The sequence below is a fragment of the Rathayibacter sp. AY1F9 genome, from assembly GCF_002932155.1.
GTDB lineage: Bacteria > Actinomycetota > Actinomycetes > Actinomycetales > Microbacteriaceae > Rathayibacter.
Genome location: NZ_PSVA01000011.1, coordinates 1 through 56,500 on the forward strand (window position 1 = coordinate 1; position 56,500 = coordinate 56,500).

Sequence of the window (56,500 nt, forward strand, 5' to 3'; positions counted from 1 at the left end):
TGATCAGCACGCGCCTGCTCGCGCCGCTCGCCGACTACCTCGTCGTGAACGTCAGCTCGCCGAACACCCCCGGGCTCCGCGGCCTGCAGGAGATCGACCAGCATCTACGGGCGCTCGCCCGGTCTCGATACGCCGCCGCGCGGCTACTCGACCACCAGGAGGACACCGGCGGCCGCAGGCTCGCCCTCCGATCCGCCACCCTCTCGCCGCACCCTCCGAGGCGAACCGGCGATCCGCGTGTCAGCGGATCGTCGTAGCCGGACGCACGACGCTCTCACGAACCCGGCCACCCTCCCCAGCCGACCGCGCCGAGCCGGTCGGGGACCGGCTCGGAATTCAATACAGACAGTTCGGCCCCAGCAGGCTCTTCAGCTCGCCGAAGAGGTCCGGGGTGATGCGCACGGGGAACGGCACCTCGAACACGCGGGCCGTGTCGCCCTTGATGAGCTTCAGGCGCACCTCGGTCTGGCCGGAGTGGCGGATGAGCACGTCGCTGAGCTGCGAGACCGTGTCGGTGGTCGCGCGCGACTCGGGCATCGAGACGGTGAGCGGTCCCGAGTCGCCGTCCTGGCTCATCTCGGGGGCGAACAGGCTGAACGCGTGCAGATTCATCCCGTCGTCGCGCATGCTGACGCGGCCTCTGACGACGACGATGGAGTCGTTCGTGAGCGCCGGGGCGAACTCCTGGTACGCCTTCCCCATGAACATGCAGGTGATCTCGCCGCCGAAGTCCTCGACCTGGATCATCCCGTACTGGTTGCCGGAGGCCTTGGCCATGCGGTGCTGGACGCTCGTGACGAGGCCCGCGACGACCACGGTCTCGCCGTCGGCGATCGTCTCCGAGATCAGCAGGTCGGCGATCGTGGTGCTGTAGTGCTTGGCGAGCTCGGTCTCGAGTCCGGCGAGCGGATGGTCGGACACGTAGAGCCCGAGCATGTCGCGCTCAAAGGCGAGCTTGTCGCGCTTGGCCCATTCGGGCCGCTCGGGCACCTGGATCGCGGCCTGCGGCTCGTCCCAGAGGCTGTCGAAGTCGAAGCCGACCTGGCCGTTCGCCTCGTTGCGCTTCTCCCCCACCGCCGCCTCGACGGCGTCCTCGTGCACCTCGACCAGGGCGCGGCGGGTCGAGCCGAGCGAGTCGAAGGCGCCGGCCTTGATGAGCGACTCGATGGTGCGCTTGTTGGTCACCTGCAGCGGCACCTTGCGGAGGAAGTCGTGGAACGTCTCGAAGCGCCCCTTCTCCTCGCGGGCGGCCCGGATGCCCTCGACGACGTTCATGCCGACGTTGCGGACGGCGCCGAGGCCGAAGCGGATGTCGGTGCCGACTGCGGTGAAGAAGCCGATCGACTCGTTGACGTCCGGCGGGAGCACCTTGATCCCCATCCGCCGGCACTCGTTGAGGTAGGCGGCCATCTTGTCCTTGGAGTCGCCGACGCTGGTGAGCAGCGCGGCCATGTACTCCGCGGGGTAGTGCGCCTTGAGGTACGCCGTCCAGTAGGAGACGACGCCGTACGCCGCCGAGTGCGCCTTGTTGAAGGCGTAGTCGGAGAAGGGCAGCAGGATGTCCCAGAGGGTCTTGACGGCCTCCATCGAGTAGCCGTTGGCGATCATGCCGCCCGAGAAGCCCTCGAACTGCTTGTCCAGCTCGGACTTCTTCTTCTTGCCCATCGCGCGCCGCAGCAGGTCGGCCTGCGCGAGCGTGAAGCCCGCTAGCTTCTGCGCGATCGACATGACCTGCTCCTGGTACACGATCAGGCCGTAGGTCCCTCCGAGCACCTCCGAGAGCGGCTCCTCGAGCTCCGGGTGGATCGGGGTGATCTCCTGCACGCCGTTCTTCCGCAGCGCGTAGTTGGTGTGGGAGTCGGCGCCCATCGGGCCCGGCCGGTAGAGCGCGAGGACTGCGGAGATGTCCTCGAAGTTGTCGGGCTTCATCAGTCGGAGAAGGCCGCGCATCGGGCCGCCGTCGAGCTGGAACACGCCGAGCGTGTCGCCGCGGGCGAGGAGGTCGTAGGCGGCCTGGTCGTCGAGCTCGAGGTCCTCGAGCACGAGGTCCTGTCCGCGGTTGGCGCGGATGTTGTCGAGGGCGTCGTCGATGATCGTGAGGTTCCGCAGCCCCAGGAAGTCCATCTTGATCAGCCCGAGCGACTCGCACGCGGGGTAGTCGAACTGCGTGACGATCTGGCCGTCCTGCTCCCGCTTCATGATCGGGATGATGTCCAGCAGCGGATCGCTGGACATGATGACGCCGGCCGCGTGCACGCCCCACTGGCGCTTGAGGTTCTCGAGCCCGAGCGCGGTGTCGAAGACCAGCTTGGCCTGCGGGTCCTCGGCGATGACGTTGCGCACGTCGAGCGCTTCCTTGTAGCGCGCGTGGGCGGGGTCGTTGATGCCGCTGAGCGGGATGTCCTTGCCCATAATCGCGGGCGGCATGGCCTTCGTCAGCTTCTCGCCCATCCCGAACGGGAAGCCGAGGACGCGCGAGGCGTCCTTGAGAGCCTGCTTCGCCTTGATGGTGCCGTAGGTGACGATCTGCGCGACGCGCTCGTCGCCGTACTTCTCGGTGACGTAGCGGATGACCTCGCCGCGGCGACGGTCGTCGAAGTCGACGTCGAAGTCGGGCATGGACACGCGGTCGGGGTTGAGGAAGCGCTCGAAGATCAGGCCGTGGCGCAGCGGATCGAGGTCGGTGATCTTCATCGCGTAGGCCGCCATCGAGCCGGCACCGGAGCCGCGGCCGGGACCGACGCGGATCCCGTTGCGCTTGGACCAGTTGATGAAGTCGGCGACGACGAGGAAGTAGCCGGGGAAGCCCATCTGCAGGATGACGCGGGTCTCGTAGTCCGCCCGGTCGCGCACTTCCTGGGAGATGCCGTCCGGGTAGCGCTCGCGCAGTCCGGCCTCGACCTCCTTCACGAACCAGGTGTCCTCGGTCTCGCCCTCCGGCACCGGGAAGCGCGGCATGTAGTTCGCCGAGGTGTCGAACTGGACGTCGCAGCGCTCCGCGATGAGGAGCGTGTTGTCGCAGGCCTCGGGGTGGTCGCGGAAGACCTGGCGCATCTCGCGCGGCGACTTGAGGTAGAACTCGTCCGCGTCGAACTTGAAGCGCTTGGGGTCGTCGAGGGTGGTCCCGGACTGCACGCAGAGCAGCGCCGCGTGCGAGGTCGCGTCGTGCGCGTGCGTGTAGTGCAGGTCGTTGGTGGCGACCAGCGGGAGGTCGAGGTCCTTCGCGAGCCGGATGACGTCGCCGATCACCCGCCGCTCGATGTCGAGGCCGTGATCCATGATCTCGGCGAAGAAGTTCTCCTTGCCGAAGATGTCGCGGTAGTCGGCGGCCGCCTGGCGGGCCTCCTTGTACTGGCCGAGGCGCAGGCGCGTCTGGACCTCGCCGCTCGGGCAGCCCGTGGTGCCGATCAGGCCCTCGGAGTACTGCGAGAGGATCTCGCGGTCCATGCGCGGCTTGAAGTAGTAGCCCTCGATCGACGCGCGCGAGGAGAGGCGGAAGAGGTTGTGCATGCCCGTCGTGGTCGAGCTGAGCAGCGTCATGTGGGTGTACGCGCCGGAACCGGACACGTCGTCCCCTCCGCCGTCACCCCAGCGGATGCGGGTCTTGTCGGAGCGGTGCGTCCCCGGGGTGAGGTAGGCCTCGGTGCCGATGATCGGCTTGATCCCCGCCGCCGTCGCGGTGCGCCAGAAGTCGAAGGCGCCGAACACGTTCCCGTGGTCGGTCACGGCGATGGCCGGCATGCCCTCCTCGACCGCCGCGTCGATCAGCGGCTTCACCCGCGCTGCACCGTCGAGCATCGAGTACTCGCTGTGCACGTGGAGGTGGACGAAGGAATCGTTACTCGGCAAGGATGCGCCTCCGGCGGACTGCGGGCAGGGGAGGGATGGCCGGCGACCCGGGAGGGCCCGTGGACACGGCGGGAAGAAGTCTAACCGCGCCGGACGCGGGTCCGGCCGGGAGAGCGCGGATCACTCCCCGCGCAGCACCTCGAGGGCGTGCACCAGGTCGTCGGGGTAGGACGCCTCGAACTGCACCCACTCCCCCGAGCCCGGGTGGGTGAAGCCGAGCCGGACCGCGTCGAGCCACTGGCGGGTGAGGCCGAGCCGCTTCGAGAGGGTCGGATCGGCGCCGTACATGGCGTCGCCGACGCACGGGTGGCGCTGGGCGGCCATGTGCACGCGGATCTGGTGGGTGCGGCCGGTCTCGAGGTGGATCTCGAGGAGGGAGGCGAACGGGAAGGCCTCGATCGTCTCGTAGTGGGTCACCGAGGGCTTGCCGTCGGCGCGGACCGCGAACTTCCAGTCCGAGGACGGGTGGCGGCCGAGCGGGGCGTCGATCGTCCCGGCGAGCGGGTCGGGGTGGCCCTGCACGACCGCGTGGTAGACCTTCTCGACCGTGCGGTCGTGGAACGCGCGCTTGAGGTGCGTGTAGGCGCGCTCGGACTTCGCGACGACCATGAGGCCGCTCGTGCCGGCGTCGAGCCGGTGCACGATGCCCGCGCGCTCGGCCGCACCGGAGGTCGACACGGTGAAGCCCGCGGCGGCGAGGGCGCCGAGCACCGTCGGTCCCTCCCAGCCCACGGCGGGGTGCGCGGCCACTCCGACGGGCTTGTCGATCACCACGATGTCGTCGTCGTCGTGCACGATGCCGAGGCCGGGGACCGCCATCGGCACGATCCGCGGCTCCTCGCGCGGGCTCCACTCGACGCTCAGCCAGGTGCCGGCGCGCACGCGGTCGCTCTTGTCGAGGACCCGTCCGTCGGCGCTCACTCCGCCCGCCTCGGCGACCTCGGCCGCGAAGGTGCGCGAGAAGCCGAGCAGCTTCGCGACGGCCGCGTCCACGCGGAGGCCGTCGAGCCCGTCCGGGACCGGCAGCTCTCGGGACTGCGCCATCAGCGTCCGCCGGGGCGGTCGGCGTCGCGGGCCGCCTCCTCGACGGAGGAGGCCGCTGCGGGGGCGCCCGCTCCGGGGGCGGCGGGAGCGCCGTCCTCGGAGACGACCTGCTCCTGCTCGTCGCGGCCCGCGCGCTCGCGGGTGCCGTCGAGGCCGACGCCCCGCACGCTCAGGAGGACGAACAGCGCCATCGCCGTGCAGATCGCGATGTCGGCGACGTTGTAGATCGCCGGGAGCAGCCACGGCGTGAAGAGGAAGTCGACGACGTGTCCGAGCCCGAAGGAGGGCTCTCGGAACAGCCGGTCGAAGAGGTTGCCGAGGGTGCCGCCGAGCAGCAGGCCGAAGAAGACGCCCCACGCGGTGGAGCGGATCCGGCGCGAGAACCAGATCACGGCGACGACGACGCACGCCGCGATGATCGAGAAGATCCAGGTCGACCCGCTCGCGAGGGAGAAGGCGGCACCCGGGTTCTTCACGTAGTGCAGGATCAGGACGTCGCCGAGGACGTGGACGTCCTCGCCCAGGGTCAGGTTCGTCGTGACCAGGAACTTCGCGGTCTGATCGATCGCGAAGACCGCGAGCGCGACGAGGCCGAGGGTGACGAGCACCCTCGGCCTGACGTCCGCTGCGGCGGGACTACGCCCCAAAGCCCGACAGCGAGGACTCCGTCGACGCCGGCTGGGTGTCGAGGTCGCGGAGCTGGCCCTCGATGTAGCTCTTCAGCTTCTGGCGGTACTCGCGCTCGAAGGTGCGGAGCTCGTCGATGCGGTGCTCGACCGTCGCGCGCTCCTCCTCGAGCTTCGCGACCTGCTGGCGCTGCTTGGCCTCGGCCTCGGCGACGATGCGGGCGGCCGTGGCACGGCCCTCGGCGACGAGAGCGTCGCGCTTCTCGGCACCCTCGCGCACGTGCTCCTCGTGGAGGCGGCGGGCGAGCTGCAGGAGTCCGCTGGAGCTCTCGGCCTCGTCGACCGGAGCCGACTGCGAGGAGCTGACGGGAGCGACGACCGGTGCGGGAGCCGGGGTGGGCTCGGGCTCGGGCTGCGGCTCCGGCTCGGGTGCCTCGTCGACCACCGGGGCGGGAGCAGGAGTGCTCTCGCGCGGGGCGTCGGAGACTCGGGCGTCCGAGGGGCGGCTGTCGCCGGAGGAGAGGCGCTGACGAAGCTCCTCGTTCTCCTGGTTCAGGCGGCGGAGCTCCACGACGACCTCGTCGAGGAAGTCGTCGACCTCGTCCTGGTCGTATCCCTCACGGAACTTGGTCGGCTGGAACCGCTTGTTGACAACGTCTTCGGGAGTGAGCGCCATGGCTTTCCACCTTCGATTTCAAGTAGGTACACGTTTAACAACGCGCGACTAAAGCTAGCAACTTCAGGCGCACGGCGCAGTGCTGACACCGCGGGGAACGTCCGGACGTGCCAACGATACAGGGACGGTCAGGCGCGCTGGAGCCACGTGGCGATGTACATGCCCACGATGACGCAGAGCATGGTGAGGCTCCAGCCGAAATCGAGCGCGATCGGACCGATCGAGACCGGCTTGATCAGGCGTCGGAAGAAGCCGATCGGCGGGTCCGTGACGGTGTAGACGCCCTCCGCGGCGACGAGGCCGGCACCGCGGGGGCGCCAGTCGCGTCGGATCACGCGGACGAGGTCGAGCACGAACCGCGCCCACATCGCGAAGAAGTAGAGCAGCAGCACGAAGTACAGGACGCTCCCGAGGAGCGAGACGACGGAGGTCACCGGGGGCCAGGGCTCCCCGGGATCAGGACTTCGCGAAGAACGACGCGTCGGCGTCGCTCTCGGCGGAGGCGGAGTCGCCGGCGACGGTGATGTGCGACGGCGAGAGCAGGAAGACCTTGCTCGTCACGCGCTCGATGCGGCCGTAGAGGCCCTGCGAGAGTCCGCTCGCGAAGTCGATGAGGCGGCGGGCGTCCGCATCGCTCATCTGCGAGAGGTTGATGATCACGGGGATGCCGTCGCGGAAGTTCTCCGCGATGACCTGCGCGTCGCGGTACTGCTTCGGGTGGACGGTGAGGATCTCGTTCATCTCGGCGGGTGCCGTCGCCTTCGGGGTCTGGGGGGTGGGCTTGCGGAGCGGGGTGACCGTCGCGCGGGGCTGCTGCACCGGCTCGACGGGAGGGACGGGCTGCACCGGGGAGACCGGTGCGCGGTGGGCCGTCGCCGGGGCCGCCTCGACGGGCTCTGCGCGCTCGTACTCGACCTCTTCGTCGGCGAGTCCGAGGTAGACCATCGTCTTCTTCAGCGGGTTGGCCATGGGGTGTCCTCCGTGTCGTGTGTGCTCCCACAGGTGGGTCACCACGAGGTTAGGTGCGGGCGGGGCGTTCTCCGGTGATTGCCGATCCGATTCGCAGGTGTGTCGCACCCTCCGCGATCGCCTCGGCGAAGTCGTTCGACATGCCCGCCGAGATCGCCGTGGCGGAGGGCTCGACGGCGCGCACGCGGTCGGAGATCGACCGGAGCCGGGCGAAAGCCGGACGGGGCTCCTCGTCCAGCGGAGCGACCGCCATCACGCCGCGCAGCGTGAGGCCGGGCGCCCCGGCGAGAGCCTCGGCGAGGGGCTCGACGTCGGCGGGCGACGCTCCCCCGCGGTCGGGATCCTCGGTGAGGTTGACCTGCAGGAACACGTCGAGCGGCTCCTCCCCCGCCTCCAGCAGCGGGACGAGCGCGAGCCGGTCGACGGAGTGGACCGCGTCGGCGTAGCGGCGCACCTGGCGCGCCTTCTTGCTCTGGAGCTGCCCGATGAAGTGCCAGCGCGCAGCGGTCCCCGCCAGCTCGGCCGACTTCTCCTGCGCCTCCTGGTGCCGGTTCTCGCCGAAGTCGACGACGCCCAGCTCGAGGAGGTCGCGGAGCAGCGACACGGGGTGGAACTTGGTCACCACGATGGTCGTGACCGAGGACGCCTCGCGACCGGCCGAGCGGGTCGCGTCGGCGACCCGCTCGGAGACCTCGGCCCAGCGCGCGGCCAGCTCCGGATCCGGCACGACTACTTGAGGAAGTCGGGGATGTCCAGGTCGCTGTCGTCGTCGTCGAAGGACGGGTCGGCGACAGGGGCCGGGGCGGCGACGGGGGTGCTCGACCAGATCGAGCCGGCCGCAGGGGCGGCGGCGGGAGCCGGGACGGGCTCGGCGGCCGACTCGCTCGCCGAGCTCTGCTGCTGGCGCGGCTGGGCGATCGCGGCCTGAGCGGTCCCGCCCGGCTCTCCGCCGTCGAAGCCCGCGGCGATGACGGTGACGCGCACCTCGTCGCCGAGCGTGTCGTCGATCACGGCACCGAAGATGATGTTCGCCTCGGCGTGCACCGCCTCCTGGACGAGGCGCGCCGCGTCGTTGATCTCGAAGATGCCGAGGTTCGAGCCGCCCTGGATCGAGAGGAGCACGCCGTGCGCGCCGTCGATGCTGGCCTCGAGCAGCGGTGAGGCGACGGCCAGCTCGGCCGCCTTGATCGCGCGATCGGCGCCGCGCGACGAGCCGATGCCCATCAGCGCCGAGCCCGCGCCCTGCATGACCGACTTCACGTCGGCGAAGTCGAGGTTGATCAGGCCGGGCGTGGTGATCAGGTCGGTGATGCCCTGGACGCCGGCGAGGAGCACCTGGTCGGCGGTCGCGAAGGCCTCGAGCATCGAGATGCCGCGGTCGCTGATCTCGAGCAGGCGGTCGTTCGGGACGACGATGAGCGTGTCGACCTCGTTCTTCAGCGTCGCGACGCCGGCCTCGGCCTGCGTCTGCCGACGGCGTCCCTCGAACCCGAAGGGCTTGGTCACGACGCCGATGGTGAGGGCGCCGATCGACTTGGCGATTCGCGCGACGACGGGCGCGCCGCCGGTGCCGGTGCCGCCGCCCTCGCCCGCGGTGACGAAGACCATGTCGGCCCCCGCGAGGACCTCCTCGATCTCCTCGGCGTGGTCCTCGGCGGCGCGGCGGCCGACCTCGGGGTCGGCGCCGGCGCCGAGTCCGCGGGTCAGCTCGCGGCCCACGTCGAGCTTGACGTCGGCGTCGCTGAGCAGGAGCGCCTGGGCGTCCGTGTTGATCGCGATGAATTCGACACCGCGCAGGCCGAGCTCGATCATGCGGTTGACGGCGTTGACGCCACCACCGCCGATGCCGACGACCTTGATCACGGCGAGGTAGTTCTGGTTTGAAGTCACGTCTCCGGCCTCCGGGCTGAACCTTAAACCTGTAGTTGAGGCTTAAAGTTATGCTGAGTATGCATTTGGGGTTCGGCTCCGACGGTAGGCGGAGTCCGGTCGCGCTCCCAGCAGACACGCCCGCAACGCTCGAAAGAACGCGCGGATCCGTCGCCGGTCAGGGCCGGGGCGCCACGACGGCGGCCTGGGGCGAGGACACGTCGTAAGTGCCGACGACGGCGGGGTCGGTCGCGGCCATCAGCTTCTCGAGCACGACGGCCTTGAGCGCCGACTCGTCCGACCCGCCCCAGACGACTTCCGTGCCGTTCTGCAGGGTGAGCGAGACGTCGTCGCCGGTCGTGGCCGTGGCGGCCGTCACCTGCGGAGCGAGCGATGCGGGCAGGGAGCGCAGCACCCGCGCGGTCGCGCGGAAGCCGGCTCCCGAGGCGTCGCCGGACGCGGTGGTGAGGACCGGGTAGCCGGGCTGCGCCGAGTCCGCCGTCTCGATGACGACTCCGGCCGCGTCCACGAGCTCGAAGCGGCCCCCCGCCGCGATCACGCCGAGGGGCGTGCGCTCGACGATCGACACCACGAGGGTGCTCGGCGGCCGGGTCTGCACCGAGTAGCTCTGGATGAGCGGGGACGCGCCCAGCACGCGGCCGACCTCGTCCCGGTCCACCAGGGTGAGCGGGACGCCGAGCTGGTCGTCGAGCTCGCTCTGCAGGGCGGCGGCGTCGACGCGCTGGGTGCCCGAGATCTCGATCGTGCGCACGGCCATGAGCGGCGAGAAGGCCGCGACTCCGACGATCAGGGCGAGGGCGACGAGCGACCCGGCTACGACCAGGGCGATCAGGCGGCGCCGACGCGCGCGCTTCGTGAAGCGGCGGACCTCCCCCCGCTCGTAGCGCCTCCGCTCGCGGGCGGCCCGGGAGACGGCCCGGTTCTCGGCACCGGGCAGGCGCAGGCCCGAGAGGGTGCGGCGGACCGCGCCCGCGCGCCACGGAGTGCGCTCGGCCGGCTCCGGGTCCACGCGGATCGCGGTGACGATCCGGATCGGCTCGGTGTCCGGCTCCGGCTCGCCGCCGCGCGCGGGGACGCTCCGACCGGGCGCCGGAGGGCGTCCGCCGTCGGGCCGCTTCACGGCCGCTCCCCCGCTTCGGGCGCGAGGACCGCGGTCATCGTGCGACCGGCGCGGCCTCGCTCGCGCCGAGCGACTCGAGCACCTGCGGGATGATCCGGTAGACGTCGCCGCAGCCGAGGGTGATGACGAAGTCGCCCTCGCGCGCGATGCCGGCCGTGAGGCGGGCCGCCTCCGCCCAGTCCGGGACGAACGAGACGTGCGACGGGTCGGCGAACTTCTCGCTGACCAGCGCTCCGGTCACTCCGGGCTCCGGATCCTCGCGCGCCCCGTAGACGTCGAGGACGATCGTCTCGTCGGCGTAGCGCTCGAGCGTCTCGGCGAACTCGCGGGCGAAGAGGCGGGTGCGGCTGTAGAGGTGCGGCTGGTGCACGGCGATGATGCGGCCCTCGCCGACCACGGTGCGCGCGGCGGAGAGGGCGGCGGCCACCTCGGTGGGGTGGTGGGCGTAGTCGTCGTAGACGCTGACTCCGCGGACCGCTCCGTGCAGCTCGAAGCGGCGCTCCGTGCCTCCGAACGCCGACACGGCCTCGAGCGAGGCGGCCGGATCGAAGCCCAGGCCCACCAGCACTGCGAACGCGCCGGCCGCGTTGATCGCGTTGTGCCGGCCGGGGATGCGGAGGCGGGCCGAGTAGCGCCTGCCCTCGTACTCGACCGAGAAGCCGACGGGGCCGACGAGGTCGAGGTCGACGACGCGGACGTGCGCCCCCTCGGCCTCGCCGAAGGTCAGCACCCGTCCGCCGACCAGCTGCTCGGTGACGCGGACGGCGCCGGGGTCGTCGGAGGAGATGACGACGAGCTCGCTCGCGGAGGAGGCGAAGGTGACGAAGGCCTCCTCGAACGCCTCCAGCGATCCGTAGTGGTCGAGGTGGTCCGGGTCGACGTTCGTGATGAGGGCGACCGCGGTGTCGTAGAGGAGGAAGCTGCCGTCCGACTCGTCGGCCTCGACGACGAAGACCTCGCCGGAGCCGGCGGCGGAGGAGGTGCCGAGGCTCTCGATGATGCCGCCGTTGACGAAGCTGGGGTCGGCGTCGACGCCGAGCAGGCCGGTGACGATCATGCCGGTCGACGTGGTCTTGCCGTGCGCTCCGGCCACCGCGACCAGGCGCCTGCCGCGCACCAGCCAGGCGAGGGCCTGCGAGCGGTGCAGCACGGGCAGGCCGCGCTCCTTCGCGAGCAGGTACTCGGGATTGTCGGGCCACAGGGCGGAGGTGACGACGACCGCCTCGGCGTCCCCGAGGTTCGCCGCGTCGTGGCCGATGGCGACCGGGACGCCGAGCTCCCGCAGCTGCTCGATGGGGTGGGACTCGCGGACGTCGGACCCGGTGACCCGGTGCCCGGCGTGGTGGAACAGCCGGGCGATCCCGCTCATCCCGGAGCCGCCGATGCCGATGAAGTGGATCGAGCCGAGCTCGTCGGGGACGGTGATGCCGAGGTCGGGCTTGATCACGGGGCTCTCGCTTTCGGGTGGGTCGCGGCGGGCGGGAGGGGCCTCCCGCGGTGCGCCGGATCAGTGTAGACGGTGGGCGGGAGTGCTCTCCCGAGCCGCGCGGAGCGGGCTCAGCGCGGAGCGGAGAGGGTCGACTCGATCAGGTCGACGAGCCGCCCGGAGCCGTCGCGGACTCCCACGCGGGCAGCCCGGCGCGCCATCTCGTCGCGACGGGCGGTGTCGCCCAGGAGCGGTACGAGCTCCCGCTGGACCCAGCCGGGGAGGAAGGCGGCGTCCTCGACGAGGACCGCTCCCCCGGCGTCGACGACGCCGCGCGCGTTGTAGCGCTGCTCGCCGTTGCCGACCGGGTACGGGACGTAGACCGCGGGCAGGCCGAGGGCTGTCAGCTCGCTGACGGTCGCCGCCCCCGCGCGGGAGACGGCCACGTCCGCGGCGGACAGCGCGAGGTCCATCCGGTCGCAGTAGGCGAGGAGGTGGTAGCCGGCCACCCCCGGGTCCGTGATCTCGGCACGGTCGCCCGTGATGTGGAGGACCTGGAAGCCGGTGGCGACGAGATCCCGGGCGGCGGCGTGCACCGTCGCGTTGATCCGTCGAGCGCCGAGGGAGCCGCCGGTCACCAGGAGGGTCTGCCGGGACGGGTCGAGGCCCAGCGCCGCCATCGCCTCGTCGCGGCGCGCGGCCCGGTCGAGCTCGGCGATCTCGCGGCGCAGCGGCATGCCGACCACCCGCGCGTACGGCAGGGGCGTGCCCTCGAAGGCCACGCCGACCGAGCGGGTCGCGCGCGCGCCGAGGCGGTTGGCGAGCCCGGGGCGCGCGTTGGCCTCGTGGACGGTGAAGGGGACGCCGGCGCGGCGGGCCGCCAGGTAGGCGGGTGCTGCCGCGTACCCTCCGAAGCCGACCACCGCGTCGATCCGCCGGTCGCGGATCGTCCGGACGATGCCGGCGATGGTCGCGCGGAAGGCTCCGGGGAACCGCAGCGCCGCCGCGTTCGGGCGGCGCGGGAACGGCAGCCGCGGGATCACCGAGAGCTCGTAGCCGCGGAGGGGGACGAGGCGCGCCTCGAGCCCCTCGGCGGTGCCGAGCACGAGCACTTCGTCGCGCGGGTTCCGCCTGCGGATCTCGTCGGCCGTCGCGAGCAGCGGATTGACGTGGCCGGCGGTGCCGCCGCCGGCGAGCAGGTAGCGGGTCACTCCGCCGCCGCCTTCCTGCGGCGCAGCACGCCAGCGCCGGGCAGGGGCGCGGTCTGGGTGCGGGCGAAGGAGAGGACGACGCCGATGGCGAGGAGCGAGCTGAGCAGGGCGGTGCCTCCGGAGGAGATCAGCGGCAGCGGGACCCCCAGCACCGGGAGCACCCCCAGGACGACGCCGATGTTGACGAACGCCTGGCCGATCAGCCAGACCATGATCGCGCCGGTGCTGATCCGCACGAACGGATCGGAGGACGCGTGGATGACGCGGAAGAAGGCGACCGCGAGGACCACGAACAGCGCCAGGACGACGATCGCTCCGATCAGCCCGAGCTCCTCGCCGATGATGGCGAAGATGTAGTCGTTGTCCGCGGCGGGCAGCCAGGACCACTTGGCCTTGGAGTTGCCGAGGCCCACGCCGAAGATCCCGCCGGAGGCCATCGCCCAGGTGCCGTGCACCGGCTGCCAGCACGAGTTCTGGTACTCCTCGACGTTGGAGCAGTCGCCGAGGAAGGACATGATCCGGGTGAGGCGGTTGTCGCTGGAGACGGCGAACAGCACCGCTCCGATCGCGCCGACCACCACGATCGGCACGAGGACCTTCATCTGGACGTTCGCGTAGAAGAGTGCGGCGAGGACGATGCCCGCCATGATCACGACCGTGCCCAGGTCGCCTCCGATGAGGACCAGTCCGATCGCCGCGCCGCCGACGATCAGGACGGGGATGAGCGCGTCCTTCCAGTCCTTCGGCGACCGGTAGCGGCGGGCGAGCAGGAGCCCCAGCCAGAGGGCGAGCGCGAGCTTGATGATCTCGGAGGGCTGCATGCTGAAGGCGCCGAGGCGGATCCAGTTGCGGTTCCCGCCGACGGAGTCGCCGAGCGGTGTGAAGAGCACGAGGCACTGGAGGACGCAGCCGGCGATGAGCAGGATCGGCGTCACGCGCTTCCACACGCCGAGGGGCAGCCGCGAGACCACCAGCATCATCGGGATCCCGAGGAGGGCGAACCCGCCCTGGCGCAGGAAGCCCCCGAAGGAGTCGTCGCTCGACACGTAGGAGGTGACCGACGAGGAGGAGAGCACCATCGTCAGTCCGAACAGCACCAGGAAGAGCGTGGTTCCGAAGAGGAGGTAGAAGTTCGGCGAGTGGGAGGCGAAGACCTTCGAGAGGACGATCCGCGCGGAGCGGGCCCCGCTCCGGTCCTTCCCGCGCGGCTCAGTGCGCGAGCGGCCCGCGGGGCGGCTCGTCGTCGGAGCGGTCATCGGCTCCCCCTCCCAGGTGTGTCGCCACGGCGGCCGCGAAGGAGCGGCCCCGAGCCGCGTAGTCGAGGAACTGGTCCATCGAGGCCGCGGCGGGTGCGAGCAGGACGACGTCCCCCGAGCGGGCGAGCGTCGCGGCCGCCTCGACGGCCGCCTGCATCACCGCACCAGTGTCGTCCGGCACCGCCTCGCTCACGGGGAGGGCGGGCGCGTGTCGTCGGAATGCCGCGAGCAGCGCCGAGCGGTCGGCGCCGATCACCACGGCGCCCCGCAGGCGGCCGACGTGCGCGGCCACGAGGGCGTCCACGTCGACGCCCTTGAGCAGGCCGCCGACGACCCAGACGACCGACGGGTACGCGCGCAGCGAGGCGTCGGCGGCGTGCGGGTTCGTGGCCTTGGAGTCGTTCACCCAGGTCACCCCGTCGTGCTCGGCGACGACCTGGATGCGGTGGGCGTCGAGCTCGAAGGACGCCAGCGCGGTGCGGACGGCCGTGACCTCGATCCCGCACGCTCGGGAGAGCGCTGCCGCGGCGAGCACGTTCTGGACGATGTGCGGAGCGGCGAGGTTCCGAGCGGCGAGCTCGTCCACGGTGGTGATCTCGAGGGCACTGGTGCGGCGGTCCTCGAGGAAGGCGCGGTCGCAGAGGATGCCGTCGACGATCCCGAAGTCGCTCGGGCCGGGCACGCCGAGGCCGAACCCGATCGCCCGGGCGCCCTCCACCACCTCGGCGTCGAGCACCATCTGCTCGGTCGCCGCGTCGGCGCGGTTGTACACGCAGGCGACGCGGGTGCCGGCGTAGACCTTGCCCTTGGCTGCGCGGTAGGCGTCGAACGAACCGTGCCAGTCGAGGTGGTCGTCGGCGATGTTGAGGCACGCGCTCGCGATCGGCTCGATCGCGCCCAGGTAGTGCAGCTGGTAGCTCGAGAGCTCCACGACGAGGACGTCGAAGCCCTGCGGGTCGCGGACCGCGTCGAGCACGGGCACGCCGATGTTGCCGCAGGGGGCGGCGCGGAGGCCGCCGGCCACGAGCATCGTCGCCGTGAGCTGGACGGTCGTGGTCTTCCCGTTGGTGCCGGTGACGGCCACCCATTCCGCCGGAGTGCCGTCGGCGCGCACGACCTTGTCGCGGACGCGCCAGGCGAGCTCGACGTCGCCCCACACGGGGATCCCGGACTCCGCCGCCCACACGAGGATCGGGTGCGTCGGCCGGAAGCCGGGCGACACCACGACCAGCTCCGGTGCGAACGCGTGCAGCTCCTCCGGAGCGGAGTCGAGGCGGTCGGCCCGGTGCAGGCGGGCGCCGATCACCTCGAGCAGGCGCTCGCGCTCCTCGTCGGCGCGGTCGGCGAGGACCAGCACCTCGGAGCCGAGCTCGGTCAGGGTGTCGGCCACCGAGAACCCGGTGACGCCCAGGCCCAGCACGGCGACGCGCAGGCCGCGCCAGTCCGAGTGCCAGCTGCGGAGGGAGTCGGGACGGGCGGGATCGGTCATGCCAGCGACAGCCATTCCAGGTAGAAGAGCCCGACTCCGGCGGCGACGAAGATGCCGGCGATGATCCAGAACCGGACCACGACGGTGATCTCGGCCCAGCCCTTGAGCTCGAAGTGGTGGTGGAGCGGGCTCATCAGGAAGATGCGCTTGCCCCGGGTCAGCTTGAAGTAGATCCGCTGGAGGATGACCGAGCCGGTCACGATGACGAACAGGCCGCCGATGAGGATGACCAGCAGCTCGGTGCGGGTGAGGATCGCCAGGGCCGCGAGCGCGCCGCCGAGGCCGAGCGAGCCGGTGTCGCCCATGAAGATCTGCGCCGGCGAGGTGTTCCACCAGAGGAAGCCCACCAGGGCACCGGAGACGGCCGCCGCGATGATGGCCAGGTCGAACGGGTCGCTCACCTGGTAGCACTTGTCGACGACCTCGGGGTTGAGGTGCTGGTCGAAGCACCACTGGTTCGACTGCCAGAACCCGATGATGACGTAGGAGCCGATCGCGAGGATCGAGGACCCGGTCGCGAGTCCGTCGAGCCCGTCGGCGACGTTCACGCCGTTCGACGTGCTGGTGACGATGATGCAGATCCACAGCACGAACAGGCCGATGCCGATCCAGCCGAGGGAGGCGAAGTCGAACGGCAGGTCGCGGATGAACGAGATCGAGGTGGACGCGGGGGTGAGCCCGTTGGAGTCGCGGACCATGATCGCGATCACCGCGAAGGCCGCGGCGACGATGACCTGGCCGGCGATCTTCGCCCAGCCGCCGAGGCCGAGGCTGCGCTGGTTGCGGGTCTTCAGGAAGTCGTCGACGAAGCCGACGAGTCCGAGCCCGACCATCATGAAGAGCACCAGCAGGGCCGACGGCGCGATCGCCCGGTTGCCGAACAGCATCCCGAGGAAGTAGCCGACCACGGTGCCGATGATGATGACGATGCCGCCCATCGTCGCCGTGCCGTGCTTGACGTGGTGCGACTTCGGTCCGTCCTCGCGGATGAACTGGCCCCACTGCAGGCGGTGGAAGAGGCGGATGAACAGGGGCGTCATCAGGAGCGTGAAGGCTCCCGAGAACGCGCCGGACAGGAGGAGTGCCCTCATCGGTGACGCTCCCCGAGACGGTCGGCGAGGAAGCGCAGCCCCGCGGAGTTGGACGACTTGACCAGCACGGTGTCGCCGGGTCGCAGGTAGTCCTCGAGGAGGTCGAACGCCTCGTCGGAGGTCTCCGCGAAGACGGACTCGCCGCTCCACGACCCCTCGCGCTCGGCCGCGACGTGGATCCGGCGGGCGCCTCGGCCCACCACCACGATCTGGGAGATGTTGAGGCGCACGGCCAGCAGGCCCACGCGCTCGTGCTCCTCGTCGGCCCACTCGCCGAGCTCGCTCATCTCTCCCAGGACGGCGACGGTGCGCCCCCCGGGCTTCGCGATCTGGGCGAGGGTGCGCAGGGCGGCCGCGGTGGAGTCGGGACTCGCGTTGTACGCGTCGTTGATGATGCGGACGTCCTCGCCGCCCAGGACCTCCATGCGGCCGCGCTCGGCGAGGGTGACGGTCGCGAGAGCCTCGACGATCGCGGGCAGCGCCACTCCGACAGAGAGCGCGGCGGCGGTCGCCGCGAGGGCGTTCATCACGTGGTGCTCGCCGAGGACGCGCAGCAGGAGCTCGGCGCGAGCGGCCTCGCGGCCCTCCCCCGCCGAGACCTCGATGGCGAAGCGGGTGCCGTCGGCGGTCGCGTCGATATCGACGGCGCGGACGTCCGCGCTCTCGCCGCGGCCGAACCAGAGGACCCGGGCGGCGGTGCGGCCCGCCATCGAGGCGACCCGGCCGTCGTCGGCGTTCAGCACGGCGACGTCGTCGGCGGTGAGGTCGGCGACCATCTCTGTCTTGGCCTCGAGCGTGCGCTCGATCCCGCCGAACTCGCCGGCGTGCGCGAGGCCCACGGCGAGGACGACGCCGACGTCGGGCCTGGCCATCCGGACGAGGCGGCGGATCTCGCCGACCGCGCTCGCGCCCATCTCGGCGACGAGGAAGCGCGTCGACTCGGACACCTGGAGCATCGTGATCGGCGCGCCGACCTCGTTGTTGAAGGATCCGCGCGGAGCGACCGTCTCTCCGACCCGCTCGAGGACGGTGCGGAGGAGGTTCTTGGTCGTCGTCTTGCCGTTCGAGCCGGTGACGCCGATGACGGTGAGCCCGCCCTTCGCGCGGACGCGCCGGACGACCTCGGTCGCCAGCGCTCCGAGCGCCTCGACGGAGTCGTCGACGAGGACCTGCGGCACGTCGAGGTCGAGCGGGCGCTCCACGATGAGGAGCGCGGCACCGCGCTCGAGAGCGGCGGGAGCGAAGAGGTGGCCGTCGGTGTGCTCGCCGCGCTTGGCGACGAAGATCCCGCCGGGCGCGATCTCGCGGGAGTCGGTCTCGGTCGCTCCGTCGATCACGGTGGCGGCCGTGGCGGACGAGCCGGCCAGGTGGAGGCGTCCGGAGACGGCCTCGGCGATCTCGGTGAGGGTGAGGGCGATCATCTACAGCCAGCCCGCCTCGCGCAGCGCGTGACGGACGTCGTCTCTGGCCGAATACGGCATGTGCACTCCTGCGATCTCCTGGTGGTCCTCGTGGCCGGGCCCGGCGTAGAGGATCGAGTCCCCTTCGCGCGCGAGGGCGACGGCGGCGCGCACGGCGGCGCGCGGGTCGGCGATCTCGTGGATCTCCCGGTCGGGCACGGCGGCCCGGGCGCCCTGGAGGAGCGCGGCGCGGATGGCGGCCGGATCCTCCCAGCGCGGGTGGAAGTCGGTGACGACAACGACGTCGGCGAGGCGGGCGGCGATGGCGCCCATGTCGCTCCGCTTGGTCGTGTCGCGGTCCCCGTCCGCCCCGAACACCATGAACAGGCGGCCGGGCGTGATGGTCCGCAGCGCCTCGAGCGCGTTCTGGAACGCGTCGGGGGTGTGGCCGTAGTCGACGTAGACGCGCGGTCCGCGCTCCCCCGAGACGAGCTCCGCGCGGCCCGGGATGTAGACGTCGAGACGACTGTCCTCGAGCGCGTGCGCGACGGCGTCCAGGTCGAAGCCCGACTCCACCAGCATCACGATCGCCAGCGCGGCGTTGGACGCCATGTACCAGCCGATCAGCGAGACGGTGACGACGACGGAGCGGTTCTCGGGCCCCTCCAGGCGGAAGGTGGTGCTGTCGGGCGTCGCGTCCAGCACCGTCATCGACCAGTCGGCGGGCGTCGTCGGGGCGACTCCGACGACCGGAGAGCCGGCGAGCGTCGCGACGGGGATGCGGCTGCGCTCGGCGAGCTCGCGCCCCCAGGCGCTGTCGACCGTGACGACGCCGCGGCGTGCGCGCTCCGGCTCGAAGAGGTCGGCCTTGGCCTCGAAGTACTCGCGCAGATCGGAGTAGTCGTCGAGGTGGTCGTGGCTGAGGTTCGTGAAGCCGACGACGTCGAAGACGAGGCCGTCGATCCGGTGCCGCGTGAGCGCCTGCGCCGACACCTCGATGGAGACCGCGCGGACGGCGGACTCGCGCATCCGAGCGAGCAGGCCGTGCAGCTCGCTCGCCTCGGGAGTGGTCAGCAAGCTGACCACGGCGACGTCGCCGATCCGGCGCTCGGCGGTGGAGCTGAGGCCGGAGACGACTCCGAGCCGGCGCAGCAGCGCGTCGAGGATGTAGACGACGCTCGTCTTGCCGTTGGTCCCCGTCACGCCGAAGAGCGTCGGGACGTCCTCGCGGGTGCGGTGGATCCACGCGGCGACGTCGCCGAGGGCGGCCCGCGGGTCGGGGGTCACCAGCACGGGCAGGCCGCTGTCGGCGGCGAGCTCCGCTCCGGCCGGGTCGGTCAGCACGGCGACGGCTCCGGACGCCGCGGCGGCCGACGCGAAGGCCGCGCCATGGGCACGGCGTCCTGCGACACCGACGTAGAGGTCCCCGGACTCGACCTGGTTCGAGTCCAGCGTGACTCCGCTCACCTCGACGCCCTCGAGGCCGCGGACCGGGCCGAGGGAGAACTCGGCCACGAGCTGCGAGAGGCTCCGCGGCACGGGGTGCTCGGGGCGGAGGGAGGACTGCGGGCGAGGGTCGTGCACTGCCCGCTCTTTCTCTCGTTCTGGTGCGTGGATCGTGATCCCGGCGGGGCTCACCACGTCGTCGGGTACTCGACGGGCGGCACCGTGGACGGCTCCACCCGGTTGGTCTTGAGCACCTGGGTCATGACCTGCTGGAAGACGGGAGCCGTCGCCTGGGACGTGTTCATCTTAACCGGATCGGCGATGGTGACCGTCACGACGTACTCCGGGTCCTCCGCCGGCGCGAGCCCGGCGAGCGAGACGGTGTAGCTCTTCGAGTAGCCGCCCTTGCCGTCGGGCTGCTGCGCGGTACCGGTCTTGGTGGCGATGTTGTAGCCGTCGACGTGGATGTCGTTCGCCAGCCAGCCCTCGTTGTAGTGCGTCTGCAGCATGTCGACGACCTGCTTCGCGGCCGAGCTCGACACCACCTGGGTGCCCGTCGCATCGGGGACGTCCACGACGGAGCCGTCGGCCGTGGTGCAGCCGTCGATCAGCTGCGACGGGAGCCGCACTCCGCCGTTGCCGAGCGTCTGGTAGATGCTCGCGACCTGCACCGCGGTCGCCGAGACGCCCTGGCCGAACATCGTCGTGTAGTTCGTCTGGTTGTCCCAGTCCTGGTAGTCGGCGAGCAGGCCGCCCTCCTCGCCGGGGAAGCCGCTCGTAGTGGGCGTGCCGAGACCGAACTTCTGCAGGTAGTCGTAGCGGGTCTGGGCCGACAGGCGGGAGCCGAGCATCGAGATGCCGACGTTCGACGAGTCCTTGAGGATGCCGGTCAGCGTGTAGTTCGTCGGGGTGTGCGCGAAGTCGTCGCTGAACGAGGCGCCGTCCTTCTCGAAGGAGTCCGGGACGACGACCTGGGTCGTCGGGCCCGCCTGGCCCTGGTCGATCAGCATCGCGGCCGTCATCGGCTTGAAGGTCGAGCCCGGCTCGAACGGCGCGCGGAACGCGCGCGAGCTGCGGTCGGCGGAGGCGCTCGCCTCGACGTTGTTGGGGTCGACGGTCGGCGTCTCGGCCACGGCGAGCAGCTTGCCGGTCTTGACCTCCTGCACCACGACGATCCCGTAGCTGCCGCCGACCTCGGCGACGCGCTGCGAGAGGACCTGCTGGGAGTAGTACTGGAGGTCGGAGTCGATGGTGAGCTTCAGCGTCCCGCCGTCGACGGCCGGGGTCTCCGAGACGGTGCTGCCCGGGATCCGGACGTAGTCGGCGCTGCGCTCGTAGCTCTCGGACCCGTTCTGCCCCGCGAGGCAGGTGTTCTCCGCGTACTCCATGCCCTCCTGGGCCGCTCCGTCCGCCCCGACGTAGCCGACGAGGTTGCCGGCCACCGCGCCGTTGGGGTAGCTGCGTCCCTGCTGGGTCTCGAAGTAGGTCCACGGGATGTCGAGCGCGACGAGCTTCTGGTAGGCCTCGAGGTCGAGCCCCTCCGAGAGGATCAGGTAGTTGGCCTTCGCGTCCTTCGCGAGCGCGGCGTCCACCGCTCCGGTGATCTGCTCGACCGACTGCCCGGTGATCGCGCCGATCTCGGAGGCGGCCTGCTGCACGCTGACCATGACCTTCTGGTCCTCGCCCAGCTCGCGCGGGAACTCGGCCACGTTCTTCGGCGAGGTCGTCAGCCGGTAGCGCGTGGTGGTGTCCGCGAGCACCGTCCCGGAGCGGTCCACGATGGGGCCGCGCTGGCCGTAGGTGACGACGCTGTTCGACTGGTTCTGGGCGGCCGCATCGGTGAGCTCGTTCGCCCGCACGATCTGGATGTCCACCAGCTTGCCGATGAAGAGTCCGACGACGGCGACGATGATGACGAACGTGACGGCCGTGCGGCGTCTGCTCGAGCGGTGGTGTCTCACTGCGGCGGTGTCCTTCTTGCTCCGGGCGGGCGGGCCGCCGTTCGTCGGGTCCGGATGGTCGTCGTGCGCCCCGCGGGGCGGGTGCCCGCGCGGAGGCGGACCGCGACGCCGTGCGTCAGTGCGTGATGGGCGCGGGCAGCTCGCCCTGCAACGGTACGGCCGCACCGTCGACAGCCGGGGAGGACGCGCTCGCGCCGGGCTGGAGAGCCGGGACGAGGGCGTTGGGCACGAGCGGCGCGGAGGCGGTGCCCGCGACTTCGCTCGACGCGGCGGAGGAGGGGTCGCCCAGCACGGCGCCGTCCGAGAGGCGGAGGTAGACCGGCGCGGTATTGGCGACCATGCCCAGGCCCTGCGCGGCGGTGGCGAGGTTCTGCGGCGAGCTCAGCGTGTCGACGGCGTCCTGCTTCTCCGCGTTGCTGCGGGTGAGCGATTTCTGCTCCGTCTGCAGCGCCGAGATCTGGTAGGCCCCCTGCGAGAGGCCGACGCTCACCAGGAGCTGGACGACGATGATCGCGAAGAGGCCGGCGACGGCGACGATCCCGTAGACGAGCTTCGGGCGCGACTGCGCCTGACCGGCCGGGACGGCCTCGATGCGGGGGCGGGGCGCCTCCTCCTCGGGGCGTGCTCGGCGGGCGGTGTCGATGACGGCGGGGTCGATGACGGCGGTGGCGCTCATGCGGTGCTCCTGATCCTCTCGGCCGCGCGCAGACGCACGGGTGTCGCTCGGGGGTTGCGGGCCTTCTCGTCGTCGGAGGCGAGCTCGGCTCCGCGGATGACGAGTCGGAACTCGGGTCGGTGCTCCGGCAGCTCCATCGGGAGGCCGGCCGGGGCGGTGGAGGAGGACGCGGCCTGGAGCGCGCGCTTGACGATCCGGTCCTCGAGCGACTGGTACGCCTCGACGACGATCCGCCCGCCCTCGTTGATCCGGCCCAGCGCGGCGGGGATCGCCCGCTCGAGGACGGACAGCTCCTGGTTGACCTCGATCCGCAGCGCCTGGAAGACGCGCTTGGCGGGGTGGCCGTTCCGCTGGATCGCGACCGGGGTCGCCGCCTGGATGATCTCGACGAGACGGCCGGAGCGCTCCAGCGGAGCCTCGCGACGGGCCTCCACGATCTTCTTGGCGTAGCGCGCGGCGAGGCGCTCCTCGCCGTACTCGTGGAAGATGCGGCGCAGGGCGGTCTCGTCGTAGTCGGCGAGGATGCTCGCCGCCGTGAGCGGGGCGGTCGAGTCCATCCGCATGTCCAGCGGCGCGTCCTTGGAGTAGGAGAAGCCGCGCTCGGTCTCGTCGAGCTGGAGCGAGGAGACGCCGAGGTCGAAGAGCGCACCGTCGATCGTGTCGATGCCCAGCTCGTCGAGCACGTCGGGCAGCTCGTCGTAGACGGCGTGCACGAGGTCGATCCGGGAGGCGTGGGCGGAGAGCCGCTCCCCCGCGAGCTGCAGCGCCTCGGGGTCGCGGTCCAGGCCCACGAGGTGCAGGCCGGGGAAGCGCTCGAGCAGCGCGAGCGAGTGCCCGCCCATGCCGAGCGTCGCGTCGACGACGACCGCCCCGTCGCGCTCCAGCGCCGGAGCCAGGAGCTCGACGCAGCGCTCGAGCAGCACCGGGAGGTGCCGCTCCTCGGTCGGGCGCGGAGCGCCCTTCGGAGTGTTCTCTGCCATGGCGGTCCCGCCGTTCCCGTTCCTGTCGTCCGATCCCCATCCACCTCGCGTCCGGACACCGGGGAAGGTGCGTCCGGGCGCCGAGTGGCTGGGAGTCGCGCGACAGGACCTAGAACAGGCCGGGGATCACCTCCTCCTGGGTGTCGGAGAACACGGACTCCTGCTCCTGCAGGTAGGTCTCCCAGGCGCCCTGCGCCCAGATCTCGGCGCGGTTGCCCGCTCCGATGACGGTGAGGTCGCGGTCGAGGCCCGCGTACGCACGCAGCGGAGCCGGGAGGGTCACGCGGTTCTGCTTGTCCGGCGTCTCGGCGCTCGCGCCCGAGAGGAACACCCGGAGGAAGTCCCGCGCCTGCTTGCTGGTCACCGGCGCCTGCCGGATCTTCTCGTGCATCACCTCGAACTCGGCCTGGCTGAACACGTACAGGCACCGCTCCTGGCCGCGCGTGACGACGACTCCGGAGGAGAGCTCGTCGCGGAACTTGGCGGGGAGGATCACGCGGCCCTTCTCGTCGAGCTTGGGGGAATAGGTGCCGAGGAACACGGACTGCCCCCCACTTCTTCCGGCCAAGGATGGTGTGTCCTCCACAGTACTCCACTTCCCCCCACTCACAACCCCGGCGCGGCGCGGGGCACGCCGGAGAGGCCCCGGTCATCCGCGTGTTTCCGCGGAATCGCGACAGTGGGGCGAAGTGGAGGGGGAAGGTCGCGGGAGGGAGGCCGCGGGCACGAAAAAAGGGCCGATCCGTGAGGATCGACCCTGTGGTGGAGCGGAGAGGGGGGCTAGCCGCGCCCGTCTCCGCGGTTGTCCCACCTATCGTTCAGACGGTCCATGAAGCCGGACCCCTGGCGGTTGCCCGAGCGGGGCTTCGACGGACGGCCGACGTCGGGCAGGCCGGGCTCGGCGGAGCCGCCGGCGGCCGGGCGCATGGCCACGATCACGCCGCCGAGCATGAAGGCGAACCCGAGGATGCCGACGAGGGGCTGGCGCACGACCACTCCCGCGACGAGCACGGCGAGACCGAGGATGCCGAGGAGGATGCCGAGCACGAGGGCCCGGTAGTTGGTGCCGCCGCGTCCCTTGCCGACCGCCGCCACGAAATCGGCGTCGTTCTGGTAGAGGTTCCGCTCCATCTCATCGAGGAGCCGTTGCTCGTGTTCCGAAAGCGGCATCGTGACCCCTTCAGGGTGCGGCGTCGACCCTTTCGGGGATCGGCACCGGAATAGGCGGCGTCTGGGCTCGACCGGTCGGGCGGCGCTTCAGTGTAGACCGAGCCCGACGCAGGCACCAGGCACCTTCGGTGCATAGGCTGGTCGGGTGAACCACAGCTCTCGACTGGTCGATCGCGTCCAGCTCCGAATCGATGAATTCCTCACCGGGCGCACGCCAATTCTGCGCTCCATAGGAGAGGACGTCTCCGCCCTCGGCGACCTTTCGCGGGACTTTCTCAGCGGGGGCAAGCGGTTCCGCGCGCGCTTCTGCGAGGCGGGCTGGAACGCCGTGTCGAGCACCTCGAGCGAGGCCCATCCGAGCGGCTCCGATCCGATCGCGAGGGTGGGCGCCGGGCTGGAGCTGTTCCACGCCGCCGCCCTTGTCCACGACGACGTGATCGACAACTCCGACACCCGCCGCGGGGCTCCCGCGGCCCACCGGCGCTTCTCCTCCTTCCACGCCGACGGCGGCTGGACCGGCGACCGCGACGAGTTCGGCCGCTCCTCCGCGATCCTCCTCGGCGACCTCCTCCTGGTCTGGTCGGACGAGATCTTCGCCGCGGCGGAGTGGTCGCTCGGGGATCGAGTCGCAGCCGAGCGCGCGCGCGCGGAGTTCAACCTGATGCGCACCGAGGTCACGCTGGGCCAGTACCTCGACATCCTCGAGGAGAGCGCGTGGGTGCAGCACCCCGAGCACGAGCACCTGCAGCGGGCGGAGCGGGTGGTGGTCTACAAGAGCGCGAAGTACAGCATCGAGGCGCCGCTGGTGATCGGCGGCTCCCTCGCCGGCGGCGACGACGCTCAGCTGGACGCCCTGCGCCGCTTCGGGCTCCCGGTCGGGATCGCCTTCCAGCTGCGCGACGACGTCCTCGGAGTCTTCGGCGACCCGGCAGTGACGGGCAAGCCGGCCGGCGACGATCTGCGGGAGGGCAAGCGCACCGTGCTGCTCGGCCTCGCCCGCGGCGCGTGCTCGCCGGGCGAGCGGGCCGAGCTCGACGCGGTCGTGGGCCGGAACGACGCCGACGCGGCGTCCATCGCGCGGGCGCAGGAGATCATCGCGGGCAGCGGCGCCCTCGAGCGGCTCGAGGAGCGCATCGACCAGGAGGTGGCCGCGGCGATCGCGGTCCTCCCCGACGCGCCGCTCCGCACGGAGGGCGTGGCGGAGCTGCGCGAGCTGGCCGCCCAGGTCACGGTCCGCACCTCCTAGGAGCGGACCGGCGGGATCAGGCCAGGGCCTGGGCGACCCGCCGGACCTCGGCCTTGCGGCCGGCGCGGAGGGCGACGATCGGGCTCGTGCCCAGGCTCTCCTCGACCGTCAGCATCCAGTCGACCGCCTCGTCGTCGGTGAAGCCGGAGTCGGCGAGCAGGATCGCGGTGCCGCGGATCTCGCTCATCGGCTCCCCGTCGCGGAGGAAGAGGGCGGGGACCTTCAGCACGCCGTCGCGGCGGGTGCCGAGCAGGTGGCGCTCCTCGAGGAGGCGGCGGACCCGGCCGGCGCCGAGCCCGGTCAGCTCCACGAGGTCGGGGACGGTCAGCCACTCGAGCTCGGAATCGGTCGAGGTGGCGGGGGAAGCGGACGAGTCGGTCACGCGTCAAGACTGCCACGAGCCCGGAGGGCCGCCAACTGCGGGCGCCCCGGAGAAGGAGTCGGGCCCGTCCTGCGCCGCCCGGGCGTCGCTCACCGGTTCCCCCGGGGGTCTTGCCTAGACTCGTCGCGTGACCACCAGCCAGCTCGACCCTCTCCTCGGCCGTCTCGTCGACGGCCGGTACGAGGTGCGCTCGAGGATCGCCCGCGGCGGCATGGCGACGGTCTACCTCGCGCACGATCAGCGCCTCGAGCGCCGCGTGGCGATGAAGGTCATGCACGGCCACCTCTCCGACGACGCGACGTTCAAGAACCGCTTCGTCCAGGAGGCGCGCTCCGCCGCCCGTCTCGCCCACCCGAACGTGGTCAGCGTCTTCGACCAGGGCCAGGACTCGGACATGGCCTACCTGGTGATGGAGTACCTCCCCGGGATCACCCTGCGCGACCTGCTCAAGGAGCGCGGCCGGCTGACCGCCCAGCAGGTCGTCGACATCATGCACTCCGTGCTCTCGGGTCTCGCCGCCGCGCACCGCGCCGGGATCCTCCACCGCGACCTCAAGCCCGAGAACGTGCTCCTCGCCGACGACGGCCGGATCAAGATCGGCGACTTCGGCCTCGCGCGCGCCGCCTCCGCCAACACCGCCTCCGGTCAGGCCCTCCTCGGCACGATCGCCTACCTCTCCCCCGAGCTGGTCACGCGGGGCACCGCCGACACCCGCAGCGACATCTACGCCATCGGGATCATGATCTACGAGATGCTCACCGGAGAGCAGCCCTTCACGGGCGAGCAGCCGATGCAGATCGCGTACCAGCACGCGAACGACTCCGTCCCGTACCCCAGCGCGACGGTCGCCTCCGTCCCCACCTCGCTCGACGAGCTCGTCCTCTGGGCGACCGAGCGCGACCCGGACATGCGGCCCCGCGACGCCGGTGTCATGCTCGCGCAGCTACTCGAGGCCGAGCGGCTCATGGGCATCACACCGAGCGACCGCCGCGGCGACACGCAGGCGGTCACCCCGCTCCCGGCGCCCGTCGCCGATCCGGCGCCCGCGACGGCCGTCTTCGATCCGGCGGAGCCCGGGCAGACCTCGGTCTTCGACCCGGCGCCGGCCCCCGGAGCGGTGCTCGTGGTCGACGAGGACGACGACACCGTCGCCCGGCTCGCGAGCAGGCGCCGCGTCCGACGGCGCCGCGGCGTCCTGCTCACGGTGGTCGTCCTCCTCCTGGCGCTCATCGGCGGCGGGACGGCCTGGTGGTTCGGCGAGGGACCCGGCGCGATCGTGTCGATCCCGGACGTCGTCAGCCAGTCGCAGCAGGACGCGACGGCCCAGCTGCAGGCGCAGGGCTTCGAGGTGCAGCCGCAGGAGACGCCCGACCTCACCGTGCCCGCGGGGACGGTGGTGAGCTCCGATCCGCCCGGCGGGCAGGGGGTGCACAAGGGCTCCGTCATCACGCTGACCGTCTCGAGCGGGCCGCGCCAGCTGCCGGTCCCGTCTCTCGCCGGCCTCTCGGAGGCCGACGCTGCTGCCGCGGTGACGGGCGGCTCCTTCACCGTCGGCGACGTCTCGAAGATCTTCGACGCCGACGTCGACGCGGGTGTGGTCGTCTCCGCCTCGCTGCCTGACGGATCGGCGCTGCCCGAGACGATGTCCGAGACCAGCACCATCGCGATGGTGGTGAGCCTCGGACCGATCCCGAACGTCGTCGGCCTCTCGATCGACGACGCGACGGCGAAGGCGGAGGCGGCCGGTCTCGCCCTCGACCGCAGCGGCGAGGACTGGAGCGACACCGTGGCCGCGGGCGTCGTCCTCACGCAGGCGAACCCGGAGGCGCCCGCCGTGACCGGCGACACCGTCTCGGTCGTCGTGTCGAAGGGGCCCGAGCCCGTCGCCGTGCCGAACGTCGTGGGGATGAACCGCGACGAGGCGAAGGCGGCCCTCGAGGCGGCGGACCTGTCGTGGAGCTACTCCCTGACGACGCTCGGCCCGCTGATCGACGCGGCGCCGAACGAGCTGACCAAGGTCACGAACCAGTCCAACAAGGCCGGCGATCTCGTGCAGCGCGGCACGACGATCCAGCTGTCGATCACCATCACGACCTGACGCCGCCGGTCGAGCCCTCAACGAGGACTCGACCGGCGGTCGGGGTCGGATCAGATCGCGCGGCCCCGGAGCTCCTCCGCCACGAGGAACGCGAGCTCGAGCGACTGCATGTGGTTGAGGCGCGGGTCGCAGACCGACTCGTACCGGGTGGCGAGCGTCGCCTCGTCGATGTGCTCCGAGCCGCCGAGGCACTCGGTGACGTCGTCGCCCGTGAGCTCGACGTGGATGCCGCCCGGGTGCGTCCCCGCGGCGCGGTGCGCCTCGAAGAAGCCCTTGACCTCGTCGACCACGTCGTCGAAGCGACGGGTCTTGTAGCCGGTCGGCGTCGTCAGCCCGTTGCCGTGCATCGGATCGGTCACCCACAGCGGCAGGGCGTCGCTCCGCTTGACGGCCTCGAGCAGCGGCGGGAGGGCGTCGCGGATCCTCCCGGCACCCATGCGGGTGATGAAGGTGAGGCGACCGGGCTCCCGCTCGGGGTCGAGCTTGTCGATCAGCTCGAGCATCGTCTCGGGCGTGGTCGACGGGCCGAGCTTCACGCCGATCGGGTTGCGCACCCGCGACAGGAAGTCGACGTGCGCGCCGTCGAGCTCGCGGGTGCGCTCGCCGATCCAGATGAAGTGGCTGGAGGTGTTGTACGGCGTGCCGGTCCGCGAGTCGATGCGCGTCATGGGGCGCTCGTAGTCCATCAGCAGGCCCTCGTGGCCGGTGTAGAACTCGGTGCGCTTCATGCCCTCGAAGTCGGCCCCGCACGCCACCATGAACTTGACCGCGCGGTCGATCTCGCGGGCCAGCTGCTCGTAGCGCTGGTTCTGCGGGTTCTCGGTGAAGCCCTTGTTCCAGTAGTGGACGAGGCGCAGGTCGGCGAATCCGCCCTGCGTGAAGGCGCGGATGAGGTTCAGCGTCGAGGCGGCGGTGTGGTAGCCCTGCACGATGCGACGCGGGTCCGCGGCGCGCGACTCCGGGGTGAAGTCGTAGCCGTTGACGATGTCGCCGCGGTAGGCGGGCAGGGTCACGTCGCCGCGGGTCTCGAGGTCGCTCGAGCGCGGCTTCGCGAACTGGCCGGCCATCCGGCCCATCTTGATGACGGGCATGCTCGCGCCGTAGGTCAGGACGACGGCCATCTGCAGCACGGTCTTGACGCGGTTGCGGATCTGCTCGGCGGTCGCTCCGGCGAAGGTCTCGGCGCAGTCGCCGCCCTGCAGGAGGAACGCCTCGCCGCGGGCCGCGGCTCCGAGACGCTCGCGCAGCTGGTCCACCTCGCCGGCGAACACCAGCGGAGGGAGCGCGGCCACCTCGGCGGACGCCGCTCGCACGGCCTCCGCATCGGGCCACTGCGGCTGCTGCTTGATCTCGAGCTCGCGCCAATAGTCCAGGCCGGCGACCACGGAGGGGGCGGCGAGGACGTACGGTTCGTTCGGATCGATGACCACGAGGGTGTTCCCGGTTCTGACGGGCGCCAGCGGCGCGCGGAGGGCCGCCGTCCGGACGGACGGCAGCGGTTGACGAGCTTATAGCCTGGCAGGGCGCTCGGCCGGGAGGGGCCCCCGGCGTCGAGCGGGCGCTCAGCGGGTGAGGGCCGCGCGCTTCTCCTTGACCGAGGTCGCGTAGACGTCGAGGTACTCCTGGCCACTCAGGGCGAGGAGCTCGTACATGATCTCGTCGGTGATCGAGCGGAGGATGAACCGGTCGCCCTCCATGCCCTCGAAGCGGCTGAAGTCGAGCGGCTCCCCGAAGACGATGCCGATGCGGCCCAGCTTCGGCAGGCGCTTGCCGATGGGCATGATGCGCGCGGTGTCGATCATGGCGACCGGGATGACGGGCACGCGGGCCTCGAGGACCATGCGCGCGACACCGGTGCGGCCGCGGTACATGCGGCCGTCGGGGCTGCGCGTGCCCTCGGGATAGATGCCCAGGGCGTGGCCGCCCGCGAGGACGCGGAGGCCCGTGTTGAGCGAGGCCTCCGACGCCTTGCCACCGGAGCGGTCGATGGGCAGCATCCCCGTGGCGGTGAAGAACGTCCGCGTCGCCCAGCCCTTGAGGCCCTTGCCGGTGAAGTAGTCGCTCTTGGCGAGGAAGACCATGTTCCGCTCGATCACCAGCGGGAGGATCACGGAGTCGATGAAGGAGAGGTGGTTGCTCGCGAGGATCACGCCGCCGTTCTGCGGCACCTTGTCGGCGCCGACCACCCACGGCCGGAAGATCGTCTTCAGGAGCGGGCCCGCGACGATGTGCTTCATGAACCAGTAGAACATCGGGCTCCTCGGCGGTGCGGCGGATCGGGTGCGGCGGGTGCCGCTAGAGGGAGCTCGCGTGCAGGCGCGCCAGGTCGGCGGCCCCCACGACTCCGGCGTCATTGACGAGCTCCGCGATGCGGAACTCGGGCTCGGGGTGGTAGCCCCGGGCGGGGAGGTTGTCGAGGTAGGCCTGGCGGATGGGGTCCAGCAGGAGGTCGCCCGCCTGCGCCACTCCGCCGCCGATGACGAACATCTGCGGGTCGAGGACGGCGCTCAGGCTGGCCGCCGCCTCGCCCAGCCAGTGGCCGAGCTGTCGCAGCGCCGCGAGGGCGCCGAGGTCGCCGGCGGTGATCAGCTCGGAGATGAGGTGGCCGTTCAGCTCGCCGCCGTTGCGGGCGCGGGCGTCGGCGATGCCCTGGCCGATCCCGCCCGCGTCGGCCAGCTCGCCGGCGAAGCGCTGGAGCGCGCGGCCCGAGCCGTACTGCTCGATGCAGCCGCGGGCGCCGCAGCCGCAGGGCAGGCCTCCGGGGACGACGCGCATGTGCCCGATCTCGGCCGCGGCGCCGAAGCCGCCGCGCAGGAGCCGGTCGTTGATGACGATCGCGCCACCCACTCCGGTGCCGATGGTGAGCATCAGCATGTCGCTGACGAGGCGGCCCGAGCCGTAGCGGAACTCGGCCCAGCCGGCGGCGTTCGCATCGTTCTCGATGATGATCGGCAGGTCGATGCGGGCCGAGAGCTTCTCGCGGAAGGGCTCGTTGCGCCAGTTGATGTTCGGGGCGTAGTAGACGATCGACTGCGAGGCGTCGATGAAGCCGGCGGCGGCGACTCCGACCGCGGAGACGTCTCCCGGGAGCAGGCCGGAGCGCAGATGCTCGACCATCTCGACCACGACGTCGACGATCAGCTCGGGGTGCCCGGCAGGAGTGGGCCGACGGTCCTCGCGGAGGATCCCCCCGAACTCGTCGACCAGGGCTCCGGCGATCTTCGTGCCGCCGATGTCGATCCCGATCGCGTGCACGCGAACCGCCTTCCCGTCGCCACCGGCGCGGCAGCGTCGGCGGGCCGCCCTGAGCGGCGGCCAGGACGAGTGTAGTGACCGCGAGCGCTCCGATGCGGCTCAGCGGCGAGACCCGGCGACGCGTGTCGGCCCTCCTCGCGGAGCCACCCCTGGATCGTTACCCTGAACGGATCCACAGCTTGCGCCGCGCCGGTAGGGTGGAGACGACGTTCATTCAGGTACCGAAGGAGTTGCCGTGGACCAGTTCGATTCCCCCCTGGTGGTTCCGGCCGATCCCCAGGCCAACACGACCGCCCTCCTGCTGGACCGCGTCCGCGAGACACCCGATCGCCCGCTCTTCGCGCTGCCCGACGGCGACGGCTGGCGCGATGTGACGGCGCAGGAGTTCCTCGACCAGGTCACGGCCCTCGCGAAGGGCTTCGTCGCCGCCGGCCTCGAGCCGGGCGAGAAGGTCGGGCTGATCTGCAAGACGCGCTACGAGTGGACGCTGATCGACTTCGCCGTCTGGTTCGCCGGCGGGATCCTCGTCCCGGTGTACGAGACCTCCTCCCCCGCGCAGGTGCAGTGGAACCTCGCCGACTCCGGCGCGCACGCCGTGATCGTCGAGACTCCCGAGCACTTCGCCCGCTTCGACGAGATCCGCGCCGACCTTCCCGAGGTCCGACTCGCCTGGCAGATCGGGCTGGGCGATCTGGACAAGCTCGTCGCGCGCGGCGTCGACGTGCCGGACGCCGAGATCGAGCGCCGCCGCTCGCTGGCGACCGGCACCGACATCGCGACGATCATCTACACCTCCGGCTCCACCGGCCGCCCCAAGGGCTGCATCATCCGGCACTCGAACTTCGTCGAGCTCAGCCGCAACTCGGCGGTCGCCCTGACGGAGCTGATCCACCAGCCCGGCGCGTCGACGCTGCTGTTCATCACCACGGCGCACGTGTTCGCCCGCTTCATCGCGATCCTCTGCGTGCACGGCGGGGTGAAGGTGGGGCACCAGGCCGACACCAGGCAGCTGCTCCCCTCGCTCGCGTCCTTCAAGCCGACGTTCCTCCTGGCCGTGCCGCGCGTGTTCGAGAAGGTCTACAACTCCGCCGAGCAGAAGGCCGAGGCCGGGGGGAAGGGGAAGATCTTCCGCCGCGCGGCCGACGTCGCCGTCGCCCACTCGATGGCGCTCGAGGCGGGCTCGGTGCCGCTCGCGCTGAAGCTGCAGTTCCTCCTCTTCGACCGGCTCGTCTACTCGAAGCTGCGCACCGCCATGGGCGGGAACGTCCGCTTCGCGGTGTCCGGCTCGGCGCCGCTGGGAGACCGGCTCGGGCACTTCTTCCACAGCCTCGGCATCAAGATCCTCGAGGGCTACGGCCTCACGGAGACGACGGCGCCCGCCACGGTCAACCGCACCGAGCGTTTCAAGATCGGCTCGGTGGGCCCGGCGATGCCCGGCGTCTCGATCCGGATCGCGGGCGACGGCGAGATCCAGGTGCGCGGCATCGACGTCTTCGGCGGCTACTGGAACAACGAGGCGGCGACGGCCGAGTCGTTCGACGGCGAGTGGTTCCGCACGGGCGACCTCGGAACCCTGGACGAGGACGGGTACCTGCGCGTCACCGGGCGGAAGAAGGAGATCATCGTCACCGCCGGCGGCAAGAACGTCGCTCCGGCGGCGCTGGAGGATCCGATCCGCGCGAACCCGCTGGTCGGCCAGGTCGTCGTCGTCGGCGATCAGCGCCCGTTCATCGCTGCTCTGGTCACGCTCGACTCCGAGATGCTGCCGACGTGGCTCGCCAACAACGGGCAGGACAAGGGCCTCTCACTCGAGGACGCGGCCGTGAACCCGGTCGTTCTGGCCGAGGTGCAGCGGGCCGTCGATGCGGCGAACGAGCGCGTGTCCCGCGCCGAGTCGATCCGGAAGTTCGTGATCCTCCCGACCGAGTTCACGGAGGCGAGCGGTCACCTGACTCCGAAGATGAGCATCAAGCGCAACGTCATCCTCGCCGACTTCGCCGACACCATCGCCGCCGTCTACTCCGCCGCCCCCGCCACCGAGGGCATCTCCCTCCGCTGACCCCGCGCTCTCCCGCCGTCACCAGCAGGCCGTCCCGATCGCAGCCGCCTCCGGGACAGCGCGCCCAGCTCTATCCCGTCGGCGGAACGCACGACGCTCCTCGGAACGCGCCCACCTCGAAAGGCCGACCGCGCGGAGCCGGGCAAGGACGGGCTCCCCTCGACACAGCCGTATCCGGAAAAGCGCGTCCCAGCGCTTTCCCGTCGGCGGAACTCACGACGCTCCACAGAACGCGCCCACCCCGAGAAGCCGACCGCGCGGAGCCGGGCAAGGACCGGCCCCCCTCGACACAGCCGTATCCGGAAAAGCGCGTCCCAGCGCTTTCCCGTCGGCGGAACGCCCGACGCTTCACGGAACGCCCCCACCTCGAGCGGCCGACTGCGCGGAGCCGGGCAAGGACCGGCTCCCCCTCAACACAGCCGTATCCGGAAAAGCGCGTCCCAGCGCTTTCCCGTCGGCGGAACGCACGACGCTCCACGGAACGCGCCCACTTCGAAAGGCCGACCGCGCGGAGCCGGGCAAGGACCGGCCCCCCCTCGACACAGCCGTATCCGGGAAAGCGCGTCCCAGCGCTTTCCCGTCGGCGGAACGCACGACGCTCCATGGAACGCGCCCACCTCGAAAAGCCGACCGCGCGGAGCCGGGCAGGGACCGGCTCCCCCTCGACACAGCCGTATCCGGGAAAGCGCGTCCCAGCGCTTTCCCGTCGGCGGAACGCACGACGCTCCACAGAACGCGCCCACCTCGACAAGCCGACCGCGCCGAGCCGGGCAAGGACCGGCTCGGAATCCAACTCAGAACCAGTCGGATTCCCGGACGGCCTTCATGGCGGCGCGGCGGTCGTCCTTGGAGAGGCGGTCGAGGTAGAGGCGTCCGTCGAGGTGGTCGCATTCGTGCTGGAGGGCCTGGGCCATGAGGCCGTCGCCTTCGAGGACGATCTCGTTGCCGTCGAGGTCGGTGCCGCGGACCTTCGCGTGCGGGTAGCGGATCGCGGGGTACCAGAGGTTCGGGACGGAGAGGCAGCCCTCGTCGACCGGTTGCGGGTCTCCGCTGAGCTCGATGATCTCGGGGTTGAGGATGTAGCCGATGACGCCGTCGACGTTGTAGCTGAAGGCGCGGAGGTTGACGCCGATCTGGGGGGCTGCGACGCCGGCGCGTCCGGGCGGGCGGACGCTGTCGACGAGGTCCTCGACGAGGCCGCGGACGCCGGCGTCGACCGTCTCGATGGTCGTGGACGGGGTCTTCAGCACCGGGTCCCCGAAGATGCGGATCTGGCGTTCGGTCATGTGGTGCGCTCCCTCAGGGCCTCCTCCGCGCTCAGGAGGGCGTTCTCGACGACTTCGCTCGCTGCGGGGTGCGGCCAGTACTGGCTGCGGGCGAGTCCGCGGATGCCGGTGCCGGCGCTGGCGGCCTGGACGAGCGGCTGAATGAGGATACTGGCCTGCGGCCCGATGATGTGCGCGCCGAGGAGGGCGCCGTCGAGTCCGACGACCAGGAGGCAGGCGCTGGAGTCGTCCTCGAGCGCCCAGCCGAAGGCGGTGGAGCCGTACTCCTGGGTGACGGTGACGACGTCCAGGCCGTGGTCTCGCGCTTCGGCCGCGGTGAGCCCGAAGTGGGCGATCTGCGGGTGGGCGAAGATCGCGCCGGGCACCGGCGAGAGGGTGTCGGAGAGCATCTCGCCCGGGTGCAGGAGGTTGTGCGCCACGAGGCGCGCCTCGTGGTTGGCGACGTGCTTGAGCTGCCAGCGAGACGACACGTCGCCGAGGGCGAAGAGGCCGGGCACGGGGCGTCCGCCGGAGAGGACGCGCTGCTCGGGGTCGACGCTGATCCGGCCGTCCTCGTGCAGATCGATCCCGACGGAGGCGGCGGCGACCGTGTCGCTGTTGGGGTCGCGGCCGAGGGCGACGAGGAGCAGGTCGGTCTCGACCGTCGTGCCGTCGCTGAGGGCGACGCGGAGCCCGTCTGGGCGGGCGTCGACGCTCTCGGCGCTCACTCCGGTGAGCACCGTGTACCGCTCGGCGGCGATCCCGGTGAACCGGCGCGAGACGTCCTCGTCGAGGGCGCGGAGGAGGCGGTCGCCGCGGACGGCGACGGTCACGGCCGTGCCGAAGGAGGAGAAGACGTGGGCGAACTCGACGGCCACCGCGCCGCCGCCGAGGATCAGCATCCGCTCGGGGAGCTCGTCGAGCCGCATGACGGAGGAGGAGTCCTGGATGCGGGGGTCCGGCTCGTACGCGGCGAGGAGCGGCCTGGGCCGCGAGCCGGCGGCCACGACCACCTGCGGCGCACTGATGCGGGCACCGCTGGCGCTGACGAGGACGTGCGGGCGGTCGCCGTCTCCGAGCGACTCGAAGCCGAAGCTCTCGCGGAGGACGGTCACGTTCGGGGAGCGCTGATCGCGGTACTCGAAACCGCCCTCGCTGATCGCGTCGATCCGGCCGAACACCCGGTCGCGCACCTCGGCCCACTCGGGGCGGCGGAGGCGGGAGTGGACGCCGATCGGGCCGCCCTGGTCGACGTCGGTGATCACGTCGGCGACATGGACGAACATCTTGGTCGGGATGCAGCCGGCGTTGAGGCAGGTGCCGCCGAACCACTCCCCGTCGTCGAGGATCGCGACCCGCAGGCCGTCGAACTCCGGACCGACGATCGAGTTGCCGGAGCCGGCCCCGATGACGATCAAGTCGAAGGAGTCGGTGGTCGCGTCGGGTCCGTCGGTGCGGTCCTGGAACGCGGCGGACGCCGCCTCGGAGCCCCGGGGCTCAGACACGTCGGACCGGCATGCCCTCGACCACGAGCGCGGCGAGCAGGCGTGCGGCGTCCTTCGTGCCCTCGCGCAGCTGCTCCCACTTCACCACGGATCCGGCGGCGAGCACCGGGTCGTAGGGGATGCGGACGATGTCGCGGACGCGGGAGCGGAAGTGCGACTCGATCTCCTCCAGCTTCACCAGGCTCGTGCCCTGCGTCGCCGTGTTGAGCGCGACGACCGCGTTGCGCACCAGGGCGCCGTAGCCGTTCGCGTCCAGCCAGGTGAGGGTCTCGGAGGCCAGGCGGGCCTCGTCGACGCTGCCGCCCGAGACGATCACCACCGTGTCGGCGCGCTGCAGCGTGGGCCGCATCACCGAGTGCACGATGCCCGTGCCGCAGTCGGTGAGCATGATCGAGTAGAAGCGCTCGACCAGGTCGGCGACCACGTTGTAGTCGTCCTCGTCGAAGGCCTCGGAGAGCTGCGGGTCGGTGTCGGAGGCGAGGACGTCGAGGCGGGTCTCGTCGCGGGAGACCATCGTCGAGAACTCGGTGAACCCCGTCACGCCGGCCGCGCGGTTCACGACGTCGCGGACGGTCGCCCGCGTCTGCTTGGGGACGCGCTCGGCCAGGGTGCCGCGGTCGGGGTTCGCGTCGACCGCGATGATGCGGTCCTCGCGCGCGTCGGCGAGGGCCATGCCCAGGAGCGTCGTGACCGTGGTCTTGCCGACGCCGCCCTTGCGGGTCATGACCGGGACGAAGCGGGTGCCGCCCTCGAACTGCCGGCCGATCCGCTCGTCCATCGCCTTCCACGCCTTCACCTTCGCGGAGTCGCCGAGGTTGACCGTGTGAAAGGTCAGGCCGTAGAGGAAGCGGTGCCAGCCGCCCGTGGGAGCGGGACGGGTCTTGCGGTTGACCTCCAGGAGCCTGTCCGGGGTGAGCATCGACGCCGACTCGGGGACGGCGGCGCTCGGCGCGGACGGGGCGGGAGCGGCGCTCGAGGACTCGGCGCGGAGGCGGTCGCGGCGCGTGGGGACGGCGGCGGGCTCCCCCGCGGACTCGGACGCCGCGGGCTTCTCGGCGGACTCCGCTCGGGCGGGGATCCCCGCCGAGACCGGTCCGTTTGCGCCGGACGGGTGAGCGGGAGCCGGTGAGGGGGTCGGAGCAGGACTCGGCTCCGGGGGCGCGAGAGCGTGCGAGCGCGAGGGCGGCAGGCCGAGGCGGCCGACGTCGATCGCGTCCTCGTCCTCGACCGGAGCGGGGGCGGTGGAGCGGCGCCGCGGGCCGGGCGGGGTGATCCGCACGCCGTCGGGCAGGAGGGTCGGAGCGGTGTCGCTCGCTCGCGGGGAGTACTGACCCGATTCCCGAGCCGCGTCCATGGCGGTCCGCGGCGTGGGACCGGTGCCGGTGTCGGGCTGTTCGTCGTTGCGCTCATCCATGCGAACGAGCCTCCTTCCGCTCAGGACGAGTGTACCGGCGGGCCCGGATCGCGCCGGGCGGCTTGGTCGGAGCGCGCTCCGACTGCTAGTGCGGCCCGCTTCCGGAGGCGGCGCGGACGGCGCGTGCAGCGAACGGTTAGGTTCTGCCGCCCGGAGGAACGTAAAGTAGTCAGCCATGCATGTACTCAGCGTGAGCTCCCTCAAGGGCGGCGTCGGCAAGACCACGGTGACGCTCGGCCTTGCATCCGCGGCGTTCTCGAAGGGCCTGCGAACGCTGGTCGTCGACCTCGATCCCCAGTCCGACGTGTCGACCGGAATGGACATCAACGTCGCCGGCCACCTCAACATCGCCGACGTCCTGACGTCGCCGAAGGAGAAGATCGTCCGCTCGGCGATCGCCCCCTCCGGCTGGACCAAGGAGCACCACGGCACGATCGACGTGCTGATCGGCAGCCCCTCCGCGATCAACTTCGACGGGCCGCACCCCAGCATCCGCGACATCTGGAAGCTCGAGGAGGCCCTCGCGAGCGTCGAGGCCGACTACGACCTCGTGCTGATCGACTGCGCCCCCTCGCTCAACGCCCTGACCCGCACGGCCTGGGCCGCGAGCGACCGCGTCGCCGTCGTCACGGAGCCGGGCCTGTTCTCGGTGGCCGCCGCCGACCGGGCGCTCCGGGCGATCGAGGAGATCCGCCGCGGACTCAGCCCGCGCCTCCAGCCGCTGGGCATCATCGTCAACCGCGCCCGCGTCCAGTCGCTGGAGCACCAGTTCCGGATCAAGGAGCTGCGCGACATGTTCGGACCGCTCGTGCTCAGCCCGCAGCTCCCGGAGCGCACCTCCCTCCAGCAGGCGCAGGGCGCGGCGAAGCCCGTGCACGTCTGGCCCGGGGAGAGCGCTCAGGAGATGGCGCACAACTTCGACCTGCTGCTCGACCGCGTGATCCGCACCGGTCGCATCGGCGAGCAGGTCCCCGCCGCGACCTAGGGCCGGCGGGTCCGCCGGACTCCTCCGGCTCGAGGTCTCGGGACGCGGGCGATGCTCGGTGCCCGAGGAGTGCCAGGGACGGCGCCGGCGGACGCTCGGCGTCGGAGTTCAGCGCGGGCTCTCGATGCGCGGGCGGAGCCCATCGTCGGATCCGCAGGGCGGGACACGGACGGAGCCCGTCATCGGACCCGCATGCTAGCGGGCGTGATCGGCGGGGAGCTCGCGTCCGGCGGACGGATCACGCGGGCGGGGCCCGCCATTCGACCAGCTCGGTGAGACTCGGGTGCCGCCCGTTGCCCGCTCAGCACGGCTGCAGGCAGGTCCGCTCCTGATCAGCTGAGCGCGCGGAGGAGACCCCGGAGTCCCCGGGGCCGCGGCCGACCCGCGAGGGGTGGGCGGTCAGCCGACGCGGCGGGAGGCGCGGCGCTGGGCGAGCTCGTCGCCCGGGTCGACCGACTGATGGTCGAGCTCGACGAGGCTCGACTCGACTTCGCGGAGGACCTTGCCGACGGCGATGCCGAAGACGCCCTGGCCGCGGCTGAGCAGGTCGATGACCTCGTCGTTCGAGGTGCAGAGGTAGACGCTCGCGCCGTCGCTCATCAGGGTCGTCTGCGCGAGGTCGTCGACCCCGGACTCGCGGAGCTGGTTGACCGCCGTGCGGATCTGCTGGAGCGAGATCCCGGTGTCGAGCAGGCGCTTGACCAGCTTCAGCACGAGGATGTCGCGGAAGCCGTAGAGGCGCTGCGTTCCGGAGCCGGACGCGCCGCGCACGGTGGGCTCGACGAGCTCGGTCCGCGCCCAGTAGTCGAGCTGCCGGTAGGTGATCCCCGCGGCGCGCGCCGCGACGGCCCCGCGGTAGCCCGCGTCGGCGTCGAGCTCGGGCAGTCCGTCGGTGAACAGGACGAGGTCGCGCTGGCCGCTGACGTCGCGGCTGACTTCTCTCATCCCTGTGCCTCTCGGATCCGGACGCCGGATCCTCCGAACGCGCTCCCTACCGTACCGACCGGCGCAGGCCGAGTAAACGACATCGGCCTCGGCGCCGCGGCGTGTCGCACGGGCCGCCCGACGGCCGGCGGCGCGGCCCTCACGAGCGGGCGATCCGCGAGAGGGCGCTGCGCACCATCGCCCCGCGGATCGTGCCCAGCTGGGTCGCGAGCCCCACCGCGTTCTCGGCAGCGCCGGCGGAGCCGGACGCCTCTCCGCGGCGGGCGCTGGAGGCGACGACGCTCTCGATGAGCGACATCTCGCGCTCGACGGCGACGCGGAGCGGTCGGAGATGGCGGGGCTCGATACCGGATCGGCCGAGGTCGACGAGCGCCTTGAGCGTCGTCACGGCCTCGTCCCCGAACACGTCGCCGCCCCGCACGAGCCCGGCGGCGATGGCCTCCTGGACGAGAGCGGGCGTGGCACCGGACTCGGCCGCGAGGCCCTCGCGGGTCAACCGCGTGGCGGGGCCGAGGAGCGAGGCGCTCGGACCCCCGACACCGGCCGGCAGGGCGGGCTCGCGTCCGGCGTCGATGTCGTCGAGGTATCCGCGGATGACCTTGAGGGGGAGGTAGTGGTCGCGCTGCAGAGCGAGGATCATCCGGAGCCGCTCGACGTCGGAGCCCGAGAACTTGCGGTAGCCGGAGTCGGTGCGGGCCGGCGAGACGAGCCCCTGCTCCTCGAGGAAGCGCAGCTTGGACGGGGTGACGTCCGGGAACTCACTGGTCAGCCTGGCCAGCACCTGCCCGATGCTCAGCAGAGCGGCGGAGCCGGTGGGGAGGGCGCGCGCGGAGGAGCGGCCCACGGCTCACGCGTCCGGAGCGGCGACGAGGTCGGCGCGGGACGCGTAGAAGGTGAGTCGGAACTTGCCGACCTGCACCTCGGAGCCGTCGGTGAGGATCGCGGACTCGATCCGGACCCCGTCGAAGTAGGTGCCGTTCAGGGAGCCGAGGTCGTGGACCTCGAACGCCGTGCCGCGGCGGACGAACTCGGCGTGCCGGCGCGAGACCGTGACGTCGTCGAGGAAGATGCCCGCGTCGGGGTGACGGCCGACCGTCGTGGAGTCGGTGTCGAGGAGGAAGCGGGCGCCGGTGTTCGGTCCGCGGCGCACGACCAGCAGCGCGGATCCCGAGGGCAGAGCCCCGACGGCCTCGGCCTCCTCGCGGGACGCGCGGTTGTCGAGAGCGGCGAGCTGGGCACCGATGTCGTCGGTGAACGTCAGAGTCGTCTCCGTCGACGGCTCACCGGGAACGGAATTGTGCTGGGCGGATGATGCTCCACCGACGGGCTCGACCAAGACGTACCTCCTATCAGGTCAGCGTATCCGAATCGTGACCCTCGTCGGACCCCTGAGCACCTGTGCGGACCCCCAGGACGAGGTCCCGCGTCTGGACGGCGTAGACGATCCCGGCCCACCAGTAGAGGAATGCGCCCCACAGCGCGAAGGCCCAGGCGATGGGGAGCGAGGCGGGCGCGAGGGCCGGGAACGCCTGCCCCAGCATGATCAGCGGGAGCGCGTAGAAGAGGCAGAAGGTCGCGAATTTCCCCAGGTGGTGCACGGGAAGCGGTCCGTAGCCGTTGTTCGCCAGGACGACCGCCAGGACCACGAGCATCAGGTCGCGGGCGAGCAGCACGGCGACCAGCCACCAGGGCACCAGTCCGCGGGCCGCGAGGCCCAGGACGGTGGCGAAGATGTAGAGCCGGTCGGCGGCCGGATCGAGGACGCGTCCGAGGCGCGTCATCTGGTCGAAGCGGCGCGCGATCCAGCCGTCGAGGTAGTCGGTGAGGCTCGAGACCACGAGGGTCAGGAGCGCGAGCGCGTCCTCACCGAGGACCACGAGCACGAGGAACACCGGCACCAGGGCGAGGCGCACCATGCTGAGGACGTTCGGGACCGTCCAGATCCGGTCCTCACCGGTGCGCGCCATGCGCCCAGCCTAGGCGGGGCGCACGGCGGCGTGGTCAGCGCTTGTCGCGCCAGACCCGCTCGAACGGCAGGCGCCAGGCGTGCGGCGCGATCAGCTGGTGGATGGCGTTCGGCCCCCAGGAGCCGGGCGCGTAGAGACGGACGGGCGGCGGATCCTGCAGGAGGGGCGCGGAGACCTCCCAGAGCCGCTCGATGCCCTCCGCGGTGGTGAACAGCGTGTGGTCTCCGCGCATCGCGTCGAGGATCAGGCGCTCGTAGGCCTCGAGCGCGTCGCCCGCGCGGTCGGTCTCCTGGAGCGCGAACTGCATGCTCAGCTTGTCGAGCCGCATGCCGGGACCGGGGCGCTTCCCGTAGAACGAGAGCGAGACCTTCGAGGCGTCCGCCAGGTCGAAGGTGAGGTGGTCCGGGCCGTGGGCACCGACTCCGGAGCCCTGCGGGAACATGCTCTTCGGGGGCTCGCGGAACGCGATCGAGATGATGCGCTGACCCTCGGCCATCCGCTTGCCGGTGCGGAGGTAGAACGGCACTCCCGCCCAGCGCCAGTTGTCGATCTCGCACTTCAGCGCGACGAAGGTGTCGGTCTCGGAGTCGGCGGCGACGCCCGGCTCGTCGCGGTAGCCGATGTACTGGCCGCGCACCACGTTCTCGGGGTTCAGCGGACGCATCGAGCGGAAGACCTTGTTCTTCTCCTCGCTGATGGCCTGGGGCTCCAGCGCGGTCGGCGGCTCCATCGCCATGAACGCCAGCACCTGGAAGAGGTGGGTGACGACCATGTCCTTGTACGCGCCGGTGGACTCGTAGAACTCGGCGCGACGGTCGAGCGTGAGGCGCTCGGGGATGTCGATCTGGACGTGATCGATGAAGTTGCGGTTCCAGATGGGCTCGAAGAGGCCGTTGGCGAAGCGGAAGGCGAGGATGTTCTGCGCCGGCTCCTTGCCGAGGAAGTGGTCGATCCGGAAGATCTGCTCCTCGCTGAAGGTCTCGTGGAGCTCCGCGTTGAGGACGACCGCGCTCTCGAGGTCGACGCCGAACGGCTTCTCCATGATGATCCGCGAGCGCTCGACCAGCCCGGCCTCGGCGAGCATCCGCACGACGGAGAGAGCTGCCCTGGGCGGGACGCTGAGGTAGTGCAGCCGGCTCACGTCCGGGCCGAGGACCGCCTCGGCGTCGGTCACGGCGGCGGCCAGCGCGGCCGGACCGGCGGACTGCGGGACGTAGCGGAGCTTGGACGCGAACTCGTCCCACTGCGCCGGCGTCAGGGAGCGGCTCCCGAACTCGTCGTAGGCCAGCTTCGCGAAGGCGCGGAACGAGGCGTCGTCGTGCTCCTCGAGCGAGGTGCCGACGATCTGCAGGTCCGGTGCGAGGGAGGAGAGCGCGAGGTGGGCCATCCCCGGGATGAGCTTGCGCCGGGCCAGGTCGCCGACGGCGCCGAACAGCACGACGACATGGGGTGCCGCCTGCTCGGTCTGGACGGCGGGAGCGGGGGGTGCGGTTGTCACGGTCACCCCTCGATCATTCCAGTTCGGATCGTGACGCAGGCGTCATGTGCTCGATACGCACCGCCGCTAAGGTCTCTCCCGTGCATCCGTTCTCCGACGCGTCCGCCGCGACCGCAGCACCCGCCTCCGCCACCGCCCCCTCCTCCGCCGACGGGACGACCGCGCCTCCGCTCGACGAGAGGATCCGCGCCGACGTCCACCTGCTGGGCGAGCTGCTCGGCCAGGTGCTCCGCGAGTCGGGCGAGCCCTCCCTCTACGAGGACGTGGAGCGCCTGCGCGCGCTCACGATCAGCGCCTACGACAGCGGCGACGCCGCCGGGACCGCGGAGGCGGAGGAGTTCGTCGCCTCGCTCACGCTCGAGCGCGCCGAGGAGGTCGCCCGGGCGTTCACCTGCTACTTCCACCTCGTCAACGTGGCGGAGGAGTTCCACCGCGTCCGCGTGCTGCGCCGGCGCGAGGCCGACGCCGGCGCGCAGTCGCCCGAGGACTCGATCCTCGCCTCGATGCGCCGGCTGACCGGGGAGCTCGGGGAGGACGAGGCGTTCGCGCGCCTGTCCCGACTGGAGTTCCGCCCGGTCCTCACGGCGCACCCGACCGAGGCGCGCCGCCGCGCAGTGGCCTCGACCATCCGCCGCATCAGCGACCTGCTCGAGCAGCGCGACGACCCGCGCATGGGCGGCGTCGTGCTGGTGGAGATCCGCCGCAAGCTGCTGGCCGAGGTCGACACGCTGTGGCGCACCGCTCCGCTGCGCGAGTCCAAGCCCACTCCCCTCGACGAGGTGCGCACCGCGATGAGCGTCTTCGACGAGTCGCTGTTCTCGGTGCTCCCCCGCGTCTACCGCCGCCTCGACGACGCTCTGCTCGGCGAGGGCTCGGGCACCCGGGCTCCGGTCGCACCGGCCTTCGTCCGCCTGGGCACCTGGATCGGCGGCGACCGCGACGGCAATCCCTTCGTCACCGCCGAGACGACCCTCGCTGCGGTGGACATCGCCTCCGAGCACGTCCTCATGGGCCTCGAGCGGGTCGCCCGCCGCGTGGGCCGCGCGCTGACCCTCGACGCGTCGACCACTCCCCCGTCGGCCGCCGTCGAGGCGCTCTGGGCCTCCTGCGTCGAGCGGGCTCCCGAGCTCGCCGCCGACATCGCCGAGCGCTCGCCCAACGAGGCGCACCGCCGCGTCCTGCTCTTCGCGGCCGAGCGCCTGGCCGCGACCCGGTCCGAGGGGCCGCTGGCCTACTCCGCCGCCGCCGAGCTGCTGGCCGATCTGCGCACCCTCCAGGAGTCCCTGGTCGAGGCCGAGGACGTCCGCGCCGCCTACGGCGACCTCCAGGACTTCGTCTGGCAGCTCGAGACCTTCGGCTTCCACCTCGCCGAGATCGAGGTGCGCCAGCACTCGAAGGTGCACCGCGAGACGATCGCCGCGATCCGCGCCGGCGAGGAGCTCGACGAGCGCGGCCTCGAGGTCCTGTCGGTGTTCCGGGCGATCGCGAAGGTCCAGGAGCGCTTCGGCACCGACGCGGCGAGGCGGTACATCGTCTCCTTCACGCAGTCGGCCGACGACCTGCGGACGGTCTTCGAACTGGCCGAGGCGGCGACCGACGGCAAGCCGCCGATCATCGACGCGGTCCCGCTCTTCGAGACCTTCGCCGACCTCGACGCCTCGACCGACATCCTCGCCGAGATGATCCGCCTCCCCCAGGTGCAGGCGCGCCTCGCGGCCACCGGCAACCGGCTCGAGGTGATGCTCGGCTACTCCGACTCGTCGAAGGACGTCGGACCGGTCTCGGCGACGCTCGCGCTCTACGACGCGCAGGCGCGCATCGCGCAGTGGGCGGCCGACGAGGGCATCGTGCTCACGCTGTTCCACGGGCGCGGCGGAGCGCTCGGCCGCGGCGGCGGGCCGGCCAACCGGGCCGTCCTCGCGCAGCCGCCCGGATCGGTGGACGGCCGCTTCAAGCTGACGGAGCAGGGCGAGGTCATCTTCGCCCGCTACGGCAACCCGGACATCGCCACCCGGCACATCGAGCAGGTGGCGGGAGCGACGCTGCTCGCCTCCTCCCCCGCGGTCGGCGAGCGCAACGCGGGCGCCGCGGAGCGCTTCGCCGAGGTGGCGGCGACGATGGACCGCGAGTCGCGCCGCCGCTTCTTCGAGCTCGTGAAGGCCGACGGCTTCGCGCCGTGGTTCGCCCGGGTCACCCCGCAGGAGGAGGTGGGCCTGCTCGCCCTCGGCTCGCGTCCGGCCCGCCGCGGCCTCTCCGTCGAGTCGCTCGAGGACCTGCGAGCGATCCCGTGGGTCTTCGCCTGGACCCAGGCCCGCGTCAACCTGACCGGCTGGTTCGGGCTGGGCAGCGCGCTCGAGGCCGTCGGCGACCTCGACCTGCTCCGCGAGGCCTACGCCTCCTGGCCGCTTTTCACGACGATGGTCGACAACGTCGAGATGTCGCTCGCGAAGACCGACGAGGGCATCGCCCGCCGGTACCTCGCCCTCGACTCCCGCGACGACCTCGCCGGACTCGTGCTCGACGAGATGGCGCTCACCCGCCGGTGGGTGCTCTCGATCACCGGCGAGGAGAGCCTGCTCACGGGCCACCGCGTGCTCGGCCGTGCCGTGCGCCTGCGCACCCCGTACGTCAACGCGCTCTCGCTCCTGCAGCTGCGCGCACTGAAGGCGCTCCGCACCGACCCGGGCGGATCCGGGACGGAGCAGAACCAGCGGCTGCTCCTGCTCGCGGTCAACGGAGTCGCGGCGGGGCTGCAGAACACCGGCTGATCCCGGCTCGGAACGACGGAACCCCCGGCGGCCTCACGGCTGCCGGGGGTTCTCGTGCGTCTGCGGGCGCCTCCCGCCTGCGGAGCGGGTCGAGGCGCCGGGCGGATCAGGCCTGCGGGGCGGCGTCGGCCTCCTGAGCGGCCTTCGCCTCCTCGTACTGGCGGCGCACCTCGACCATGTCGAGGCCGCGGACCTGCTCGATCAGGTTGTCGAGCGCGGGGGCGGGCAGGGCGCCGGGCTGAGCCATCAGCGGGATCCCGTCGCGGTACACCACGAGGGTGGGGATGGAGGAGATGCCGTAGCTCGCGGCGAGCTGCTGCTGGTCCTCCGTGTCGACCTTCGCGAACGTGATGTCGGCGTTCTTCTCGCTCGTGGCCTCGAAGACCGGAGCGAACTGCTTGCACGGGCCGCACCAGTCGGCCCAGAAGTCGATGAGGACGATGCCGTCGGCGATCGTCTGGTCGTGGGAGTCGAGGGTCATCGCAGTCGTAGCCATGGGGGATGCAACCGGGTGCCCCCGCGGCCTATTCCCGGGCGGAATCGAGGAGGTCGAGCAGCGAGCGCGGACCGACCACGGCGGCCCCGAGCGCCTCGACGCGGGCGGCCAGTCCCCGGTCGGCCGTCACGACGACCGCGGTCTCGAGCGCGCCGACCAGCTCGACGATCGCGTCGTCGCCAGAGCCGTCGGCCGAGTGGACCGTGAGCCGCTCCGTGAGAGCGCCCGGCTCAGGACGTGCGGCGCGCGCCACTCCCTCGAGCACCACGGCGATGCGCGGCCAGACCGTGTCGGCGTCGATCCCCAGGAGACGGCCGGGGACGCCGGCCTCCGCGAGGCGGGCCAGGGAGGCGAGGAGGCGCTCCGCGGCGCCGGCGCGGTCGCGCCACCAGCCGTCGGGGCGTGAGCCGACCACGTTGGCGGCGTCCACGACGAGCACCGGGATCGAGGAGCCGAGCGCGCGCAGGCCCGGCCAGGCCGCTCCGAAGCCCGGGTGCAGCGGCAGGGAGTCGACCTCGTCTGGGGCGACCCAGCGCAGCTCGGTGCTCTCGGCGTCGCTGATACGGGGAGTGAAGTGCTCGCGGGACTCGGCCAGGACTGTGGAGTAGCTCCACGGTCCGATCACGACGACGCTGGAGAGCACGGGCCGGATCAGGTCGGCGGGGACGCCCGCCTCCTCCTCCGACTCCCGGAGGGCCGCCTCGAAGGCCGTCTCCTCGGGGTGACGGGCGCCGCCGGGCAGCCCCCAGGTGTCCCCGAAGTGGCTCCAGCTGACGCGGTGCTGGAGCAGGACGCGTCCCGACGGATCGCGCAGGAGGAGGCCGGCGGCGCCGAAGCGCCCCCAGAAGCGGCGTCCGTCGCCGATCTCGACCCAGCCGTCGCCGAGCGACGCGTCGAAGGGGTGGCGCGGGAGCACGGCGTCCGCGCCGGGGTCCTCGCTGGTCATGCCCTCCAGCCTCCCACACCGCGCCCGCCGCACCCGACCCCGACGGGCTGGCAGAATCGGACGATGCGCCGCTCGAGACCCCTCCGCCTCGCGACGCTCGCCTGGCTCGCGCTGATCGCCCTGATCACGCTGACGCCCGCGCCCTACCCGGCCGGGGAGCCCAACGCGCTGATCCGCGGGATCATCGCCTTCCTCGCTTCCACGCCGCTCACCGGCTGGTTCGACTTCGACGTGGCGGAGTTCACCGCGAACGTGCTGCTCTTCGTGCCGCTCGGTGCGCTGATCGCCGCGCAGTTGCCGGCGGGTCGCCGCCTGTGGGCCGCCGTCATCGGGCTCGCCGTGTCGGCGGCCGTCGAGACAGCGCAGCTGCTGTGGCTGCCGACCCGCGTCTCCGACGTGCAGGACCTCGTCTCGAACGGCAGCGGCTCCCTGATCGGCGCCCTGCTGACGATCGCGCTGCTCCGCTTCTCCCCCCGCCGCCGCTCCCGGAAGGACCGCACCGCCCATGCCCGCTGAGACCCTCGTCGTCCTCGACCGACCCTCCCTCGACGCCGAGGCGCACTCGCCGGGAGGACCCGCGCACCGCATCGATCCGAGCGGGCGCGGCGATCTGGACGTCACCGACCTCGGCTTCACCCGCGGCGACGGCGTGTTCGAAACGATCAACCTGGTCGACGGACGGCTCCAGGCGCTCGACGCGCACCTGGACCGCTTCGAGCGCTCGGCCCGGATGCTCGACCTGCCCCGGCCGGACCGGCCCGCCTGGCTCGAGGCGATCGGAGCGGCGGTGGCCGCGCACCCGCCCGTCGCCGAGGCGATGGTGAAGACGATCCTGACCCGCGGCGTCGAGGGCGGCGGGCGGCCCACCGGCGTCGTCTTCGTCCAGACCAGCCCGGACTTCGGCCCGGCCCGCCGCGACGGCGTGCGCGTGGTGCTCCTGGACCGCGGGCTGCGCTCGGACGTGCAGTCGACGTCCCCCTGGCTGCTCGCCGGCGCGAAGACGCTCTCGTACGCGGTGAACCGTGCGGCCGCGCGGGAGGCCGCCCGGCGCGGCGCCGACGACGCCCTGTTCGTGTCGAGCGACGGCTACCTGCTCGAGGGGCCGACCTCGAACCTCGTGCTGCTGACGGGCGGGGAGCTCGTGACTCCTCCGCCGAGCCTCGGGCTGCTGCCCGGCACCACGCAGGCCGACCTGTTCGCGCTCGCGCCGGGCCTCGGCCTCGAGACGGCGGTGCGTCCGCTGCGCTCGGGCGATCTGGAGGCGGCGGACGCGGCGTGGCTGGTCTCGAGCGCGCGCAACGCCGCTCCCGTCCGCGCCGTCGACGGGACCGACCGCCGCGTCGACGCCGACCTCTCGGCCCGGATCAACGCCGCGCTGCTCGCCCGCTGAGACTCCGATCCTCCCCCGTGGGACGCCCCGCGCCGAGCGCGGACGGCGTCCCGGAGGAGAGAGGGCTCAGGAGAGGCCGTCGACGTCCGCGGGGCCGCGGCTGATCAGTCCGCCGCGGACGTGCTCGACGGTGGGGTCGAGCTGCACCGGATCGCGCTCGTCCGCCGCCTCGTCGTTGATCACGGCCGAGACGATGCCGCGCCAGTCGGTGCCCTCGGCCACGGCGTCCTCGGAGCCGACGCGGCGCGTGACGAACACGGCCTCCGACTCCTCGCCCGCGTGCGAGATGACGGCGAGGACGCCGACGGTGCGACCGCCCGGGTGCTCGATCCGCCACTCCTCGTGCCCGGACGGGACGAGCGAGAACTCCAGGCCCGCGTGCGGGAAGCCGGTGGGGCGCAGCTCGGACGGGGATCCGCTCTGCGGAGGCGCGCCGCGGGTGGGGACCCCGGTGCCCTCGCCGCTCGTCGTGCTCATGCCGACGTCGCCGCGGGTTCCGCCGGCTCCGGAGCTGTCGTTCGCCGCGACCATGCGGTCGTCGCCCCTCCGCAGCGCGTCGTCCGCTCCGGTGTAGATGCTGTCGTCTCGGTTCATGGGAACCTCCTTGTCGGCGGCCAGTGTAGGACCGCGGGGTGGGTGGCGAGCGGGCGCCGTTCGTAGACTGGGGGGATGCAGATCCCGGTGACCGGTGCCGTGCGGGTGGACGCGTGGCTCTGGGCGGTGCGCATCTACAAGACGCGCTCCGCCGCGACGACCGCGGCTCGGGCCGGCCACATCCGCGTCAACGGCGAGCGGGCCAAGGCGGCGCAGACCGTGCGGGTGGGCGATGAGGTCCGCGCCCGGATCGGCGGCTTCGACCGGGAGCTGATCGTCCGCGGACTCGTGGTCAAGCGGGTCGGTGCGCCGGTGGCCGCCGAGTGCATGGAGGACCGGACACCCCCGCCGCCACCCCGGGAGTCCGCGCCGGGCGTGATCGTCCGTGACCGCGGAGCGGGCCGCCCGACGAAGCGCGACCGGCGCGACATCGAGCGCCTCCGCGGATTCTGACCGCGCGACCCGGCAGCGGCCTCAGGGGGCGAGCGCGCGCAGGCGCTCCAGGAGCCCCTCCGCCGCCTCGTCGAGGAACCGCTGCTGCAGCTCGTCGCCGACCTGGACGAGGGCGATGTCGGTGAAGCCCGCCTCGATGTAGGGCACGAAGCTCTGGGCGAGCTCGTCGAGGTCGGGGCCGCAGGCGATCTGCTCGGCGACGTCCTCCGGGCGCACGAACTGGCTCGCTCCGGCGAAGCCGGCGGGGGTCGGCAGATCGGAGTTGACCGCCCAGCCGCCGGCGAACCAGCGGAACTGCTCGTGGGCCAGCGCCACTCCCTGCTCCTTGTCCGGCGCCCAGCAGATCGGGATCTGGCCGATCGTGCGCGAGGGGGCGGCGTCCGCACCGCGGACCGCGGACCACTGCGAGATCAGCTCGGCGTCGGGCTCGGTCGTGATGAGGTGGTCGCCGATCGGCGCGAAGCGGGCGATCGACTTCTCCCCCGAGACCGCCAGGCCGATCTCGACCGGCGTGTCCGGCAGGTCCCAGATGCGGGCGGAGTCGACGCGGAAGTACTCGCCCTCCCAGGTCACCAGCTCGCCGGTGTGCAGCTCGCGGATGAGGTGGACGGCCTCCTCGAGCATGTCCTGGCGCACGGCGACCGAGGGCCAGCCCTCGCCGACGACGTGCTCGTTGAGGTTCTCGCCCGAGCCGAGGCCGAGCGTGAAGCGGTCGTCGGAGAGGATCGCGAGCGTCGCGGCCTTCTGCGCGACCACGGCCGGGTGGTAGCGGATGGTCGGCGCGGTGACGTAGGTCGTGAGGTCGATGGTCGACGTGGCCTGCGCGACCGCTCCGAGCAGCGTCCAGGCGTAGGAGGCGTGCCCCTGCTCGGTCAGCCACGGCGAGTAGTGGTCGCTCGAGACCGCGAACTCGAAGCCGAGCCTCTCGGCGTCGACCGCGTAGCCCACCAGCTGCTTGGGTCCGCTCTGCTCGGTCATCAGGGTGTATCCGAATCGCACCATGGTCCGTCCTCGTTCCGCTCGTCGTGGGATGCCCGGGGGCACGTCCCATGGTGGGCGGGGGGCCGGATGCGCGCTAACCCCTTGCCCCGGTCGCGAGCGGCGGCTAGCGCGGTGTCAGACGAAGCGGATGCGGTTCTGCACGCGGGTGCGGACCTCGAACGACTCGCCGTACCCGCCGAGCCGCGGGTCGTCCGTGCCGGAGCGCAGCAGCTGCGGCAGCAGCGAGCGGCGGATGACGACGGCGCCCTGGTGCCGGCCGCGCTCGACCTGCTCGAACGGCTGCTCCAGCGCGTCGTCCGGCACGACCACGACGCTCGTCGAGAAGCGGACGCCCAGCTCGCGGCCGAGACGGCGCGCGGCCTTCGCGAGCGAGGCGATCGGCTTCTCGTCCTCGGCGATCCCGGGGCCCTCGAGCTCGCCCTTCCTCAGGCGGACCGGGTCGCCCCAGTCGGCGGAGGTCAGCGCGAGCAGGCCGGCCGGCCCGAGCACGAGGTGGTCGATCTTGAGCCCGCCGTCGCCGACCGCGACGTCGTTCCAGATCGTGTAGGCGATGCCGAGCGCGCCGACGAGCGCGGCCGTCGCCTCCTCGGCCTGAGCCTTCGCGAGCCAGGAGCGGACCTCGCGAGGAGCGGAGCGGACGATCGCCGGGTCGAAGGGGTCCTCGGTCTCGACGCCGCGGCCGAGCCACTCGCGCACCAGGCGCAGGTAGTACTCGCGCGCCGCGCCTCCCGGGTGACCGTAGGAGCGGGCGCGCACGGCCGAGGCGGTCTGCGGGCGCGGCGAGCCGGTGTACGGCGACTGCGGGGAGGACCTCCCGGGGGCGGGAGCGCCTCGGTCGTAGTCGCCGCGGGCGGAGGCGCTGCCGATCCGCTCCCAGGCGAGCTGCACCGCGTGGAACGACGCGGCGTCGCCTCCCGTGTCCGGATGGGTCTCGCGGAGGCGGAGCCGGTACGCCCGGCGGAGCTCGTCGTCGGACGCGGTGGCGGCGACGCCCAGCACCTCGTAGGGGGTGCGGGCGGCGTGGCTGTCGGGCATGTGCTTCCGGAAGGGTCGGGGCGGGGGGTTCCGAGTGTATCGACGCGGGCCGGGCGCCCGGTGGGAGCGCGCACCGCGTCGGCTCGGAACGCGCCGAGCGCCCAGCGGGGGAACGGGCGCCCGGCGGGGGTCAGTGCGCGAGCAGCTCGCGCACCCGCGGGATGACCTGCGTGCCGTAGAGCTCGATGTTGCGCATGATCGCCGGGTGCGGCAGCGTCCCGGCGCTGTACTTGAGGTCGAAGCGGTCGATGCCCAGGGCCTCGACCGTTCGCGCGATCTTCCGGGCGACCGTCTCGGGCGAGCCGAGGTGGATGGCGCCGTCGGGGCCGGCCTCCTCCTCGAAGCGCTCGCGGGTCATCGGGGACCAGCCGCGCTCGCGGCCGATGGCGTCCATCATCGCCTTGTGGTGCGGGAAGTACAGCTCGCGCGCCTCCTCGTCGGTGTCGGCGACGAAGCCGGGCGAGTGCACGGCGACCGGGAGGCGGGGCTGCTCGAGCTGGTCGAGCGCGCGGCCGAAGAGGTCGACATAGGGGCGGAAGCGGGCCGGCGAGCCGCCGATGATCGCCAGGACGAGCGGGAAGCCGTACCGGGCGGCGCGGACGACCGACTCGGGGCTGCCGCCGACGCCGATCCAGGTGCGGAGAGTGCCGTTGTCGAGGGTCGGGTAGACGCTCTGCTCGGTGAGCGCGGGGCGGGTCGTGCCCTGCCAGGTGACCGGGCCGCCCTTTATCAGAGCGTGGAAGAGGTCGAGCTTCTCCTCGAAGAGGACCTCGTACTGCGCGAGGTCGTAGCCGAAGAGCGGGAAGGACTCGGTGAAGGAGCCGCGGCCGAGGATGACCTCGGCCCGGCCGCCGGAGAGTCCGTCGAGGGTGGCGAAGCGCTGGTAGACGCGCACCGGGTCGTCCGAGGAGAGGACCGTCACGGCGGAGCCGAGGTGGATGCGCTCGGTGCGGGCCGCGATGGCGGCGAGCACGACATCCGGTGCGCTCACGGCGAAGTCGGCGCGGTGGTGCTCGCCGATCCCGAAGAAGTCGATGCCGACCCGGTCGGCCAGGACTCCCTCCTCGACCACGTCGCGGAGGACCTGGCCGTGCGGCAGCGGGGCGCCGTCGGGGCCGGCGGTGACGTCGCCGAACGTGTCGACGCCGAACTTGACTTCATGCATACTCATGGACTTCTGCAACCTCCGGGGGTCGACGGCTATTCCTGCGGGCGGGGTCCGACGTCCCCGGGCAGGAGCGCGTCGGAAGAGACGATCCCCGCCTCGAGCGCCGGCTCGCGGTAGGCGCGCCCGAGCGAGGCGACGGTGTCGTGCGCGTTCAGACCGCTCGGGTTCGGCAGCACCCAGAGCGGCGCGCCCGCCACGTCCTCCTCCTGCCTGCCCTGCACCGCCCTGCGGCGTCCGAACGCGATCCGGTAGGCGGTGATGCCGACGACCGCGACGGCCCGGGGCCGCACCCGCTCCACGGTGGCGACCAGCCGCTGAGCGCCCTCGCGCAGCTCCTCCGCGGTCAGCTCGTCGGCGCGGGCGGTCGCCCGGGAGGCGAGATTGGTGATGCCGACGCCGCGGGAGACGAGCTCCGCGCGGTCCGCGGCGCTCATCCCCTCGGACACGCGCGGCGCGCGCTCGAGGATCCCGGCCGCGACGAGCGCCGGGTAGAAGCGGTTGCCGGGGTGGGCGAAGTGCGCGCCGGTGGCGGCGGTCCACAGTCCCGGGTTGATGCCGACGAAGAGGAGCCGGACGTCGTCGCCCAGCAGGTCCTCGACGGTGCGGTCCTGGAACGCTGCGAGCTCGGCGCGGGTGAACGGCATGCGACCATCCTGCCGCGGCGCAAGTCCTCTCGGCACGGGGTCGCCGGTGCCAGCATGGAGGTATGACGAACGCATCCCAGGACCACCCGATCCAGCACGGCAGCGACGACGCGCAGCTCGACGAGAAGCTGCGCGGCGTGCTGCTGCAGGTCGCCGGCGACGCCGAGCTGCGACCGGAGGAGGACGTCGAGACCCTGCTGCGCCAGCGCCTGCGCGACACGCGGATCTCGATCTCGGACGAGGCGATCCCGGGGCTCGCCAAGCGCATCCCCGGCCTCATGCAGCGCGGGGGCGGCGACGTGAACCCCGGGGCGCACTAGCCCCGAGGGACGGACGCGGGCCGAGCGGCCGCTCGGACCCGCGCCTGCCCGCGCTACTCGGGGACCGCCGGGCCCTTGCGGTGGTGGTCGAACACCAGGCTCGTGCGCGTCGAGGCCACCGCCGGGTTCGCCGAGAGGTTCGAGACCACGAAGTCCCGCACGTCGCTGGAGTCGCGGACCGCGACGTGGATGATGAAGTCCTCCGAGCCGCCGAGGAAGAACACCTGCACCACCTCGGGCAGCGCGCGGATCTCCTCCGCGAAGCGCGTGATCGCCTGGCGCTGGCCGACGCGGATGCTGACGCTGATCAGCGCCTGCAGGGTCAGGCCGAGCGCCGCCGGGTCGAGCTCGGCGGTGAAGCCGGTGATGACGCCGCGCTCGACGAGGCCCCGGACGCGTGCGACGCAGGTCGACGGGGCGATGCCGGCGCGCTCGGCGAGCCGGCTGTTGGGCGTCCGCGCGTCGGCGCGGAGGAGGCGCACCAGGGTCCGATCGACCGGATCCAGGTCGTCGAGGTCGTGCAGATCCTTCGGTGGCATGCGCCCGCTCCCTCACTCCGCCGACGAACCTTCGGCCCGTGCGGTTACTTCCGACCGATCCTGCGGAGTTCCCCCGCTCCGGGCACGATCTTCGCACGATGGGGGCAGAGCCGGTGCAGGATCGGCGCCCACCGCCCGCCCCGCGGGCCGCAGCGAAGGAGCCGCCGTGCGCGTCGGGATCCCCACCGAGATCAAGAACAACGAGAACCGGGTCGCCGCCACTCCGGCCGGCGTCCACGAGCTGGTGCGCCGCGGCCACGAGGTCCTCGTCGAGGCCGGCGCGGGCCTGGGCTCGCGCGTGTCGGACGACGACTTCCGCCGCGCCGGCGCCCTCGTCGTCGACGGGCCCGACGAGGTCTGGGGCGAGTCCGAGCTGGTCCTCAAGGTCAAGGAGCCGATCGAGGCCGAGTACCCGCGGATGCGCCGCGACCAGGTGCTCTTCACCTACCTCCACCTCGCCGCCTCCCGCCCGTGCACCGATGCGCTGCTCGCGGCGGGGACGACCTCCATCGCCTACGAGACGGTCCAGCTGGACGACCGGCGGCTGCCGCTGCTCTCGCCGATGAGCGAGGTCGCCGGGCGCCTGTCGATCACGGTCGGCGCCTACCACCTCATGAGCGCCGTCGGCGGACGGGGCACGCTGCTCGGCGGGGTCCCCGGCACTCCGAAGGCGAAGGTCGTCGTGATCGGCGGCGGCACGGCCGGCGAGCACGCCGCGGCGAACGCCCTCGGCATGGGGGCCGACGTCACGATCGTCGACCTCTCGCTCCCCCGCCTCGCGCAGCTCGAGAACCGCTTCCAGGGCGCGATCCAGACCCGCGCCTCCTCGGCCTACGAGATCGCCGCGCAGCTGGCCGACGCCGACCTCGTGATCGGATCCGTCCTCATCCCGGGCGCCAAGGCGCCCAAGCTGGTGACCGACGAGATGGTCGCCACGATGAAGCCGGGCTCGGTGCTGGTCGACATCGCGATCGACCAGGGCGGCTGCTTCGAGGGCTCGCGTCCGACCACGCACGACGACCCGGTGTTCCCCGTGCACCGGAGCGTCTACTACTGCGTCGCGAACATGCCCGGCGCCGTTCCCGAGACCTCGACCCGAGCGCTCACCAACGCGACGCTCCCCTACGCGCTCGCGCTGGCCGACCGCGGGTGGCGGGCCGCCCTGGCCGCCGACCCGGCGCTCGCCCGCGGCCTGAGCACCCACGACGGCCGGGTGACGAACGCCGCCGTCGCCGCGGCCTTCGACCTTCCGGCCGTGCCGGTGGAGTCGCTGCTGCTCTAGGCGCCCGCGGGCGCGAGACCGAGCCCTCCGAGGATCTCGGCGATCTCCTCCTCCGGAGCGCCGCCCACGTCGACCGTGACGTGGAGCTCGTCGTCACCGAGGGGCTCGAGCGCCTCGAACTGCGAGTCGAGCAGCGTGGTCGGCATGAAGTGGCCGACCCGCGAGGCGAGCCGCCCGGCGATCCGGTCCCTCGATCCCGCGAGGTGCGCGAAGACGAGGTCGTCGCGGCGGAGGACGTCGCGGTAGCGGCGGCGCAGTGCCGAGCAGGTCACGACGACCGAGCCGCCCGCGGCGATCCGCTGGTCCACCACGCGGGCGATCTCGGCCAGCCAGGGCGCCCGGTCCTCGTCGGTCAGCGGGATGCCGGCGTGCATCTTGTCGACATTCGCCTGCGGGTGCAGGTCGTCCCCCTCGAGGAACTGCCAGCCCAGTCGGCGCGCCAGGAGCGACGCGACGGTCGACTTGCCGCTGCCGGAGACGCCCATGACGACGACGGCGCGGACGGGGACGGTGGGAAGAGCGGTCATCAGATACCTCCTACGAAGAGACCGATCAGGAGGACCCCGGCGAGCCCGGTCACCGAGACCAGGCACTCCATCACGGTCCAGGTCTTGAGCGTCTGGCCGATGCTGAGCCCGAGGTACTCCTTCACCAGCCAGAACCCGGCGTCGTTGACGTGCGACAGGAACACCGAGCCGGCGCCGATCGCGAGCACCATGAGGGCGACCATCGGCCCGTCCATGGTCTCGGTCAGCGGCTGGAGGATCCCTGCGGCGGTCACGGTGGCGACGGTCGCGGAGCCGGTGGCGACGCGGATCACGACGGCCACGAGCCAGGCGAGCAGCAGCGCCGAGGCGCCGCTCCCCTCCGCGAGCTGGGCGACCACCCCGCCGATCCCGGTGTCGACGAGGACCTGCTTGAAACCGCCGCCCGCGCCGACGATGAGCAGGATGCCCGCGATCGG

The 56,500-nt window shown here is 72.0% G+C and carries 53 protein-coding genes and 1 pseudogene (1 of these 54 cut by a window edge); 11 read left to right on the forward strand and 43 right to left on the reverse strand.

The annotated features are described in order from the left end of the window. Positions 1–257, forward strand: a pseudogene (locus tag C5C37_RS17895) (hypothetical protein); the annotation flags it as partial. Positions 258–336: 79 nt separating this feature from the next. Here C5C37_RS17895 and dnaE read toward each other — a convergent pair. From dnaE to C5C37_RS08920, 21 genes are all read right to left on the reverse strand, one after another. Beyond that, positions 337–3,798 carry a DNA polymerase III subunit alpha gene (dnaE, locus tag C5C37_RS08820; protein ID WP_244229655.1) on the reverse strand — a complete coding sequence of 1,154 codons (3,462 nt, stop codon included), beginning with the start codon at positions 3,796–3,798 and terminating at the stop codon, positions 337–339. A 171-nt stretch (positions 3,799–3,969) separates the two neighbouring features. Continuing rightward, positions 3,970–4,893, reverse strand: a complete 924-nt coding sequence (locus C5C37_RS08825; RefSeq protein ID WP_104261660.1) for an RluA family pseudouridine synthase — start codon at positions 4,891–4,893, stop codon at positions 3,970–3,972. Next, positions 4,893–5,501, reverse strand: a complete 609-nt coding sequence (lspA, locus tag C5C37_RS08830; RefSeq protein ID WP_104261661.1) for a signal peptidase II — start codon at positions 5,499–5,501, stop codon at positions 4,893–4,895. The genes C5C37_RS08825 and lspA overlap by 1 nt, the downstream gene beginning before the upstream one ends. Positions 5,502–5,529: 28 nt before the next feature. Beyond that, entirely contained in the window at positions 5,530–6,195 is a 666-nt protein-coding gene (locus C5C37_RS08835) for a DivIVA domain-containing protein (RefSeq protein WP_104222600.1), read from the reverse strand. Between the two features lie 128 nt (positions 6,196–6,323). After that, positions 6,324–6,629, reverse strand: coding sequence for a YggT family protein (locus C5C37_RS08840; protein ID WP_258059242.1), 306 nt, complete (start codon positions 6,627–6,629; stop codon positions 6,324–6,326). Between the two features lie 22 nt (positions 6,630–6,651). Then, positions 6,652–7,164, reverse strand: a complete 513-nt coding sequence (locus tag C5C37_RS08845) for a cell division protein SepF (protein ID WP_104222599.1) — start codon at positions 7,162–7,164, stop codon at positions 6,652–6,654. Positions 7,165–7,213: 49 nt separating this feature from the next. After that, on the reverse strand, positions 7,214–7,891 hold the full coding sequence (locus C5C37_RS08850) for a YggS family pyridoxal phosphate-dependent enzyme (RefSeq protein WP_104222598.1): 678 nt from the start codon (positions 7,889–7,891) through the stop codon (positions 7,214–7,216). Positions 7,892–7,893: 2 nt separating this feature from the next. Next, positions 7,894–9,054: a cell division protein FtsZ gene (gene ftsZ, locus C5C37_RS08855; protein WP_104222597.1), complete on the reverse strand. Its 1,161-nt coding sequence runs from the start codon at positions 9,052–9,054 to the stop codon at positions 7,894–7,896. Between the two features lie 157 nt (positions 9,055–9,211). Next, positions 9,212–10,174: a cell division protein FtsQ/DivIB gene (locus C5C37_RS08860; RefSeq protein ID WP_104283729.1), complete on the reverse strand. Its 963-nt coding sequence runs from the start codon at positions 10,172–10,174 to the stop codon at positions 9,212–9,214. A 34-nt stretch (positions 10,175–10,208) separates the two neighbouring features. Continuing rightward, on the reverse strand, positions 10,209–11,621 hold the full coding sequence (gene murC, locus C5C37_RS08865; protein ID WP_104338812.1) for a UDP-N-acetylmuramate--L-alanine ligase: 1,413 nt from the start codon (positions 11,619–11,621) through the stop codon (positions 10,209–10,211). 110 nt (positions 11,622–11,731) lie between these two features. Further along, complete coding sequence (gene murG, locus C5C37_RS08870) at positions 11,732–12,811, reverse strand: undecaprenyldiphospho-muramoylpentapeptide beta-N-acetylglucosaminyltransferase (RefSeq protein WP_104338813.1); 1,080 nt, start codon at positions 12,809–12,811, stop codon at positions 11,732–11,734. Beyond that, on the reverse strand, positions 12,808–14,067 hold the full coding sequence (ftsW, locus tag C5C37_RS08875; protein WP_104222593.1) for a putative lipid II flippase FtsW: 1,260 nt from the start codon (positions 14,065–14,067) through the stop codon (positions 12,808–12,810). The genes murG and ftsW overlap by 4 nt, the downstream gene beginning before the upstream one ends. Continuing rightward, positions 14,021–15,556, reverse strand: a complete 1,536-nt coding sequence (gene murD, locus C5C37_RS08880) for a UDP-N-acetylmuramoyl-L-alanine--D-glutamate ligase (RefSeq protein WP_104222592.1) — start codon at positions 15,554–15,556, stop codon at positions 14,021–14,023. Before murD ends, ftsW begins: the two co-directional genes overlap by 47 nt. Beyond that, positions 15,553–16,647 carry a phospho-N-acetylmuramoyl-pentapeptide-transferase gene (mraY, locus tag C5C37_RS08885; protein ID WP_104222591.1) on the reverse strand — a complete coding sequence of 365 codons (1,095 nt, stop codon included), beginning with the start codon at positions 16,645–16,647 and terminating at the stop codon, positions 15,553–15,555. The genes murD and mraY overlap by 4 nt, the downstream gene beginning before the upstream one ends. Then, a complete protein-coding gene (gene murF / locus C5C37_RS08890; RefSeq protein WP_104247145.1) occupies positions 16,644–18,068 on the reverse strand; it encodes a UDP-N-acetylmuramoyl-tripeptide--D-alanyl-D-alanine ligase in 1,425 nt (474 codons plus the stop codon). The genes mraY and murF overlap by 4 nt, the downstream gene beginning before the upstream one ends. After that, positions 18,069–19,631 carry a Mur ligase family protein gene (locus tag C5C37_RS08895; RefSeq protein WP_104338814.1) on the reverse strand — a complete coding sequence of 521 codons (1,563 nt, stop codon included), beginning with the start codon at positions 19,629–19,631 and terminating at the stop codon, positions 18,069–18,071. Positions 19,632–19,681: 50 nt separating this feature from the next. Further along, complete coding sequence (locus tag C5C37_RS08900; protein ID WP_244229623.1) at positions 19,682–21,454, reverse strand: penicillin-binding protein 2; 1,773 nt, start codon at positions 21,452–21,454, stop codon at positions 19,682–19,684. 115 nt (positions 21,455–21,569) lie between these two features. Further along, a complete protein-coding gene (locus C5C37_RS08905) occupies positions 21,570–22,130 on the reverse strand; it encodes a hypothetical protein (RefSeq protein ID WP_104222588.1) in 561 nt (186 codons plus the stop codon). Then, positions 22,127–23,110: a 16S rRNA (cytosine(1402)-N(4))-methyltransferase RsmH gene (gene rsmH / locus C5C37_RS08910; protein WP_104225374.1), complete on the reverse strand. Its 984-nt coding sequence runs from the start codon at positions 23,108–23,110 to the stop codon at positions 22,127–22,129. Before rsmH ends, C5C37_RS08905 begins: the two co-directional genes overlap by 4 nt. Before the next feature lie 109 nt (positions 23,111–23,219). Further along, positions 23,220–23,651, reverse strand: coding sequence for a division/cell wall cluster transcriptional repressor MraZ (gene mraZ / locus C5C37_RS08915; RefSeq protein WP_104222586.1), 432 nt, complete (start codon positions 23,649–23,651; stop codon positions 23,220–23,222). A 239-nt stretch (positions 23,652–23,890) separates the two neighbouring features. Continuing rightward, entirely contained in the window at positions 23,891–24,280 is a 390-nt protein-coding gene (locus C5C37_RS08920; protein WP_104222585.1) for a DUF3040 domain-containing protein, read from the reverse strand. Between the two features lie 145 nt (positions 24,281–24,425). Between C5C37_RS08920 and C5C37_RS08925 the strand changes: the two genes are divergently transcribed. Further along, a complete protein-coding gene (locus C5C37_RS08925; protein ID WP_104238695.1) occupies positions 24,426–25,526 on the forward strand; it encodes a polyprenyl synthetase family protein in 1,101 nt (366 codons plus the stop codon). A 16-nt stretch (positions 25,527–25,542) separates the two neighbouring features. On the opposite strand, the gene C5C37_RS08930 is transcribed toward C5C37_RS08925, so the two are convergent. Then, the gene (locus tag C5C37_RS08930; protein ID WP_104222583.1) at positions 25,543–25,908 is read right to left on the reverse strand and encodes an Rv2175c family DNA-binding protein; all 366 of its coding nucleotides are present in this window, start codon (positions 25,906–25,908) and stop codon (positions 25,543–25,545) included. A gap of 127 nt (positions 25,909–26,035) precedes the next feature. Here C5C37_RS08930 and pknB point away from each other — a divergent pair, with 127 nt between their 5' ends. Further along, the gene (gene pknB, locus C5C37_RS08935) at positions 26,036–28,006 is read left to right on the forward strand and encodes a Stk1 family PASTA domain-containing Ser/Thr kinase (RefSeq protein WP_104250750.1); all 1,971 of its coding nucleotides are present in this window, start codon (positions 26,036–26,038) and stop codon (positions 28,004–28,006) included. Between the two features lie 50 nt (positions 28,007–28,056). Here pknB and C5C37_RS08940 read toward each other — a convergent pair whose 3' ends face one another. The 3 genes from C5C37_RS08940 to C5C37_RS08950 all read right to left on the reverse strand — a co-directional run bounded on the left by C5C37_RS08940 (position 28,057) and on the right by C5C37_RS08950 (position 31,261). Then, a complete protein-coding gene (locus C5C37_RS08940) occupies positions 28,057–29,391 on the reverse strand; it encodes a class II 3-deoxy-7-phosphoheptulonate synthase (RefSeq protein WP_104222617.1) in 1,335 nt (444 codons plus the stop codon). A gap of 177 nt (positions 29,392–29,568) precedes the next feature. After that, positions 29,569–30,258 carry a 1-acyl-sn-glycerol-3-phosphate acyltransferase gene (locus tag C5C37_RS08945; protein WP_104222581.1) on the reverse strand — a complete coding sequence of 230 codons (690 nt, stop codon included), beginning with the start codon at positions 30,256–30,258 and terminating at the stop codon, positions 29,569–29,571. A gap of 43 nt (positions 30,259–30,301) precedes the next feature. Continuing rightward, positions 30,302–31,261 carry an ROK family glucokinase gene (locus tag C5C37_RS08950; RefSeq protein WP_104222580.1) on the reverse strand — a complete coding sequence of 320 codons (960 nt, stop codon included), beginning with the start codon at positions 31,259–31,261 and terminating at the stop codon, positions 30,302–30,304. A gap of 235 nt (positions 31,262–31,496) precedes the next feature. Here C5C37_RS08950 and C5C37_RS08955 point away from each other — a divergent pair, with 235 nt between their 5' ends. Next, positions 31,497–33,320, forward strand: coding sequence for a long-chain fatty acid--CoA ligase (locus C5C37_RS08955; RefSeq protein WP_104247148.1), 1,824 nt, complete (start codon positions 31,497–31,499; stop codon positions 33,318–33,320). A gap of 794 nt (positions 33,321–34,114) precedes the next feature. Here C5C37_RS08955 and def read toward each other — a convergent pair. Genes def through C5C37_RS08970 form a run of 3 tightly spaced genes read right to left on the reverse strand, consistent with a single transcriptional unit; the run spans position 34,115 to position 37,504 of the window. Beyond that, positions 34,115–34,606, reverse strand: coding sequence for a peptide deformylase (def, locus tag C5C37_RS08960; RefSeq protein WP_104250747.1), 492 nt, complete (start codon positions 34,604–34,606; stop codon positions 34,115–34,117). After that, positions 34,603–36,090, reverse strand: coding sequence for a mycothione reductase (locus tag C5C37_RS08965; protein ID WP_104338815.1), 1,488 nt, complete (start codon positions 36,088–36,090; stop codon positions 34,603–34,605). The genes def and C5C37_RS08965 overlap by 4 nt, the downstream gene beginning before the upstream one ends. Then, on the reverse strand, positions 36,083–37,504 hold the full coding sequence (locus tag C5C37_RS08970; protein WP_258063289.1) for a MinD/ParA family protein: 1,422 nt from the start codon (positions 37,502–37,504) through the stop codon (positions 36,083–36,085). The genes C5C37_RS08965 and C5C37_RS08970 overlap by 8 nt, the downstream gene beginning before the upstream one ends. Positions 37,505–37,679: 175 nt before the next feature. Between C5C37_RS08970 and C5C37_RS08975 the strand changes: the two genes are divergently transcribed. Next, a complete protein-coding gene (locus C5C37_RS08975; protein WP_104222576.1) occupies positions 37,680–38,489 on the forward strand; it encodes a ParA family protein in 810 nt (269 codons plus the stop codon). Between the two features lie 399 nt (positions 38,490–38,888). Here the strand turns inward: C5C37_RS08975 and C5C37_RS08980 are convergent, their stop codons facing one another. From C5C37_RS08980 to zwf, 5 genes are all read right to left on the reverse strand, one after another. Next, a complete protein-coding gene (locus C5C37_RS08980; protein ID WP_104222575.1) occupies positions 38,889–39,434 on the reverse strand; it encodes a MerR family transcriptional regulator in 546 nt (181 codons plus the stop codon). Between the two features lie 139 nt (positions 39,435–39,573). After that, positions 39,574–40,278, reverse strand: coding sequence for a MerR family transcriptional regulator (locus C5C37_RS08985; RefSeq protein WP_104222574.1), 705 nt, complete (start codon positions 40,276–40,278; stop codon positions 39,574–39,576). A gap of 3 nt (positions 40,279–40,281) precedes the next feature. After that, positions 40,282–40,770 carry an FHA domain-containing protein gene (locus C5C37_RS08990; protein ID WP_104222573.1) on the reverse strand — a complete coding sequence of 163 codons (489 nt, stop codon included), beginning with the start codon at positions 40,768–40,770 and terminating at the stop codon, positions 40,282–40,284. Between the two features lie 13 nt (positions 40,771–40,783). Next, positions 40,784–41,401 carry a CDP-alcohol phosphatidyltransferase family protein gene (locus tag C5C37_RS08995; RefSeq protein WP_104222572.1) on the reverse strand — a complete coding sequence of 206 codons (618 nt, stop codon included), beginning with the start codon at positions 41,399–41,401 and terminating at the stop codon, positions 40,784–40,786. Positions 41,402–41,435: 34 nt separating this feature from the next. Beyond that, on the reverse strand, positions 41,436–42,899 hold the full coding sequence (zwf, locus tag C5C37_RS09000) for a glucose-6-phosphate dehydrogenase (protein WP_104225448.1): 1,464 nt from the start codon (positions 42,897–42,899) through the stop codon (positions 41,436–41,438). Between the two features lie 44 nt (positions 42,900–42,943). Between zwf and C5C37_RS09005 the strand changes: the two genes are divergently transcribed. Continuing rightward, a complete protein-coding gene (locus C5C37_RS09005; protein ID WP_104338816.1) occupies positions 42,944–45,667 on the forward strand; it encodes a phosphoenolpyruvate carboxylase in 2,724 nt (907 codons plus the stop codon). A gap of 106 nt (positions 45,668–45,773) precedes the next feature. Here C5C37_RS09005 and trxA read toward each other — a convergent pair whose 3' ends face one another. Both trxA and C5C37_RS09015 read right to left on the reverse strand, forming a co-directional pair. After that, positions 45,774–46,163: a thioredoxin gene (gene trxA / locus C5C37_RS09010; RefSeq protein WP_104315566.1), complete on the reverse strand. Its 390-nt coding sequence runs from the start codon at positions 46,161–46,163 to the stop codon at positions 45,774–45,776. A gap of 28 nt (positions 46,164–46,191) precedes the next feature. Beyond that, positions 46,192–47,109: an NUDIX domain-containing protein gene (locus tag C5C37_RS09015; RefSeq protein ID WP_104338817.1), complete on the reverse strand. Its 918-nt coding sequence runs from the start codon at positions 47,107–47,109 to the stop codon at positions 46,192–46,194. 63 nt (positions 47,110–47,172) lie between these two features. On the opposite strand from C5C37_RS09015, the gene C5C37_RS09020 reads away from it, so the two are divergent. After that, positions 47,173–47,625 carry a VanZ family protein gene (locus tag C5C37_RS09020; protein WP_104222568.1) on the forward strand — a complete coding sequence of 151 codons (453 nt, stop codon included), beginning with the start codon at positions 47,173–47,175 and terminating at the stop codon, positions 47,623–47,625. Beyond that, positions 47,615–48,499 (forward strand): aminotransferase class IV, encoded by an 885-nt coding sequence (locus C5C37_RS09025; RefSeq protein WP_104261325.1) that lies wholly within the window; start codon positions 47,615–47,617, stop codon positions 48,497–48,499. The genes C5C37_RS09020 and C5C37_RS09025 overlap by 11 nt, the downstream gene beginning before the upstream one ends. A 66-nt stretch (positions 48,500–48,565) precedes the next feature. On the opposite strand, the gene C5C37_RS09030 is transcribed toward C5C37_RS09025, so the two are convergent. Next, entirely contained in the window at positions 48,566–49,093 is a 528-nt protein-coding gene (locus C5C37_RS09030) for a hypothetical protein (protein ID WP_104338818.1), read from the reverse strand. 75 nt (positions 49,094–49,168) lie between these two features. Here C5C37_RS09030 and C5C37_RS09035 point away from each other — a divergent pair, with 75 nt between their 5' ends. Then, positions 49,169–49,546, forward strand: coding sequence for an RNA-binding S4 domain-containing protein (locus C5C37_RS09035; RefSeq protein WP_181027140.1), 378 nt, complete (start codon positions 49,169–49,171; stop codon positions 49,544–49,546). 21 nt (positions 49,547–49,567) lie between these two features. On the opposite strand, the gene C5C37_RS09040 is transcribed toward C5C37_RS09035, so the two are convergent. The 4 genes from C5C37_RS09040 to C5C37_RS09055 form a co-directional block, all read right to left on the reverse strand. Further along, complete coding sequence (locus C5C37_RS09040) at positions 49,568–50,548, reverse strand: TIGR03557 family F420-dependent LLM class oxidoreductase (RefSeq protein WP_104288294.1); 981 nt, start codon at positions 50,546–50,548, stop codon at positions 49,568–49,570. A gap of 114 nt (positions 50,549–50,662) precedes the next feature. Then, positions 50,663–51,583 carry a J domain-containing protein gene (locus C5C37_RS09045; protein ID WP_104222564.1) on the reverse strand — a complete coding sequence of 307 codons (921 nt, stop codon included), beginning with the start codon at positions 51,581–51,583 and terminating at the stop codon, positions 50,663–50,665. Between the two features lie 130 nt (positions 51,584–51,713). Beyond that, complete coding sequence (locus C5C37_RS09050; RefSeq protein ID WP_104318951.1) at positions 51,714–52,748, reverse strand: LLM class flavin-dependent oxidoreductase; 1,035 nt, start codon at positions 52,746–52,748, stop codon at positions 51,714–51,716. 35 nt (positions 52,749–52,783) lie between these two features. Beyond that, positions 52,784–53,395: a mismatch-specific DNA-glycosylase gene (locus tag C5C37_RS09055; protein WP_104222562.1), complete on the reverse strand. Its 612-nt coding sequence runs from the start codon at positions 53,393–53,395 to the stop codon at positions 52,784–52,786. 62 nt (positions 53,396–53,457) lie between these two features. Here C5C37_RS09055 and C5C37_RS09060 point away from each other — a divergent pair, with 62 nt between their 5' ends. After that, complete coding sequence (locus C5C37_RS09060; protein ID WP_104222561.1) at positions 53,458–53,715, forward strand: hypothetical protein; 258 nt, start codon at positions 53,458–53,460, stop codon at positions 53,713–53,715. A gap of 53 nt (positions 53,716–53,768) precedes the next feature. Here C5C37_RS09060 and C5C37_RS09065 read toward each other — a convergent pair whose 3' ends face one another. Beyond that, on the reverse strand, positions 53,769–54,254 hold the full coding sequence (locus tag C5C37_RS09065; RefSeq protein ID WP_104222560.1) for an Lrp/AsnC family transcriptional regulator: 486 nt from the start codon (positions 54,252–54,254) through the stop codon (positions 53,769–53,771). Between the two features lie 166 nt (positions 54,255–54,420). Here C5C37_RS09065 and ald point away from each other — a divergent pair, with 166 nt between their 5' ends. Then, on the forward strand, positions 54,421–55,536 hold the full coding sequence (gene ald / locus C5C37_RS09070) for an alanine dehydrogenase (protein ID WP_104338819.1): 1,116 nt from the start codon (positions 54,421–54,423) through the stop codon (positions 55,534–55,536). Here ald and C5C37_RS09075 read toward each other — a convergent pair. Both C5C37_RS09075 and C5C37_RS09080 read right to left on the reverse strand, forming a co-directional pair. Next, positions 55,533–56,063 carry a gluconokinase gene (locus C5C37_RS09075; RefSeq protein ID WP_104338820.1) on the reverse strand — a complete coding sequence of 177 codons (531 nt, stop codon included), beginning with the start codon at positions 56,061–56,063 and terminating at the stop codon, positions 55,533–55,535. The two genes, ald and C5C37_RS09075, sit on opposite strands and share 4 nt — an antisense overlap. After that, positions 56,063–56,500, reverse strand: partial view of a GntP family permease gene (locus C5C37_RS09080; protein WP_104338821.1) — the 3' end only. Its footprint extends 969 nt past the window's final position; 438 of the gene's 1,407 nt are visible here — the last part of the coding sequence; its start codon lies beyond the right edge, outside the window — the gene reads right to left on this strand; its stop codon occupies positions 56,063–56,065. Before C5C37_RS09080 ends, C5C37_RS09075 begins: the two co-directional genes overlap by 1 nt.

What these genes read in the sequence shown, in the direction of transcription:
- dnaE (WP_244229655.1), bottom strand. Translation starts at nt 3,798, where the DNA reads ATGCTCGACGGTGCAGCGCGGGTGAAGCCGCTGATCGACGCGGCGGTC.
- C5C37_RS08825 (WP_104261660.1), bottom strand. Translation starts at nt 4,893, where the DNA reads ATGGCGCAGTCCCGAGAGCTGCCGGTCCCGGACGGGCTCGACGGCCTC.
- C5C37_RS08835 (WP_104222600.1), bottom strand. Translation starts at nt 6,195, where the DNA reads ATGGCGCTCACTCCCGAAGACGTTGTCAACAAGCGGTTCCAGCCGACC.
- C5C37_RS08845 (WP_104222599.1), bottom strand. Translation starts at nt 7,164, where the DNA reads ATGGCCAACCCGCTGAAGAAGACGATGGTCTACCTCGGACTCGCCGAC.
- ftsW (WP_104222593.1), bottom strand. Translation starts at nt 14,067, where the DNA reads ATGACCGCTCCGACGACGAGCCGCCCCGCGGGCCGCTCGCGCACTGAG.
- murD (WP_104222592.1), bottom strand. Translation starts at nt 15,556, where the DNA reads ATGACCGATCCCGCCCGTCCCGACTCCCTCCGCAGCTGGCACTCGGAC.
- mraY (WP_104222591.1), bottom strand. Translation starts at nt 16,647, where the DNA reads ATGAGGGCACTCCTCCTGTCCGGCGCGTTCTCGGGAGCCTTCACGCTC.
- murF (WP_104247145.1), bottom strand. Translation starts at nt 18,068, where the DNA reads ATGATCGCCCTCACCCTCACCGAGATCGCCGAGGCCGTCTCCGGACGC.
- C5C37_RS08905 (WP_104222588.1), bottom strand. Translation starts at nt 22,130, where the DNA reads ATGAGCGCCACCGCCGTCATCGACCCCGCCGTCATCGACACCGCCCGC.
- rsmH (WP_104225374.1), bottom strand. Translation starts at nt 23,110, where the DNA reads ATGGCAGAGAACACTCCGAAGGGCGCTCCGCGCCCGACCGAGGAGCGG.
- C5C37_RS08920 (WP_104222585.1), bottom strand. Translation starts at nt 24,280, where the DNA reads ATGCCGCTTTCGGAACACGAGCAACGGCTCCTCGATGAGATGGAGCGG.
- C5C37_RS08945 (WP_104222581.1), bottom strand. Translation starts at nt 30,258, where the DNA reads ATGTTCTACTGGTTCATGAAGCACATCGTCGCGGGCCCGCTCCTGAAG.
- def (WP_104250747.1), bottom strand. Translation starts at nt 34,606, where the DNA reads ATGACCGAACGCCAGATCCGCATCTTCGGGGACCCGGTGCTGAAGACC.
- C5C37_RS08970 (WP_258063289.1), bottom strand. Translation starts at nt 37,504, where the DNA reads ATGGATGAGCGCAACGACGAACAGCCCGACACCGGCACCGGTCCCACG.
- C5C37_RS08975 (WP_104222576.1), top strand. Translation starts at nt 37,680, where the DNA reads ATGCATGTACTCAGCGTGAGCTCCCTCAAGGGCGGCGTCGGCAAGACC.
- C5C37_RS08980 (WP_104222575.1), bottom strand. Translation starts at nt 39,434, where the DNA reads ATGAGAGAAGTCAGCCGCGACGTCAGCGGCCAGCGCGACCTCGTCCTG.
- C5C37_RS08995 (WP_104222572.1), bottom strand. Translation starts at nt 41,401, where the DNA reads ATGGCGCGCACCGGTGAGGACCGGATCTGGACGGTCCCGAACGTCCTC.
- C5C37_RS09005 (WP_104338816.1), top strand. Translation starts at nt 42,944, where the DNA reads ATGTGCTCGATACGCACCGCCGCTAAGGTCTCTCCCGTGCATCCGTTC.
- trxA (WP_104315566.1), bottom strand. Translation starts at nt 46,163, where the DNA reads ATGGCTACGACTGCGATGACCCTCGACTCCCACGACCAGACGATCGCC.
- C5C37_RS09015 (WP_104338817.1), bottom strand. Translation starts at nt 47,109, where the DNA reads ATGACCAGCGAGGACCCCGGCGCGGACGCCGTGCTCCCGCGCCACCCC.
- C5C37_RS09020 (WP_104222568.1), top strand. Translation starts at nt 47,173, where the DNA reads ATGCGCCGCTCGAGACCCCTCCGCCTCGCGACGCTCGCCTGGCTCGCG.
- C5C37_RS09025 (WP_104261325.1), top strand. Translation starts at nt 47,615, where the DNA reads ATGCCCGCTGAGACCCTCGTCGTCCTCGACCGACCCTCCCTCGACGCC.
- C5C37_RS09030 (WP_104338818.1), bottom strand. Translation starts at nt 49,093, where the DNA reads ATGAACCGAGACGACAGCATCTACACCGGAGCGGACGACGCGCTGCGG.
- C5C37_RS09035 (WP_181027140.1), top strand. Translation starts at nt 49,169, where the DNA reads ATGCAGATCCCGGTGACCGGTGCCGTGCGGGTGGACGCGTGGCTCTGG.
- C5C37_RS09040 (WP_104288294.1), bottom strand. Translation starts at nt 50,548, where the DNA reads ATGGTGCGATTCGGATACACCCTGATGACCGAGCAGAGCGGACCCAAG.
- C5C37_RS09045 (WP_104222564.1), bottom strand. Translation starts at nt 51,583, where the DNA reads ATGCCCGACAGCCACGCCGCCCGCACCCCCTACGAGGTGCTGGGCGTC.
- C5C37_RS09050 (WP_104318951.1), bottom strand. Translation starts at nt 52,748, where the DNA reads ATGCATGAAGTCAAGTTCGGCGTCGACACGTTCGGCGACGTCACCGCC.
- C5C37_RS09055 (WP_104222562.1), bottom strand. Translation starts at nt 53,395, where the DNA reads ATGCCGTTCACCCGCGCCGAGCTCGCAGCGTTCCAGGACCGCACCGTC.
- C5C37_RS09060 (WP_104222561.1), top strand. Translation starts at nt 53,458, where the DNA reads ATGACGAACGCATCCCAGGACCACCCGATCCAGCACGGCAGCGACGAC.
- C5C37_RS09065 (WP_104222560.1), bottom strand. Translation starts at nt 54,254, where the DNA reads ATGCCACCGAAGGATCTGCACGACCTCGACGACCTGGATCCGGTCGAT.
- C5C37_RS09075 (WP_104338820.1), bottom strand. Translation starts at nt 56,063, where the DNA reads ATGACCGCTCTTCCCACCGTCCCCGTCCGCGCCGTCGTCGTCATGGGC.